The 55,661-nt window shown below is 57.4% G+C and carries 46 protein-coding genes, 1 other RNA gene and 1 pseudogene (1 of these 48 only partly in view); 18 read left to right on the top strand and 30 right to left on the bottom strand.

Annotated features, from left to right (window positions below; translation table 11 throughout):
* Positions 1-99 precede the first annotated feature (99 nt).
* On the bottom strand, positions 100-1,230 hold the full coding sequence (gene iadA, locus VF684_RS15420; protein WP_139731395.1) for a beta-aspartyl-peptidase: 1,131 nt from the start codon (positions 1,228-1,230) through the stop codon (positions 100-102).
* A 66-nt stretch (positions 1,231-1,296) separates the two neighbouring features.
* Positions 1,297-2,079: an ABC transporter substrate-binding protein gene (locus VF684_RS15415; protein ID WP_139731394.1), complete on the bottom strand. Its 783-nt coding sequence runs from the start codon at positions 2,077-2,079 to the stop codon at positions 1,297-1,299.
* A gap of 386 nt (positions 2,080-2,465) precedes the next feature.
* Between VF684_RS15415 and VF684_RS15410 the strand changes: the two genes are divergently transcribed.
* Positions 2,466-3,083, top strand: a complete 618-nt coding sequence (locus tag VF684_RS15410) for an ACP phosphodiesterase (protein ID WP_139731392.1) — start codon at positions 2,466-2,468, stop codon at positions 3,081-3,083.
* 54 nt (positions 3,084-3,137) lie between these two features.
* Here VF684_RS15410 and VF684_RS15405 read toward each other — a convergent pair whose 3' ends face one another.
* Both VF684_RS15405 and arsC read right to left on the bottom strand, forming a co-directional pair.
* The gene (locus VF684_RS15405; RefSeq protein ID WP_041209367.1) at positions 3,138-3,521 is read right to left on the bottom strand and encodes a DUF2069 domain-containing protein; all 384 of its coding nucleotides are present in this window, start codon (positions 3,519-3,521) and stop codon (positions 3,138-3,140) included.
* Positions 3,518-3,868, bottom strand: a complete 351-nt coding sequence (gene arsC / locus VF684_RS15400) for an arsenate reductase (glutaredoxin) (RefSeq protein WP_041209366.1) — start codon at positions 3,866-3,868, stop codon at positions 3,518-3,520. Before arsC ends, VF684_RS15405 begins: the two co-directional genes overlap by 4 nt.
* 60 nt (positions 3,869-3,928) lie before the next feature.
* Between arsC and VF684_RS15395 the strand changes: the two genes are divergently transcribed.
* Positions 3,929-4,411 (top strand): TlpA family protein disulfide reductase, encoded by a 483-nt coding sequence (locus VF684_RS15395; RefSeq protein ID WP_139731389.1) that lies wholly within the window; start codon positions 3,929-3,931, stop codon positions 4,409-4,411.
* A 100-nt stretch (positions 4,412-4,511) separates the two neighbouring features.
* Here the strand turns inward: VF684_RS15395 and VF684_RS15390 are convergent, their stop codons facing one another.
* On the bottom strand, positions 4,512-5,966 hold the full coding sequence (locus VF684_RS15390) for a beta-barrel assembly-enhancing protease (RefSeq protein WP_005333848.1): 1,455 nt from the start codon (positions 5,964-5,966) through the stop codon (positions 4,512-4,514).
* Between the two features lie 121 nt (positions 5,967-6,087).
* On the opposite strand from VF684_RS15390, the gene VF684_RS15385 reads away from it, so the two are divergent.
* From VF684_RS15385 to VF684_RS15375, 3 genes are read left to right on the top strand one after another with little or no spacing between them, the layout of a single operon-like run.
* A complete protein-coding gene (locus tag VF684_RS15385) occupies positions 6,088-6,321 on the top strand; it encodes a sulfurtransferase TusA family protein (protein WP_139731387.1) in 234 nt (77 codons plus the stop codon).
* Between the two features lie 25 nt (positions 6,322-6,346).
* A complete protein-coding gene (locus tag VF684_RS15380; protein WP_139731385.1) occupies positions 6,347-7,417 on the top strand; it encodes an AI-2E family transporter in 1,071 nt (356 codons plus the stop codon).
* A 35-nt stretch (positions 7,418-7,452) separates the two neighbouring features.
* Positions 7,453-8,259 carry a MipA/OmpV family protein gene (locus tag VF684_RS15375; protein ID WP_107684432.1) on the top strand — a complete coding sequence of 269 codons (807 nt, stop codon included), beginning with the start codon at positions 7,453-7,455 and terminating at the stop codon, positions 8,257-8,259.
* 114 nt (positions 8,260-8,373) lie between these two features.
* Here VF684_RS15375 and VF684_RS15370 read toward each other — a convergent pair whose 3' ends face one another.
* Positions 8,374-9,174, bottom strand: coding sequence for an alpha/beta fold hydrolase (locus tag VF684_RS15370; RefSeq protein WP_064339942.1), 801 nt, complete (start codon positions 9,172-9,174; stop codon positions 8,374-8,376).
* A gap of 128 nt (positions 9,175-9,302) precedes the next feature.
* Between VF684_RS15370 and ppk2 the strand changes: the two genes are divergently transcribed.
* Complete coding sequence (ppk2, locus tag VF684_RS15365; RefSeq protein WP_005361444.1) at positions 9,303-10,118, top strand: polyphosphate kinase 2; 816 nt, start codon at positions 9,303-9,305, stop codon at positions 10,116-10,118.
* A gap of 112 nt (positions 10,119-10,230) precedes the next feature.
* On the opposite strand, the gene VF684_RS15360 is transcribed toward ppk2, so the two are convergent.
* From VF684_RS15360 to yejK, 5 genes are all read right to left on the bottom strand, one after another.
* Positions 10,231-11,367, bottom strand: coding sequence for an ABC transporter ATP-binding protein (locus VF684_RS15360; RefSeq protein ID WP_064339941.1), 1,137 nt, complete (start codon positions 11,365-11,367; stop codon positions 10,231-10,233).
* Between the two features lie 68 nt (positions 11,368-11,435).
* The gene (malG, locus tag VF684_RS15355; protein WP_005333868.1) at positions 11,436-12,326 is read right to left on the bottom strand and encodes a maltose ABC transporter permease MalG; all 891 of its coding nucleotides are present in this window, start codon (positions 12,324-12,326) and stop codon (positions 11,436-11,438) included.
* A 12-nt stretch (positions 12,327-12,338) separates the two neighbouring features.
* Positions 12,339-13,991, bottom strand: coding sequence for a maltose ABC transporter permease MalF (gene malF / locus VF684_RS15350; RefSeq protein WP_005333870.1), 1,653 nt, complete (start codon positions 13,989-13,991; stop codon positions 12,339-12,341).
* A gap of 75 nt (positions 13,992-14,066) precedes the next feature.
* A complete protein-coding gene (malE, locus tag VF684_RS15345) occupies positions 14,067-15,248 on the bottom strand; it encodes a maltose/maltodextrin ABC transporter substrate-binding protein MalE (RefSeq protein ID WP_005333871.1) in 1,182 nt (393 codons plus the stop codon).
* Between the two features lie 408 nt (positions 15,249-15,656).
* Positions 15,657-16,706 (bottom strand): nucleoid-associated protein YejK, encoded by a 1,050-nt coding sequence (yejK, locus tag VF684_RS15340; RefSeq protein ID WP_162516181.1) that lies wholly within the window; start codon positions 16,704-16,706, stop codon positions 15,657-15,659.
* A gap of 73 nt (positions 16,707-16,779) precedes the next feature.
* Here yejK and VF684_RS15335 point away from each other — a divergent pair, with 73 nt between their 5' ends.
* Together VF684_RS15335 and VF684_RS15330 are read left to right on the top strand one after the other, a co-directional pair.
* Positions 16,780-17,007, top strand: a complete 228-nt coding sequence (locus tag VF684_RS15335) for a YejL family protein (protein WP_005333874.1) — start codon at positions 16,780-16,782, stop codon at positions 17,005-17,007.
* 47 nt (positions 17,008-17,054) lie between these two features.
* Positions 17,055-18,905 carry a DUF3413 domain-containing protein gene (locus tag VF684_RS15330; RefSeq protein WP_042053125.1) on the top strand — a complete coding sequence of 617 codons (1,851 nt, stop codon included), beginning with the start codon at positions 17,055-17,057 and terminating at the stop codon, positions 18,903-18,905.
* Positions 18,906-18,990: 85 nt separating this feature from the next.
* On the opposite strand, the gene VF684_RS15325 is transcribed toward VF684_RS15330, so the two are convergent.
* Positions 18,991-19,857 carry a MetQ/NlpA family ABC transporter substrate-binding protein gene (locus VF684_RS15325; protein ID WP_234829644.1) on the bottom strand — a complete coding sequence of 289 codons (867 nt, stop codon included), beginning with the start codon at positions 19,855-19,857 and terminating at the stop codon, positions 18,991-18,993.
* Positions 19,858-20,385: 528 nt separating this feature from the next.
* Here VF684_RS15325 and asp point away from each other — a divergent pair.
* Together asp and VF684_RS15315 are read left to right on the top strand one after the other, a co-directional pair.
* Positions 20,386-22,260: a serine protease Asp gene (gene asp, locus VF684_RS15320; RefSeq protein ID WP_118853683.1), complete on the top strand. Its 1,875-nt coding sequence runs from the start codon at positions 20,386-20,388 to the stop codon at positions 22,258-22,260.
* An 18-nt stretch (positions 22,261-22,278) separates the two neighbouring features.
* The gene (locus VF684_RS15315; RefSeq protein ID WP_107684434.1) at positions 22,279-22,737 is read left to right on the top strand and encodes a serine protease chaperone; all 459 of its coding nucleotides are present in this window, start codon (positions 22,279-22,281) and stop codon (positions 22,735-22,737) included.
* Positions 22,738-22,804: 67 nt separating this feature from the next.
* Here the strand turns inward: VF684_RS15315 and ppsA are convergent, their stop codons facing one another.
* Positions 22,805-25,177, bottom strand: coding sequence for a phosphoenolpyruvate synthase (ppsA, locus tag VF684_RS15310; RefSeq protein ID WP_118853682.1), 2,373 nt, complete (start codon positions 25,175-25,177; stop codon positions 22,805-22,807).
* Positions 25,178-25,524: 347 nt separating this feature from the next.
* On the opposite strand from ppsA, the gene ppsR reads away from it, so the two are divergent.
* Entirely contained in the window at positions 25,525-26,337 is an 813-nt protein-coding gene (gene ppsR / locus VF684_RS15305) for a posphoenolpyruvate synthetase regulatory kinase/phosphorylase PpsR (RefSeq protein WP_118853681.1), read from the top strand.
* A gap of 239 nt (positions 26,338-26,576) precedes the next feature.
* Here ppsR and VF684_RS15300 read toward each other — a convergent pair whose 3' ends face one another.
* Positions 26,577-26,915: a hypothetical protein gene (locus tag VF684_RS15300; protein WP_234829643.1), complete on the bottom strand. Its 339-nt coding sequence runs from the start codon at positions 26,913-26,915 to the stop codon at positions 26,577-26,579.
* Between the two features lie 344 nt (positions 26,916-27,259).
* On the opposite strand from VF684_RS15300, the gene VF684_RS15295 reads away from it, so the two are divergent.
* Complete coding sequence (locus VF684_RS15295) at positions 27,260-28,642, top strand: amino acid permease (protein WP_005352966.1); 1,383 nt, start codon at positions 27,260-27,262, stop codon at positions 28,640-28,642.
* Positions 28,643-28,725: 83 nt separating this feature from the next.
* On the opposite strand, the gene VF684_RS15290 is transcribed toward VF684_RS15295, so the two are convergent.
* On the bottom strand, positions 28,726-29,436 hold the full coding sequence (locus VF684_RS15290) for an HAD family hydrolase (protein WP_107684437.1): 711 nt from the start codon (positions 29,434-29,436) through the stop codon (positions 28,726-28,728).
* A 203-nt stretch (positions 29,437-29,639) separates the two neighbouring features.
* Here VF684_RS15290 and VF684_RS15285 point away from each other — a divergent pair, with 203 nt between their 5' ends.
* Positions 29,640-31,193 carry a methyl-accepting chemotaxis protein gene (locus VF684_RS15285; protein WP_100645568.1) on the top strand — a complete coding sequence of 518 codons (1,554 nt, stop codon included), beginning with the start codon at positions 29,640-29,642 and terminating at the stop codon, positions 31,191-31,193.
* Between the two features lie 334 nt (positions 31,194-31,527).
* Here the strand turns inward: VF684_RS15285 and VF684_RS15280 are convergent, their stop codons facing one another.
* A complete protein-coding gene (locus VF684_RS15280) occupies positions 31,528-34,839 on the bottom strand; it encodes an SEL1-like repeat protein (protein ID WP_440174332.1) in 3,312 nt (1,103 codons plus the stop codon).
* A gap of 809 nt (positions 34,840-35,648) precedes the next feature.
* Complete coding sequence (locus VF684_RS15275; RefSeq protein ID WP_107684439.1) at positions 35,649-36,479, bottom strand: hypothetical protein; 831 nt, start codon at positions 36,477-36,479, stop codon at positions 35,649-35,651.
* Between the two features lie 419 nt (positions 36,480-36,898).
* Between VF684_RS15275 and VF684_RS15270 the strand changes: the two genes are divergently transcribed.
* Entirely contained in the window at positions 36,899-37,402 is a 504-nt protein-coding gene (locus tag VF684_RS15270) for an antitoxin Xre/MbcA/ParS toxin-binding domain-containing protein (RefSeq protein WP_337464701.1), read from the top strand.
* A gap of 182 nt (positions 37,403-37,584) precedes the next feature.
* On the opposite strand, the gene VF684_RS15265 is transcribed toward VF684_RS15270, so the two are convergent.
* From VF684_RS15265 to gcvT, 7 genes and pseudogenes are all read right to left on the bottom strand, one after another.
* Positions 37,585-37,884 (bottom strand): hypothetical protein, encoded by a 300-nt coding sequence (locus VF684_RS15265; RefSeq protein ID WP_017784509.1) that lies wholly within the window; start codon positions 37,882-37,884, stop codon positions 37,585-37,587.
* A gap of 60 nt (positions 37,885-37,944) precedes the next feature.
* Positions 37,945-40,101, bottom strand: coding sequence for a TnsD family Tn7-like transposition protein (locus tag VF684_RS15260; RefSeq protein ID WP_240037428.1), 2,157 nt, complete (start codon positions 40,099-40,101; stop codon positions 37,945-37,947).
* An 18-nt stretch (positions 40,102-40,119) separates the two neighbouring features.
* The gene (locus VF684_RS15255) at positions 40,120-40,551 is read right to left on the bottom strand and encodes a hypothetical protein (protein WP_139731383.1); all 432 of its coding nucleotides are present in this window, start codon (positions 40,549-40,551) and stop codon (positions 40,120-40,122) included.
* A gap of 423 nt (positions 40,552-40,974) precedes the next feature.
* Positions 40,975-41,236: pseudogene (locus VF684_RS15250) on the bottom strand (transposase); the annotation flags it as partial.
* A gap of 242 nt (positions 41,237-41,478) precedes the next feature.
* Complete coding sequence (gcvP, locus tag VF684_RS15245) at positions 41,479-44,355, bottom strand: aminomethyl-transferring glycine dehydrogenase (RefSeq protein WP_107684443.1); 2,877 nt, start codon at positions 44,353-44,355, stop codon at positions 41,479-41,481.
* 298 nt (positions 44,356-44,653) lie between these two features.
* On the bottom strand, positions 44,654-45,043 hold the full coding sequence (gcvH, locus tag VF684_RS15240) for a glycine cleavage system protein GcvH (RefSeq protein WP_005333898.1): 390 nt from the start codon (positions 45,041-45,043) through the stop codon (positions 44,654-44,656).
* An 86-nt stretch (positions 45,044-45,129) separates the two neighbouring features.
* Positions 45,130-46,227 (bottom strand): glycine cleavage system aminomethyltransferase GcvT, encoded by a 1,098-nt coding sequence (gene gcvT, locus VF684_RS15235; protein ID WP_058056652.1) that lies wholly within the window; start codon positions 46,225-46,227, stop codon positions 45,130-45,132.
* On the opposite strand from gcvT, the gene VF684_RS15230 reads away from it, so the two are divergent.
* On the top strand, positions 46,204-46,431 hold the full coding sequence (locus tag VF684_RS15230; protein WP_118853677.1) for a hypothetical protein: 228 nt from the start codon (positions 46,204-46,206) through the stop codon (positions 46,429-46,431). The two genes, gcvT and VF684_RS15230, sit on opposite strands and share 24 nt — an antisense overlap.
* 212 nt (positions 46,432-46,643) lie before the next feature.
* On the opposite strand, the gene VF684_RS15225 is transcribed toward VF684_RS15230, so the two are convergent.
* The 3 genes from VF684_RS15225 to VF684_RS15215 form a co-directional block, all read right to left on the bottom strand.
* On the bottom strand, positions 46,644-47,912 hold the full coding sequence (locus VF684_RS15225) for an FAD-dependent 2-octaprenylphenol hydroxylase (protein ID WP_107684444.1): 1,269 nt from the start codon (positions 47,910-47,912) through the stop codon (positions 46,644-46,646).
* 122 nt (positions 47,913-48,034) lie between these two features.
* Complete coding sequence (gene ubiH / locus VF684_RS15220; RefSeq protein ID WP_139731382.1) at positions 48,035-49,258, bottom strand: 2-octaprenyl-6-methoxyphenyl hydroxylase; 1,224 nt, start codon at positions 49,256-49,258, stop codon at positions 48,035-48,037.
* Positions 49,259-49,436: 178 nt separating this feature from the next.
* Positions 49,437-50,006, bottom strand: coding sequence for a UPF0149 family protein (locus tag VF684_RS15215; protein WP_005346580.1), 570 nt, complete (start codon positions 50,004-50,006; stop codon positions 49,437-49,439).
* A 173-nt stretch (positions 50,007-50,179) separates the two neighbouring features.
* Between VF684_RS15215 and zapA the strand changes: the two genes are divergently transcribed.
* Together zapA and ssrS are read left to right on the top strand one after the other, a co-directional pair.
* Positions 50,180-50,512 (top strand): cell division protein ZapA, encoded by a 333-nt coding sequence (zapA, locus tag VF684_RS15210; RefSeq protein WP_005333910.1) that lies wholly within the window; start codon positions 50,180-50,182, stop codon positions 50,510-50,512.
* A 16-nt stretch (positions 50,513-50,528) separates the two neighbouring features.
* Positions 50,529-50,710, top strand: a non-coding RNA gene (ssrS, locus tag VF684_RS15205) — 6S RNA.
* Between the two features lie 165 nt (positions 50,711-50,875).
* On the opposite strand, the gene VF684_RS15200 is transcribed toward ssrS, so the two are convergent.
* Both VF684_RS15200 and fdhD read right to left on the bottom strand, forming a co-directional pair.
* Positions 50,876-53,167, bottom strand: a complete 2,292-nt coding sequence (locus VF684_RS15200) for an FdhF/YdeP family oxidoreductase (RefSeq protein ID WP_106843007.1) — start codon at positions 53,165-53,167, stop codon at positions 50,876-50,878.
* Complete coding sequence (gene fdhD / locus VF684_RS15195; RefSeq protein ID WP_162516180.1) at positions 53,154-53,951, bottom strand: formate dehydrogenase accessory sulfurtransferase FdhD; 798 nt, start codon at positions 53,949-53,951, stop codon at positions 53,154-53,156. Before fdhD ends, VF684_RS15200 begins: the two co-directional genes overlap by 14 nt.
* Positions 53,952-54,112: 161 nt before the next feature.
* On the opposite strand from fdhD, the gene VF684_RS15190 reads away from it, so the two are divergent.
* The gene (locus VF684_RS15190; RefSeq protein WP_106843009.1) at positions 54,113-55,021 is read left to right on the top strand and encodes a LysR family transcriptional regulator; all 909 of its coding nucleotides are present in this window, start codon (positions 54,113-54,115) and stop codon (positions 55,019-55,021) included.
* An 84-nt stretch (positions 55,022-55,105) separates the two neighbouring features.
* Here VF684_RS15190 and emrD read toward each other — a convergent pair whose 3' ends face one another.
* A protein-coding gene (gene emrD / locus VF684_RS15185) for a multidrug efflux MFS transporter EmrD (RefSeq protein WP_040067235.1) crosses the window boundary here: on the bottom strand, positions 55,106-55,661 show its 3' portion. 641 nt of this gene lie beyond the right edge of the window; only the last 556 of its 1,197 coding nucleotides appear in the window; its start codon lies off the right edge, out of view; it ends in the stop codon at positions 55,106-55,108.

The following is a 55,661-nucleotide window of genomic DNA, read 5'->3' as shown; positions in this document are numbered from 1 at the left end:
TGACGGGACATGCAGATAAAAAAAGCCCGACCTTGTTGTCGGGCTTTTGCTGTTTGGAGCAACCACGCACTCGCACTGACTGCGATATTGCCCGCAGCCTTATTCGCGCCACAGGCCGCCGCTCATCACCCTTTCGATAGCAAACGTCCGGTCGTGCACCAGCAGCAGATCCGCATCCTGCCCGACCCCGATACGCCCCTTGCTGCCAAGCCCCAGCGCCTGTGCCGGATTGCTCGTCACCGCGGCCAACGCCCTCTCCAGCGAGACACCGAGCCGGATCGCGCGCACACACTGCAGCCACAGGCTGACAATCTGACCACAGCGCATCTCGATTAGCCGCCCTTCGCCATCAAAGCGCGGCAGGCTGGCGTTGGCATCCGAGCTGAAGGTGATGCGATCGGCAGGCACGTTGGCAGCCAGCAGCTCGAGAAACGCATCGGCGGCAAGCCGCTCGCCATCCTCCAGCAGATCGGGAAAGCTCGAGGTGGTGAGGTCGACCCAACCTCCCGCCTTGCCCCACTCGATGGCCTCGGCAAAGAGCCAGGGGTTGCGGTTGCAGTGAGTGGGATAGAGCTGGCGCAGCGGAATATCGGTCTCATCGCGAAGAGCCCGCAGGGGCGCCAATGCCCCCTTGCCATCCCCGACATGAAAGAAGCTGACCCCGCCCTTGCCCGCAAGCAGCCCGGCCACCCGCGCCTCGCTGGCAAGCCTGGCCAGCTCATCGTGGGTCGGCGCACTGGATCTGTGGTCACTGATGGCCACCTCCCCCACCCCCAATACCTCGGGGATCAGGATGATGTCCGACTCCACCGTGCCGGTCAGGGTCTTGACCGGCAGATGGTAAGAGCCGGTATACATAAAGGCGCTCACCCCGGCGGCGCGAAACTCGCGCACCTTGCCGAGCACCTGCGCGGGAGTGCGGGTCAGGCTGTCGGTGCCAAGCGCCGCCACCAAGGTAGTGACGCCGGCCTTGAGCGCCTCGCTCGCCGCCAGCTCAGGGGTGCGAAAGGCAAAGCCCCCCTCCCCGCCGCCGCCGGTGATATGGGCCAGCGGATCCACCAACCCGGGCACCAGATAGCGGCCTCGACCATCGACCCTGTGCAGCGGCCAGTTTGTGGGCACCGTCAACCCCTTGCCCATCCAGGCAATGCGGCCATCGGCCACCAGCAGATCCTGCTGGCCAAGGTGGGTGGGGCTAAAGATCTCGGCCCCCTCGATCAGGGTCAACATGGCGATCCTCCTTGCACGATTGTCGCTTGCCCAATGAAAAGAGAGGGAGCAAGCTCCCTCCCCCCGTCAACCACCATATATATCGTACTTGAAGTACTTCTGGTTGATCTGCTGATAGGTGCCATTGGCACGCAGTGCCTTGATCGCCTCGTCCAGCTTGCCCTTGAGCTCCTTATCGCTCTTGCGCACGGCGATCCCCATACCATCACCAAACCACTGGCGATCGGTCAGGGCGGGCCCCACATAGTCGAACTTGTCGCCCCCCTCTTTGCCAAGGAGCCCCTGCTCAATGGCAGAGGCATCGGCCAGCAGGGCCAGCACCCGGCCCGCCTTCAGATCGAGATAGGCCTCATCGGCATTGCCGTAGCGGACGATGGTGACATTCGAGCCAAAATTGTCGGTCAGGTACTTGTCGTGGGTGGTGGCCCGCTGCACCCCGATGCGCTTGCCCGCCATGCCTTCCGGGGTCAGCGTCAGCTCGGTCCCCTTGGCCGCCACAAAGCGATTGGGAATATGGGTATATTTCTCGGTGAAATCGACCTTCTGGCGCCGCTCGTCGGTGATCGACATGGCGGCGATGATGGCATCGTATTTGCGCGACAGCAGGGCCGGGATCATGCCGTCCCAATCCTGCGCCACCAGCTCGCACTTGACCGCCATCTGCTGACACAGGGCGTTGGCGAGATCGATATCAAACCCCTTGATCTCGCCCGATGCATCGGTCCAGGAGAAGGGCGGGTAGGCCCCCTCCACCCCGAAGCGCACGGTTTTCCACTCCTTGGCCATGGCGGGGGTAGCCAGCAGGCTGGCAACAAACAGGGCTGAGAGGGTCAGTCTGATCTTCATCATGTGTACTCCATTACATAAAAAGCGCACAGGCGCGGGCAAGGCACCGCAGGCGAATGCATGCGATGACCAAAAGCGGCAAAATCTGGATGAGCGAGATCACGCCCAAGCGGGCGTCAGTGAACTGCTCCAGGGGTTCGATCTATTCGTCGAACCACTCGGAGAGATAGAAAGGCTTGAAGTAGAAGGCCAGAAAAAAGCCTCTGGCTTTGCGCATCATGGTGGTTTGTCGCGTCCTGTGACAAAGATGGCATCACCTTAGCACGCCCGAATTTTGCCCGGCAAGAGGCAGCCGCAGGGCAGTAGCAAAATCCCGATCATGGTCAAGGCGGGCGGGATCCGTTAGGCTCGAAGCACCTTGCCATCCCATAACAGACCCACAGCAACCGATGAATTTTCTGGCCCATCTCCATCTGGCTGCCCACACCCGAAGCTCCCTCACCGGCAATCTGCTCGGCGATTTCGTCAAAGGCACGCTGCCCACGGGGCTTGCCGCCCACTTCGATGAGGGGATCTGGCTACACCGCAAAATTGACGCTTTCACCGACAGCCACCCCGAGCACAAGGCGGCCGTCGCCTGTTTCGAGGCCCCCTGGCGCCGCTTTGGCGGCATAGTGGTGGATATGATCTACGACCACTGGCTGAGCCAGCACTGGCAAGCCTTCAGCGCAGATCCCCTGCCCCGCTTTCTCGCGCAGAGCTATGGCCAGCTGCTGGCTGATCACCACGTCTTGCCAGAGGGGTTGCCGCTTCCCCTCAAGCGGATGGCCGAGCAGAACTGGATCGCCTCCTATCAGCGCAAAGAGGGGCTGGCGCAGGCCCTCAATGGTATTGGCCGCCGGCTACGCCGCCCGATGCCGCTCGGCGATGCGCTGCTCACCCTTGATGAAGCGCAATGGCAAGGGTGCGAAGCAGGATTTCTGCGCTTCTACCCGCAACTGATGCACCACAGCGTGCAGCAGCTGGCCCTGCTCCGGGCAGATTCGGGTCTGGTATCACCGCCATAAAAAACGCCCCTTGCGGGGCGTTCTTCATTACGTAGCTTCACGTTACTTCTTGCATTACCTGGCTTCGTCTTTCTTCTTGCGAATGCTGAGGCCCAGTTCGCGGCCACGCAGACGGGCGTAGTAGATGGTGCCGACAAACGCGAGGGTGGTGAACAGCAGCTCCACCACCGCCAGCCAACGCTCCCCCTCATCCGTGGTGATCAGGGTCAGGGCGTGGAGGAAATAGGGCATCAGCACGAAGTTGCCCCAGGCGTGGGTGTAGGGGTTGCCCTGCACTATCCCCTTGAGGGGGAAGAGCAGCGGCACCGTCCAGATCACCGGCAACAGCCAGGGGTTGAGGTCGGGATGGGGCGAGAGCCACAGATGCCAAAGGATGACCCAGCCCAGCAGACCAAAGAAGCCGACCAGAGTCAGCAGACGAGCAAAGCGGGTGCTCACTTGAGGATCTCCAACACCAGCTCCGGTGGGCGACCAATGCGGGCCTGACCGTTTTTGATGACAATGGGACGCTCGATCAGCTTGGGATGCTGGTGCATGGCACGAATAAGGTCGTCGCCATTCACTTCGCCGAGGCCCAGCTCCTTGTAGAGATCCTCCTTGGTGCGCATCAGCTGGCGCGGGTCGCTAAAGCCGAGCAGGGTCAGCAGCTTGCGGATCTCCTCTTCACTCGGGGCCTGCTCCAGATAGAGCACCACATCAGGGGCGATCCCGTGCTGTTCCAGCAGAGCCAGGGTTTCGCGACTCTTGGAGCAGCGCGGATTGTGGTAGATTTGGGTCTCGCTCATGGTAACTCCCTGATTAATCGCAAGATGGGACTAGAAACGGCGCTATTGTAGGGGAAAGTGATGGTCAGGGTAAGCGGCAGTGGAAAGGAATTGAAACGAATTTGTTGGCTGATTGTGGCTGGCCTGCTGGGCGCTTGCACGCCCGCCCCCGAATTTACCGATGCCACAGGGCAGTCGGTCAGTCTGCGCCACTTTGCTGGCAAGCCGATCCTGGTCAACTACTTCGCCCCCTGGTGCGCTCCCTGCCTGCGGGAGATGCCGCGCCTCAACAGGCTGGCAGCGGAGGGCCAGATCACAGTGGTGGCCATCAACTACGACCCGACCACGCCAGCAGAGCTGGACAAGCTGGCTGCGCAGTATCACATCAAGGTGCCGCTCCTTATTGCCAATGAAGATGCCAGGCTCCCCTTCCCTCGCCCAAGCGGCCTGCCCACCAGCTATCTGCTCGATAGCGAGGGCAAGCTCAAGCAGACGCTGGTCGGCGAGCTCGACCAGCAGCAGATCGAGATGCTCAAGGCGACCGCCAGCAGCATGAGTCACTAGCCCATCGCTGTTATCACCGTCCCCCACATCAACGCCACCGCCATAAACAACAAGGGCGCACCACGGTGCGCCCTTGTTGTTTTGACCAATGGCAGTTTCGTTAGCCCTTGAGGCTGTCGAGATCCTTCTTGGCCCGCTCCAGCTCGGTGATGCGCGCCTCCAGACGAGCCAGGGTCATCCGGTCGCTGGTGGTACCGCGTGCCACGATCAGCTCGTCGATGGCCGCCTGATAATCCCCGCGCAGTGCGAGCATCTCGGCCCGCGCCATATGCAGCTCGGTCATTCTGCCCGCCTTGCGATAGGCATCGGCCAGCAGGTTCCAGGCCAGATTGTTCTCCTCATGGGCACGGGCATAGGGGTCGAGGATGGCGATGGACTTCTTGTAGTTGCCGCTCTCGAGGTAGGCGTTGCCGAGGTTGACCACCACCACTTCGTTATCCGGCATCCGGCTGCGGAACTTCTCGAGGCGCGCGATGGCCTGAGCACTGCGCCCCTTGGCCAGATCGATATCGGTCTGGGCATCGACGATAAAGAGATCTTCCGGATGACGGGCCGCCAGCTCCTGCATCAGGGTATCAGCCTCGTCGGTACGCTTGAGCTGGATCAGCGCCAGCGCCTTGCCATAGATGGCGGCATCCTTGAGCGGGTAATCCCCCTTCTGGATCCGGCTATCGAAGTAGCTCAGCAGCCCCTGCGGGGTATCGGTACCAAAACGCACCTGAATCCGCACCTTGGCCAGCCAGAAGTCGAGACTGGGCGGCAAGTCGCGGCGACCATAGCTGCCCGCCCGAGCGCGGGCCTCGCTGATCCGGGTCTCCGGCAGCGGGTGAGTGAGCAGCATTTCCGGCGGCTTGCTGGCGTAACGGTATTCGGCAGCCAGTTTCTGGAAGAAGTTGGCCATCCCCATGGGGTCGAAACCAGCATCATAAAGCGTCTTCATGCCGATGCGATCCGCTTCATATTCGTTGTCGCGGGTGTAGTTGATGGCCGACTGCATGGAGAGGCCCAGCGTAGTCTGCAGCGCGGCGATACCGGCAGTCGGGTTGATCACCGCCAGTGCGATGGAGCCCACCAGACCGGCCAGGGTCACCGCCGAGCTGCTCGCCTGCGCTTCCATATAACGGGCGATATGGCGTTGGGTCACGTGGGTGATTTCGTGGGCCAGTACCGAGGCGAGCTCGCTCTCGCTGTCGGCGTAGAGGAACAGGCCAGTGTGCACCTTGACTCGCCCGCCGAGGAAGGCGGCCGCGTTGATGCTGGGATCATTGATGAGGAAGAAGGTAAACGGGAAACGTACCCCATCGGCGTTGGTCAGCAATCGCTGACCCAGATCGTCGATGTACTGGCTCAGCACCGGATCATCGATGATCGGCAGACCCGCACGGGCAAAGCGCATAAAAGCATTGCCGTAACGCACTTCCTGCTCGATGGGCAGGGCAGCAACCCCGGCCGTGCCGATGTCGGGAAGCTGATTGTTGGCCTCGGCATGAAACGTGGCGCCCATCAGGGAAGCCAGCAGGGGAAGCGATGCCATCAGGGGGGAAAAACGTGCCACGTTATCTCTATCTCCATCAGAAAGGGCCTCGGCAGAATACCCTTGCCCATCAAGGGCTACAAGCGTTGTTTCACGCTCTTATCACGGCCATAATAGCGGCCACCTGCCTGATGGAGCCCCCATGGAAGTTCTCGACCTGACCCCCTGGCGTTGCCCCGAGCCGCTGATCCGGCTCAAGCTCTGGTTAAGAGAGGCCAAAAGCGGTCAAACTGTCACCATCCGGCTGGCCGATGCGGGCTCGCGGCAGGATATTCCGGCCTATCTGCACCGTCAGGGCCACCATGTCGAGATGCAGCAACAACCGGACAATACCCTCTCTTTGCGGTTGGTTGTCGGGGCGAAACAACCATCTTGAGCCCCAGTGATGTAAGGATGCAGTCATGTTAGAAGTATTGAAGCGCTGGTATCAGACCCGTTTTTCCGATCCCGATGCCGTTACCCTGTTCCTGTTGCTGGTGTTTGGCTTTGCGGTGCTATGGCTGTTTGGCGACCTGCTAGCTCCCCTGCTGGTGGCGCTGGTACTGGCCTATCTGCTGGAGTGGCCGGTCGCCCGGCTGCAAAAAACGGGGCTGTCGCGCACCCTGGCCACCAGCGTCATTCTGATCCTCTTTATTGCGGTAGCAGTCGCCTCCTTGCTGGGTCTTATCCCGACGCTGGTCAGTCAGGGGATCAATCTGGCCAAAGAGGCGCCGGCCATGCTGACCCACGCTCAGGATTATGTGCGCACCCTGCCGGACAAATACCCCGAGCTCATCGACGTCAGTCTGGTGGAGACCGTCATCGACAATATTCGCCAGCGCATCCTCAGCGGCGGCGAGCATCTGGTAAGCGCCTCCCTCAGTTCGCTGGTCAACGTGGTCGCCATCATGATCTACCTCATTCTGGTGCCGCTGATGGTCTTCTTTATGCTCAAAGACAAGCGGGTACTGATGGGCAGCCTGCGCCGCTTCCTGCCGCGCAACCGCACCCTAGTCAACCGGGTGTGGGTCGAGATGAACAACCAGATCATCAACTACATCCGCGGCAAGGTGATCGAGATCCTCATCGTCGGCATCGCCACCTATGTCCCCTTCGCCCTGATGGGACTGCGCTACTCGGTGCTGCTGGCGGTCGCGGTCGGCTTCTCGGTGCTGATCCCTTATATCGGCGCCGCCGTGGTGACCGTACCGGTCGCCATGGTCGCCCTGTTCCAGTGGGGGCTCACCCCCGAGTTCGCCTGGCTGATGGTGGCCTATCTGGTCATTCAGGCTCTCGATGGCAACCTGCTGGTACCTGTGCTTTTCTCGGAAGCGGTCAACCTCCATCCGGTGGCCATCATCATCGCCGTGCTGGTCTTCGGCGGCTTGTGGGGATTCTGGGGAGTCTTCTTCGCCATTCCCCTCGCCACCCTGGTCAAGGCGGTGATCAATGCCTGGCCAAAACGTGAAGAGATGCCCGGTGCCGCAAAATAACCTGCTTCCCCTGCAATCGTGACAAAGGAGTGTCCATGACCTTTTTTCGTCAAATCAGAGCGGTAGGGCTGACGGCCCTGCTCCTCGCTGCCGCCCTGCCCGCCCGCGCCGATATCGACCTTGGCTCCATGGATCTGCTCACCAGCGACAGCCCCACCAGCCCGGTGCCACAAGGCTTTGTCGCCGGTGCGGCGCTCATCGGGGGACAAGCCCGCTATGAGGCGCAGGATAATGCCACCTACGCCATCCCGGGCTTTATCTATTTCGGCAAGCAGTTCATGTTTCTCGGCGATCGGGCGCGCTACTACTTCCACAAGGATGAGAACCTCGCTCTGTACGGCTATGGCCGGGTGCGGTTTGGCAATCTGGATCCCGAGGATGCTCCGGCCTTTACTGGCATGGAACAGCGCAAATGGCAGCTGGAAGGCGGGATAGGTGGCAACATCATCACTCCCTACGCCCTGCTGACCGTGCGGGCCAACAGCGATATCACCGGCCGCAGCAAGGGTCAGGAGCTGCTGCTGTGGGCCGACTTCCCCATCCAGCGCGACAACCTGCTCATCATGCCGGGGATGGGGGTGATGCTGCGCAGCGACAAGATGGCCAACTACTACTTCGGCGGCATCTCCGAGAGCGAGGCCACCGCCCAGCGGCCAGCCTGGGATACGGGGTCAACCCTCTCCCCCATGGCGGCCCTCATCACCAGCTACCGCTTCAGCCCCAACTGGATTGGCATGTTTGCCATGAACTACGAATGGTATGATCGGGACATCAAAAACAGCCCCATCGTCCAGCACGATGGCGAGCTCTATGCGGGTTTTGCGCTGGGCTATATCTGGTAACGGTTATGAGCCTTGAACAGTGAGACACGACCAAACAAAAGGGAGCCCTCGGCTCCCTTTTTCACGGCCATCATCAGGCTGGTAGTACAGCCTGCTCAAGCTGCCTATTCAGGCTTACAGCGCCGCCAGAAACCCGGCCAGCTGCTGATTGACGAAGGCCGGATTTTCCAACGACGAGATGTGGCCAGCCATCGGGATCTCCCTGAACGGGCAACCCAGCACCTCGGCCATCAGATAGCCCTCCAGCACCGGGCGCGCCTTGTCCTCGCAGCCGGTCATCACCAAGGCAGGAGTGGTGATCTCCTCCAGCCACTCGATGCGATCCTCGCGGGTCACAAAGCTGCGGCCCACCGCCACCATGGCGGCAATCTTATCCTTTGGCCAGGCGGCAAGGCGCGCCTTGAAACCGCTCATCAGCGCCTCATCAGGCTGATTGGCAAAAAAGAGCGGCGCCACCTGTTCGACGATGGGCGCCGGCACGGTGCCGAGCTGCTCGATCATCGCCAGCATGCCGAGGTAGCGCTCGCAGGTGATCTGCGGTTCCAGGCCGACAAAACTGTCCATCAGCACCAGCCCCTTGAGGCGGTTTGGCACCATGCGCGCCAGCTCAACACCCCACATGCCGCCGATGGAGAGGCCCACCAACACGAACTCCTCAATGCCGAGGGCATCGAGCAGCGCCAGGTGATCCCGCGCCAGCGTCGCCAGGGTGCAGCCACCTTCGGGGAGCAGGTCGGAATCACCGTGGCCCCACAGCTCGGGAACGATGCAGCGATAGCTGCCCTTGAGCGCCTCGATTTGCGGCGCCCACATGGCGCTGTCCCACAGATAGCTGTGACCAAACAGCAGTACCGGCCCTTGCCCTTCATCCAGATAGGCCATCCGGCGGCCCGCTATCTCCATAAAATGCTTCATGTTATCTCCTGTTGCCAGCGATGGGCGGGCAGTGTATCACGTCCCCCTTGGCAGGTGACGCCTCCCTGGTGCAAGCTGGCAGTGACTCAAAGAAGTCACCCATGAAAGGATGCCAAAAGGAGAAGCCCATGGCGAAGGAGAAGAGCAAGAAGCGGCCACGTCTGGACAAGAAGTGCTACGAGCACCACCTTGCCCATCTGCAGGAGGAGCTGGTCAAGCTGCAGGAGTGGGTCAAGCAGGAGGGGCTGAAGGTAGTGGTGCTGTTCGAAGGACGGGACGCCGCCGGTAAAGGGGGCGTCATCAAGGCGATTACCGAACCGCTCAACCCCCGGGTCTGCCGGGTCACGGCGCTGCCCGCCCCCTCCGATCGGGAGCGCTCCCAGTGGTACTTTCAGCGTTATGTGGCCCACCTGCCCGCCGCTGGCGAGATGGTGCTGTTTGACCGCTCCTGGTACAACCGGGCCGGAGTCGAGCGGGTGATGGGATTTTGCAGCGACGCCGAGTATCGCGAGTTTCTGCGCGCCTGCCCCGAGTTTGAGCGGATGCTGATCCGCTCCGGCATCACCTTGATCAAATACTGGTTCTCGGTCAGTGACGAGGAGCAGGAGAAGCGCTTTAAAGAGCGGATCAACACCCCCATCAAGCGCTGGAAATTCAGCCCGATGGATTTGCAGTCCCGCTCGCGCTGGGTGGAATACTCCCGCGCCAAGGATGACATGTTCACCTACACCGACACCGAGGATTGTCCCTGGTTCGTGGTGGAGGCGGACGACAAGCGCCGTGCCCGCCTCAACTGCATCGCCCATCTGCTGAGCAAGGTGCCCTACGAGGCGATCCACTACGAGCCCATCAAGCTCCCCCCCATCAAGACCGAAGGGTATGAGCGCCCGCCGCTGGCCAGCCAGACCTTTGTGCCCGATATTACCGCCGAACTCGAGGCTTGAAGCGGGTTACCTTGCCTACCTGCATGTTCAAATCGCAGGCAATAAAAAGCCGGTCTGACGACCGGCAAAAAGGCATTGATTATTAAGAAAGGAAAACCGGCACAACAAAAAATCAGGTACGGATATATTTGGCGGTACGGGGGAACGCCTGCTCCTTGGCATCGAACAGGTAGCAGGCTTCGGCCGGGATACCCACGCTGTAGGTCTGACCGGTCGCCACATCCACATCCGAGGTGGCCTTGACGGTAAAGTCGTGACCATCCACATCCATATAAACGAAGGACTCGGCACCCAGGTGCTCGGCCACCTGCACGGTCCCGCTCACCTTGCTGTGCGCATGGGGGTGATCCAGCGGCATCAGGTGCTCGGGGCGAATACCCAGCTCCACCTTGTCACCCACAGCGCCACTGCGGGCATCGACCCGGGCACGCACGGTATCGCCAGAGGTCAACTTGACCAGGCACTCCTGCTCGCCAATCTCCAGCAACTCGCCCGCCAGGAAGTTCATCTTGGGAGAGCCGATAAAGCCCGCCACGAACTTGTTGTCCGGGTTGTGGTAGAGATCCAGCGGTGAACCGAACTGCTCCAGGTTGGTGGCAGCTTCGGCCTTGAGCGGGCTCAGCACCACAATCTTGTCGGCCAGGGTCATCGCTTCCACCTGATCGTGGGTCACGTAGATGATGGTGGAGTTAAGCTCTTTGTGCAGCTTGGCGATCTCGATCCGCATCTTGACCCGCAGCGCGGCATCCAGGTTGGACAAGGGTTCGTCAAACAGGAACACCTGCGGCTGCTGCACGATGGAGCGACCGATGGCGACCCGCTGACGCTGACCACCGGAGAGCGCCTTGGGCTTTCTGTCCAGCAGCGGCTCAAGACCCAGGATCTCGGCGGCGCGCATCACCCGCTTGTGGATGTTCTCTTTGTCCATCTTCTTGAGCTTCAGACCAAAGGCCATGTTCTCGTAGATGTTCATGTGGGGATAGAGGGCGTAGGACTGGAACACCATGCCAACGTTGCGCTCTACCGGCGGCACATCGTTCATGTAGCGACCGCCGATGGTCAGCTCACCGCTGGTGATGTCTTCCAGACCCGCGATCATCCGCAGCAGGGTGGATTTGCCACAGCCGGACGGGCCGACGAAGACAATGAACTCCCCTTCCTTGATGGAGAGGTTGATGTTGCGCAGGGTGTCCTTGTGAACAGCCGGATCGTAATTTTTGCGAACGTTGTTGAGTACTACTTCAGCCATGACGAGCTCCGCTCTTGAATCTTTGCAAATCGTGATAGCGGGGGGAGTCAGCTCCCCCGGCCATAAACTTAACCTTTCACACCACCTGCAGTCAGACCGCCAACCAACCAGCGCTGTGCCAACAGGAAGACCACTGTGATGGGGAAACCGGAGAGCACTGCAGCCGCCGCGAAATCACCCCACAGATAGTTCTGCGGATAGAGGTACTGCTGGGCCCCGACCGCCAGGGTCAGATTGTTCACATCCTGCAGCAGGATGGAGGCCATGGGCACCTCGGTAATGGAACCGATAAAGGCCAGAATAAACACTACCGCCAGGATGGGCACCGACAGAGGCAACAGGATCAGACGGAATGCCTGCCACGGGGTCGCCCCATCGATGGCCGCCGCCTCCTCCAGGGAGGAGTCGATGGTCTCGAAGTAGCCCTTGATGGTCCAGACGTGGAGGGCAATCCCCCCCATGTACGCCAGGATCAGGCCACCGTGGGTGTTGAGACCGAGCCAGGGGATGTAGTCACCAATCTTGTTAAAGAGCGCGTAGATGGCTACCAGTGCCAGCACTGCCGGGAACATCTGGAAAATCAGCATGCCCTGCAGGATGGTGGACTTGCCACGAAAACGCAGGCGGGCAAAGGCGTAAGCACAGGTGGTGGAGAGCGTCACGATCATCAGGGCAGTGATGCCGGCGATCTTGATGGAGTTCCACAACCAGGTCAGCACCGGGAACGGCGGCGGCGTGATGCTGCCGTCGGCGTTGGTGATGGACATGCCCAGCGCCAGCTTCCAGTGATCCAGCGTCGGATTGGAGGGGATGATCTCCCCTACCGCGAAGTTACCGTTACGGAACGAGATGGCGATAACCATGATCAACGGGAAGATGATCAGCGCCAGGAAGCCCCACATGACCAGGTGGGTTGCCCACACCCGGTATTTGACTGATTTGGGTTGTACGATTGCCATGTTGAAGCCTCCTTACAGCTGCTTGTCGGCTTTGGACAATTTCAGGTTGAGCAGCGCCAGCGCACCTACGATGAGGAAGATAGCTGTGGCGATGGCACTGGCCAGACCGTAGTCCTGACCACCAGATCCCTGGAACGCAATCCGGTAGGTATAACTCACCAGCAAGTCGGTGGTACCGGCCGGGGTGCTGGCGCCGATGATGTCGGGCGCACCGTTGGTCAACAACTGGATAAGCACGAAGTTGTTGAAGTTGAACGCGAACGAGGCAATCAACAGGGGTGTCAGCGGCTTCATCAGCAGCGGCACGGTGATCTTGAAGAAGTTCTGTACCGGACCGGCACCGTCCATGGCGGACGCTTCATAGAGATCTTCCGGAATGGCTTTGAGCAGGCCCATGCAGAGGATCATCATGTAGGGGTAGCCGAGCCAGGTGTTGACAATCAGGATCATCACCTTGGCCAGGAAGGGGTTGGTATACCAGTCCGGCTTGATGCCAAACGCCGCTTCCAGGAACATGTTGATCTCACCGAAGTTCTGGTTGAACAACCCCTTGAACACCAGGATGGAGATAAACGCCGGGATCGCATAGGGCAGGATCAACATGACCCGATAGAAACCGCGCCCCTTGAGCTCTTCCCACTGCACCAGACAGGCCAGCACCATGCCGATAGCCAAGGTGAAAGCGACGGAGCAGGTTGAGAAGATCACGGTCCAGATGAAGATCTGCAGGAAGGGTGACTGGATGCCCGGATCGGTGACGATGCGCGCGAAGTTCTTCCAACCGACGCTCACCACAAAGCCCGGAGCAATACCCTTGCCGACAAACTGACCCTGTTCGTCGATGTACTGATAGAAGCCGGTCTCGCCATTGGGCAGCATCAGCTCGCCATTCTGGGTATCACGCAGCAGGTTGCTGTCTTTGATCACCACGCCGGACTTGAGCACGGCACCATCCATCAGACGGGTGTAGTGCTGCTTCTGGGCGGCAAACTTGCGCAGGCTGCTCAGGGTCAGGTGGGTACCGCCATCCGGCAGTACCAGATCAAGGTCACTCAGGTGAGTACGATGCTCAACAATGGCGCGGATCGGTGCGGCCTTGCTGGCCGCTTCGCCAGTGAAGGGCTGCAGCTCGACCACTTGCTGGGTGTTCTGCACACGGCCCTCGCGGGACGCCAGCTCACGGGCCTTGTTGGTCATCAGGGAAACAGGTTGGCTGATAAAGGATTGATCATCCTGTGTCAGCAGCAGCTGGAACTGGCCGTTGTCGCCACCCAGCAGGGTAAAATCGAATTCACCGCCCGCCACCTTGTAGGTTTTCTTCAGGTGGTAGTCCCGCGCCTGCTCCACGGAGAGCAAGTTGGACCCCGAATAGTTGGTGAAGGCAATGCCAATGGTGTAGGCAAGAGGGAAGATGATAAACACAACCATGCCCGCAACACCCGGAAAGATGTAGCGATGGGCATAGGTCTTCTTGTTCATGAAGACATACAGACCGACGGAAACCACCACCAGATCCAGCAGCGCGAATACCCACTCGCCACTGGCGTACATCATCACGGCTGCGTAGCCGTTGAGGATGGCAACCAGGGCCGCTATGGTCCACTTAAGCCAGGTGTGCTTATCCTTCGGACCGGCATAGGACTCAACAGAAGGTACTACTTCCATGCCAATTAACCTTTATAACGCCAAGAGAGATTTGAGAGAGTGGGAGGCCATGACGGCCTCCCGGGTAGTGCGTGCTTACTGAACGATACGCTTGGCAGCGGTATCCAGAGCTTCGTCAACACCCTGACGACCGGAGGTCACGTTCTTGAGGGCAGTTTCGAAGGAAGACCAGAAACGGCTCATCTCGGGAACGGATGGCATCGGCTCGCCAGCCTGGGCGTTCAGCATGGTGGCCTTGATGTGCGGATCGGATTCCAGGGTCTTCTGGAAGGATTTCAGCGCAACGGCACCCAGCGGCTTGTCGGCGTTAACCGGCGCCAGACCGGCATCGGTCAGCAGGTAGTTTTCCAGGAACTCGATAGCCAGATCCTTGTTCGGGCTGGCGGCGTTGATGGTGGCACCCAGTACGCCAACGAAGGCTTTGGCCGGCTTGCCGTTCAGGGTCGGCAGCGGCGCTACGCCGTACTTGATGCCGCTCTTGTCCAGGTTGCTCCAGGCCCAGGGACCATTGATCATCATGGCCACTTCGCCCTTGTTGAACTTGGCGTCCATCACACCGTAGTCGATGCCTTTTTCCAGGTGACCGGACTTGATCATCTCGGAGATGTAGCCCACGCCCATCTTGGCACCTGCGTTGTTCACGCCGGTATCTTTGACGTCATAACCGGTAGCGGTTTTCTTGAAGGCGTAACCACCGTTGGCAGCCACCAGCGGATAACTGAAGTACGGGGTGTCATAAGCCCACATGATGGCGCGCTTGCCGTTTTTCTTCAGAGTCTCGTCAATCTTGGCGATCTCTTCGAAGGTTTTCGGCGGCTCGGGCAGCAGGTCCTTGTTATAGATCAGGCTGACGGCTTCCATGGCAACCGGGTAGCCATAGGTTTTGCCATCAACAGTCATGGCATCCCATGCCAGCTGTTCAAATTTGCCTTTGGTGGCAGCGTTCGGCGTTACCGGAACCAGCAAACCGGCTTTGACCCACTCACCGTAACGGTCGTGAGCCCAGAAGAAGATGTCCGGGCCGTTGCCAGTGGCGGCGGCTTGCTGGAATTTCACTTCAACCTGATCCGGGTGAGCCACAGTAACCTTGATGCCGGTTTCTGCTTCAAACTTCTTACCCACTTCAGCCAGACCGTTGTATCCCTTGTCACCGTTGATCCAGATGGTCAGCTGGCCTTCATCGATGGCAGCAGTAGCAGAGCAAGCGACGCCAAGAGTGGCCAGACCGATCAGGGATGACAGCAATTTCTTTTTCATGAGCCTTTCCTTGTATTAGTTCCGCGCTGTAAGAGCATTGTGTGCGAGATGAATATTATCCCAAGCGGCAAACGGCTCACATGACGCAACTCGCATTTTTGAAATGCAATTACGTATTTCCTTCCAGAAAGTTTTGAAAACATTTTCTTATTTCAGGGGATTACGGCCATTTATCGGCTTAATTCCAGACAACCACAGAATAATAATTACCAAAATGAAATAAAATTTCATGAATGAAAGGGTTTTCACCTCAATGAAAACCCTTTCAGGTGGTTTATTTTGTTTGATTTGTTAACAAAGTACCGCGCCAGTTTCGAGGTCTGCCCGGGCGCAATAAAAAAAGAGACCCCGCCGTGGCGGAGTCTCTTTTTGCGAGAAATGACGAGTTGATCACACTCGGGAGCATGACTACGACTGGCGCAGCAGCTGATCCTTAAGATTGGGCGGCACACCCTTGATGGTCAGGGTGTCGGTCTGGGGGTCGTAAAAGATCCGGCTGTTCAACAACTTCTGCTCAAAGCTCAGAGTCAGACCGCCGCCGGAGCCAACAAACTTGGTCAAACCACGCAAGGTAGAGCGATCTGCCGGGAAGCGCTCTTCCAGCTCATACTCCTGACCAATAAAGCTGTAAAAATCTAGGTCACCGTCACCGGGCAATTCTGCAGACAGCTCCTTGATTTCGATCTCTTCACCGGCACTCGCCTGTTCGGTGCAATATTTGAAGACCTGCTTTTTATAGTCATTGCGCTCGGTCGGTTCGAGCTGACGACTGTCGCAATAATCTTCGACCGCCTGCAGCAAGCCTTTATTTTGTACCTTGGCATCCATGCCCTCGCGGGCACCCAGCAGATCCATAAAGAAGTCGCCCAGTTTGCGACCAATGCGCCCCTTGCTGAAGGTGATATAGCGGCGCGAATCAGGTTGGGTTTTCCATTCGGTCAAATCAATGCGGGCCACCAGATTGAGTTTGCCGATATCCAGATACTGGATATGGCGCAATTCCAGCGCTTCGCTGACGGTGACGCTCTCCTTGCCCTCCAGCAGAGCAATCAGCAGATAATCGACCCCGACGTAGTTATATTTGGCAAACAGCAGCACCCCCTGCTCATCGAGGGCGTGCTCCACCAGCTGCTTGACCAGCATCTGGGTCACGGTGACCGAGAAGGGAACGAATTCGGTCTGCTCGTCGAGTAGCTGTTCGAGGGCGATACGAAATGCGGGTGAAGGCTGCTTGGGAGCCTCTTCACCGTCGGCCAGCTCGGCGACGGCCGTTTCGGGGTCGGCAAAGAAGCCAAAGCCCTTGCCACCCTTGCCGTTATAGATCCGATGCAGTTCCGCCATCAGTCCCTGTACCGCCTCATCAGGGGGCAGGGTCTGGCTGCGGGTATCGGCGTGGGGTTGACCATCGCCGCCCTGGCGCAAGGAGTGAAGAATGATCTTGTCGATATCGAGACTCATGTCACAAAGCCATAGTGTTAGCCGAAAGGGTGAAGTATTATAAGGCGCTTTGAACCGAGATGAACTGAAGATTATGCCTATCGTATCAAAGTACAATAACGAGCAATTTGACGCCCTGATGAACGACCTGATCACCGCGCTGGAAAAGCATAAAGCGCCGGTAGATCTCAGCCTTATGGTGCTTGGCAATCTGACCACCAATATCATCAACGGTATGGCACCGGCCCAGCGCCAGGCCATCACTGAAAAGTTTGTCCAGGCCCTGACCGCATCGGTCGATAATCGCCACGACGCACACTGAGTCCCCGACTCTGTTGATTTGACGTTTCTCAACGCAGATGGATCACTATGGTCGAAACCGGTAACCCCTATCGTGATAATGTCTCTCGCCTGATCACCTGGGGGCATTGGTTCTCCTTCTTCAACATTATTCTGGCCATGCTCATCGCCACCCGTTATCTGGGTGCCATCAGCTGGCCATCGACCACGCTTGGCGTGATCTATCTCGTTGTAAGCTGGATTGGCCACTTCTCGTTTCTGAGTTTTGTCACCTACCTGTTGACGATCTTCCCGCTCAGCTTCGTGCTGCCCAAGGAGAAGTCGTTGCGGTTCATCTCCGCCATCATCGCCACCCTGGCGCTGGTGCTGCTGCTGATCGACACCCAGGTATTCCGGCTGTTCAAGTTCCACCTCAACAGTCAGGTATGGCAGTTGCTGCTGGATCAGGCGCAAACCGAAGAGGGCTCAATCTGGAGCATCATCTTCGTTGCCGTGCCCACCATCTTCCTGCTGCAACTGCTGCTGTCGGCCTATGTCTGGCGCAAGATCAACAAGCGCAAGCGCCGCCAGTACGGCAATCAGGTGGGGCTGGCCCTGCTGATCTGCTTTATTCTGACCCACGTGGTCAACAGCTGGGCGGATGCGACCCTCTATCAGCCCATCACCATGCAGAGAGCCAATTTCCCCCTCTCCTACCCCATGACGGCCCGCTCCTTCCTGGCCAAACATGGCTGGCTGGATCTGGATCAGTACGAGAAGCAGGCTGCTTCCCAGGGGGATAACAGCGACAGCCGGATGCATTACCCACTGCGCCCGCTCAACGTCAACGCCCCCCTGACTCACAACAATCTGCTGATTGTGGTGGTCGACTCATTGCGTTTTGACATGCTCAACAACATCAACATGCCCAATCTGCAGCGCTATGCGGATCAGCATCTGACGTTCCGCAATCACCTGAGTGGCGGCAACGACGACCTGATGGGCATGTTCAGCCTCTTCTACGGGTTGCCCGGTCACTACTACAAGGACATCAGCAGCGACAAGCGTCCACCGGTGCTGTTTGACGAGATGTTGCGTCAGGATTACCAGTTCGGGCTGTTCGGCGCGATGGAAGATGCCCAGAAGTATCGCAAGAGCATCCTCGCCGGTCTGCGCAAACAGGTGTTTGTCTCCGAGCAGAGTGACGATGGCAAGCTGCTGACCGACTGGCAACAGTGGCTGGAGAAGCGCTCTCCCGAGCGTCCCTGGTTCTCGCTGGTCTATCTCTCGAGCCCAGGCGACTACCAGTTGCCCGCCACCATGAAGGGGCCGTTCCAACCGGAGCTCGCCAACTTCAATCCGGCGACCGCCTATCGGGCGGAGAACCTGCAAAAACTGGAGAACCGCTACAAGAACTCGGTCTTCTATACCGACCAGTTGCTTGAGCAGATGCTGACCAAATTGCAGTCGCAGGGGATGGACAGCAACACCATCGTCGTCATCACCTCCAACCACGGTCAGGAGTTCAACGACACCCGCAGCAACAGCTGGGGCGCAGGCAGCAACTACTCACCCTATCAGGTGCAGGTACCGCTGGTACTGGCCTGGCCGGGGCGCGGCAGTGACGTTCGGGAACAACCGAGCAGCCATTTCGATCTGGCGCCGACCCTGATGCAGGGGATGCTGGGCGTGCGCAATCCGGCGCGTGATTACAGCGTTGGCCGCTCGCTGTTTGATACCAGCCCGCGCAACTGGCTGCTGGCCGGGGATCAGAACGACTTCGCCATCTATGAAGGGGAGACCATCACCCACTTCAACAAGCAGGGTGACTTCGAACTGCTGGAGCGCAACAGCTATCGCCCGATCAAGCACGGCACACCGGATATGGGCGCCATGATCCAGGTGATGAACGAGCTGAACCGCTTTTATCGCAACCAGTGAAGCGCCCGTTGATGGCTTGATACCATAAAAAACGCCCCGAATTCGGGGCGTTTTTCGTTGTATAGCCGGGCCACGTTCACGACAGTTAGCGACCCCACCCTTGCGGGTACTTGTAGCCGACGAAACGCTTGGCTGCATAGGCTTTGAAAGCCGCCGAGTTGTAGGCCGCCGCCACATCTTTGGCAAACGGCTGCTCCGCATCTGCGCTTTTCACCACCACCCAGTTGATGAAATCGTAGCTGCGCTCCAGAAACAGTCCTTCACTGAACGGGATACCGCTGGAGGCAGCAAAATTACCGTTGATCACCGAGAAGTCCACATCCTCCCGCGAGCGGGGCAACTGCGCGGCTTCCAGCAGTACCAGCTTGAGATTGTGCGGATTGTTCACCACATCAAACTCGCTCGCTTTTAGCGGGTTTATCCCCTCCTTGAGAGTGAGCCAACCAAGATCCTGCAGCATCAACAGCGCCCGCGCCTGATTGGTGGGATCGTTGGGGATGGCCACCGTGCTCCCCTCTTTCACCTTGTCGAGTGCTGCCAACTTGCCAGAATAAAGTCCCATCGGACCGGTTGGCACCTGGGTAATGGGCGCCAGCGACAAGCCGCGATCTTTGGCAAAACTCTCCAGATAGGGTTTGTGCTGGAAGCAGTTCACATCCAGTGATCCGTCAGCCAGAGCAATATTGGGGGTCACATAGTCGGTGAACTCCACCAGCTTGACCTTATACCCCTTGGCCTCCAGCTGCGGCTTGATGGAGTCGGTGACCATGTCGGCAAAATCCCCCACCGTAGTACCAATCACAATCTCCTGTTTGGTCGGCAAGGACGCATTGGCGGCAACCGCGGAAAAAGAGAGGCTCCCGACCGCTATCGCGGCAATAAAGGTGCTGACGCCAGCAGTGGCGCGCAAGGAAGCAGTAAAAAGAGAAGATAAGAAGGAACGAAACGGCATAGGGACTCCCTGTCAGGTACGCATCAAGCTATGGGACTGCGGCGGGGGTTGCCCCCAGAGGCAACGCCTCTCACATCGCGGCAATCCAGCCATCTAAACGGCCATGACGATTACCATAACAGAGCTATCCACCGCAGCCAAGCAATAAACAGCTGGCCCCCCCCCGCCATATCGCCCTTGCAGTGCCTGCCACCCGCCTATCCGCACTCACGTTGGCACACACAACCATGCCGCTCACGTTCAAGAGCGCACGACCTCCCCTCGGGATTGCCCCGAATCGAGATGGCTGCGGCGAAGGAGAGTCACGAGAGAGTGAATTACAGATAAAAAGATCAGTAGCGAGCGGTGAGAACCATTCTCAATAGAACACATAACCAGTGTCATTGGAATACCTACCACAAACTGAATCGGATTTCTTTGAACCTCATTGCGTTTTTTGAAAATGGCTCTTTTTGAACCCCTGTCACCCGTGTATAGATTTCCGTCGCACTCAGGATGAGTGCGATCCAAGATGGAGTTAAAAAAATAATGAAGCAAACATCGTTAGCACTGGCGATCACAGCACTGCTGTCGACCCTGCCCAGTGCGCTCGTTCAGGCAAATGAAGGTTGTGCGCCGCTCACCGGCAAGGAGAGCGGCATGGATATCGGACGCAGCAGCACCGAGCGCTGCCTGCCAGGAGCCAATCCCCTGCAGGATCAGCAGTGGTATCTGCTCAACAGCGGCCAGGATGGATTCAGCGCCCGTGGCGGTATAGCGGGCAATGATCTCAACCTCTGGTGGGCTCATCGCACAGGCGTGCTGGGCCAGGGGGTCAATGTGGCCGTGGTGGATGATGGTCTGGCCATCGCCCACCCGGATCTGGCGGAGAACGTGCGCCCGGGGTCGAGAAACGTGGTAACCGGCAGCGATGACCCGACACCGACCGATCCGGATACGGCCCACGGCACCTCGGTCTCCGGCATCATTGCGGCGGTAGACAACGCCATCGGTACCAAGGGGATTGCCCCGCGAGCCCAGTTGCAGGGGTTCAACCTGCTGGATGAGAACAGCCAGCAGTTGCAGAAAGATTGGCTCTACGCCCTTGGCGACAGCGATGCCAGCCGCGACAACCGGGTGTTCAACCAGAGCTACGGCATGAGTGTGGTGGATCCCCGCTCTGCCAACTCTCTGGATCAATCCCAGCTTGATCGCCTGTTTGAACAGCAGACCCTCAAGGCGCAGGGCGCGGCCTATATCAAGGCCGCCGGCAACGGCTTCAACAAGATAGCGGCGGGCGGCTATGTGCTTAACCGCACCGGCAATGGTCCCAAATTGCCGTTTGAAAACAGCAACCTCGATCCCTCCAACAGCAACTTCTGGAACCTGGTGGTGAGCGCGCTCAACGCCGATGGCGTCAGATCCTCCTACTCCAGCGTCGGCAGCAACATCTTCCTGAGCGCGACCGGCGGCGAATACGGTACCGACGCTCCGGCGATGGTGACCACGGATCTGCCCGGCTGCGACATGGGTTACAACCGCACCGACGATCCCAGCACCAACCGACTGCACGGCAACCCGCAACTGGATGCCAGCTGCGACTACAACGGTGTGATGAACGGCACCTCCTCCGCCACCCCCAGCACCTCCGGCGCCATGGCGCTGCTGATGTCCGCCTACCCGGATCTGTCGGTACGTGACCTGCGGGATCTGCTGGCGCGCAGCGCAACCCGGGTCGATGCCACACAGAAACCTGTGATGGTCAGCTACACCAGCAGCACCGGCAAGGTGCGTGATGTGAAAGGGCTGGAAGGGTGGGAGCGCAATGCCGCCGGCATGTGGTTCAGCCCGACTTACGGTTTCGGTCTGATCGACGTCAACAAGGCGCTTGAGCTGGCAGCCAATCACCAGCCCCTCCCCCCGCTGGTACAGCTGCCATGGCAGAAGATCAATGTCAGCGGCAGTGCCGCCGCCATTGCGGATGTGGGCAACAGCCCGACCAGCTCAACAACCCGCATCGCGACACCATTGACGGTAGAAGCGGTTCAGGTGATGGTGAGTCTGGATCATCAGCGTCTGCCCGATCTGCTGATCGAACTGGTCTCCCCCGCCGGCACCCGCAGCATCCTGCTGAGCCCCTTCAACAGCCTAGTCGGCCAATCTCTCGACCAGCAGCAACTGGGCTTTGTGCGAACCAAGGGATTGCGCGACATGCGGATGCTATCCAACAAGTTCTACGGCGAATCGGCGCAAGGCACATGGCGACTGGAAGTGACCGACGTTGCCAACGGTACCCGTCAGGTCTCTCTGCTCAATCGCGAGACCCGTGAGCGTACCACCCTGACCGAGCGCAACAATCGCCAACCGGGCAAGCTGATCTCATGGTCCCTGCGGGTCCTGGGTCACGATGCCAACCGCAGCTAACACGCTAGGAGTATTACCATGAACAAACCTGTTACCTTGCTTCTGGCAACCCTGCTGGCCCCCCTCTCGGGACAGCTCTGCGCCGAGGAGTCCGTCACCATGGATGGCAAGCAGTACAGCACCATAGAGGTGAACGGCCAGACCTACCTCATTCCTGACAACGGCAGCAAGAAGCGGGTCGCCCGCAGCCTTGACAGCAAGGTCCCGCAACAGACCCTGCGCCGCGGTGACGTGTTGATGCAAGGGGCCGCCAGCCCCGAGCTCACCGTCAGCGGCACCCTGCTGGTGGAAGCTGACGATGCCACCGCCAAGGCGCTGGCGACTCGCCACGGCTTGAACTTCAAGCAGAGCAGCGGCGGCATAGCCCTGCTGGAGGCCAAATCGGGCACCGATCTCAACGCCATCGCCACCAAGCTCAAGAGCGAAGGGGTGAATGTGCAGATCGAGCTGTCGGGGGCCGAACAGCAGCCGAAATAGGTCGCGACACACAGATAACAAAGGGGGCCATCATGGCCCCCTTTCTGCTGCTCATTTTGACAGTGACTTACTTGGCGCCATGCTGCTCCGCCAGATAGAGCCAGGTATCGACCACGGTATCGGGGTTGAGCGACACCGAGTCGATCCCCTGCTCCACCAGCCAGGCAGCGAAGTCCGGGTGATCGGATGGGCCCTGACCGCAGATCCCCACGTACTTGCCCGCCTTGCGCGCAGCCTGAATAGCCATCGCCAGCAGCGCCTTGACCGCCTCGTTACGCTCGTCGAACAGATGGGCGATGAGCCCGGAATCCCGATCCAGCCCAAGGGTGAGCTGGGTCATGTCGTTGGAACCGATGGAGAAGCCATCCACGTGCTCGAGGAACTTGTCTGCCAAGAGGGCGTTGCTCGGGATCTCGCACATCATGATCACCTTGAGCCCCCGCTCGCCGCGGCGCAGACCGTTCTCGGCCAGGATGTCGATCACCTGCTCCGCCTCGCCCACGGTACGCACGAAGGGGATCATCACCTCGACGTTGGTCAACCCCATCACATCGCGCACCCGCTTGATCGCCTCGCACTCGAGGGCAAAGCAGGGGCGGAAGCTGTCGGCAATGTAGCGGGACGCACCACGAAAACCGATCATCGGGTTCTCCTCGTGGGGCTCGTAGCCACGACCGCCCACCAGATTGGCGTACTCGTTGGACTTGAAGTCCGACATCCGCACGATCACCCGCTCCGGCCAGAACGCGGCCCCCAGAGTGGCGATCCCCTCGGTCAGCTTGGCCACGTAGAACTCCCGCGGGCTGTCGTAACCGGCGATCATCTTGCCGATGGTGGCCTTGAGCTCTGGGGTTTGCTGGTCAAACTCCAGCAGCGCCTTGGGGTGCACCCCGATCATCCGGTTGATGATGAATTCAAGGCGTGCCAGTCCTACCCCGGCATTGGGCAACTGGGCAAAGTCGAAAGCGCGGTCCGGGTTGCCGACGTTCATCATGATCTTGATGGGCAGGCGCGGCATATTGCCCACCTCGGTCACCGCCACGTCGAAGTCCAGCTCGCCGTCATAGATAAAACCGGTATCCCCTTCCGCGCAGGAGACGGTGATCCGCTGGCCCGGCTGAATATGATCGGTAGCGTTGCCACAGCCCACCACTGCCGGAATGCCCAGCTCGCGGGCGATAATGGCGGCGTGACAGGTGCGCCCCCCCCGGTTGGTGACGATGGCGGAGGCCCGCTTCATGATGGGCTCCCAGTCCGGGTCGGTCATGTCGGTCACCAGCACATCGCCGGGCTGCACTTCGTCCATCTGGCTGATGGAAGAGATGACCCGCGCCGGGCCCGCGCCAATCTTGTGGCCGATGGCTCGTCCCTCGATCAGCACCTTGCCCGCTTGCTTGAGGGCAAAACGCTCGAGGGTGTTGGCCTCCTGACGGCTGCGCACGGTTTCCGGGCGGGCCTGCACGATGTAGAGTTGGCCATCCTGACCATCCTTGGCCCACTCGATGTCCATCGGGCGGCCATAGTGCTGCTCGATGATGAGGGCCTGTTTCGCCAGCGCCATCACCTCCTCATCGCTGATGCAGAAGCGGCTGCGCTCGGCCTCATTGGTGTCGACAATCTTCACCTGGCGGCCGTGACCGGCATCGTCCGAGTAGGTCATCTTGATAAGCTTGGAGCCGAGGGTCTTGCGCACCACCGCCGGGCGCCCCCCCTTGAGGGTCGGCTTGTGCACATAGAATTCATCCGGGTTGACCGCGCCCTGCACCACCATCTCGCCAAGACCATGGGCGCCGGTGATAAAGACCACGTCGTTGAAACCGGACTCGGTATCCAGAGTAAACATGACGCCGGAGGCGGCGAGATCCGAGCGCACCATCCGCTGCACCCCGGCCGAGAGGGCAACACCCTTGTGGTCGTAGCCCTGATGCACCCGATAGGAGATGGCGCGATCGTTGAACAGGGAGGCAAACACATGCTTGACCGCCGTCATGACGGCATCGATGCCACGTACGTTGAGGAAGGTCTCCTGCTGACCGGCAAAGGAGGCGTCCGGCATATCCTCGGCGGTGGCGGAGGAGCGCACCGCAAACGAGGCCTCGACACCGGCACTCAACTTTTCATATGCAACCCGGATAGCCTGCTCCAGCTCGGGCTGGAACGGGGCTTCGATCACCCAGTCACGGATCTGCTGACCGGCCCGGTTGAGGGCGGCGATATCGTCCACGTCCAGATTGTCGAGCAGATGGTGGATCTTGCCGTTGAGGCCGCTTGACTCCAGAAACTCGTTAAACGCAAAGGCGGTGGTAGCAAAGCCCCCCGGCACGGATACGCCGGCGCCAGAGAGGTTGCTGATCATCTCGCCAAGGGATGCGTTCTTGCCGCCAACTCGTTCTACGTCCTGCATTCCGAGTTGTTCGTACCAGAGCACGTACTGTTGCACTTGGATGTCTCCAGGTTGGTGGGCACCGATGCCATAGCACCTCGTGCGCCCGATTTAATCGATGAGGTTATGGGTAAGTCAGGTGCGTTATTGTCTGTTTCTTTTGTTGCCAACGACCATGAAAACGTTTTCTACTGGTTTTCAAAAAAATCCCCGAGCAAGAGTTGGGGATGGTCGAATGACCGGAACATTCTACAATGGCGACACAAAAAGATAACGATTCAGGTTTGCAAGCCACTTCACAACTTGGGCACAGCAGGCCGGTTGACAAAACTGGTATGGTTTCGGGAGATACTTCTCACCCCTTACCCCATGCGACCCCACCCGCGGTATCACAGGAGCCCTACGTGCACACCGTATTTTATGTTTCAGACGGCACCGCCATCACCGCCGAAGTGTTCGGCCACGCGGTACTGAGCCAGTTTCCGCTGGCCTTCGAGCAGATCACTATCCCCTTTGTGGAGACACTGGAGAAAGCCCGTCAGGTACGGATGCGGATCGACGAGCAGTTCCGCCAGACCGGGGTACGCCCCATCCTGTTTCACACCATCGTCGACCCGCAGGTACGGGAAGAGGTGCTCAAATCGGAAGCGTGCGGCCACGACTTTCTCAACACCTTCGTCAGCCCGCTGGAGCAGGAGCTGGGGGTAAAAGCCGAGCCCCGCCTCCACCGCACCCACGGTATGGAGAACCGCAAGCTCTATGACGATCGCATCGAGGCGGTCAACTTCGCACTGGCCAACGACGATGGCATCACCACCAGGGAGTACGATGAGGCGGACATCATCCTGATCGGGGTCTCCCGCTGCGGCAAGACCCCCACCAGCCTCTATCTGGCGCTGCAGTTCGGCATTCGCGCCGCCAACTACCCCTTTATCGAGCAGGACATGGGGATGCTGGAGCTGCCGGCCCCCCTCAAGGCCAACCGTCACAAGCTGTTTGGCCTCACCATAGCGCCGCAGCGGCTGCACGAGATCCGTAACCAGCGCCGAGCCAACAGCCGCTACTCCTCCATCGAACAGTGCGAACAGGAGCTGGCCTGCGTGGAGAGGCTGTTTCGCCAGGAGGCGATCCGCTTCCTCGATACCAGCTCCCACTCGGTGGAGGAGATCAGCGCCAAGGTCCTCGAGGCAACCGGTCTGCGCCGCCAGCTCTGTTAAGCCAGCTTGACAGCTATCGGCATCAACAAAAGATAAAAATTACAGTGTCGCGGCGAAAGTCAGCTGTGGCGAACTGCAATCCACATAGATGACAGTGAAAAGCGTGGATAAAAAAGGGATAAGCACCACAAATGCTTATCCCTCTTCTTGTCGACCTTGCCGTTGTGCCCTTGTCACCTGCTGCCAGTTAGCCGCTATTCGATTCCGTTCTGCTGCGCTCGGCAAACAGCCTGCGTTAACTAACGATTGAGCTCAGGGTTGTTCATCAACCGGGCATAGAAGGCCAGCAAACCGTGGCGCTGGCGAACCCGCTCCGCCAGCCAGCCGCCAACGAGCGCCCCCGTCACCCCGCCAATCAGCAACAGCGACTGCCAGTAGTGCAGCAACTCCTGATCACCGAGTAACAGCCAACCCAGCAACATAATCGCGGCCACCAGCAACAACAGCGGACTGGCAGCAATCCCTAACCAGAGCGCCACCAACACTCCCCCGCCAACCCCTTGTTGCAGCACGCTTTCGCGCTCTCTGTACTCCAACTCCCTGCACTCTTCCTTGCACTCCCGCTTGTTTGGCATCATTTGCATCCATTTGTGGCTTGGCACCACAAAAGCACACCAACAAGACAAAATGTCAACAAAACAGAATTCAATTGCACAAACATCAACCAAAAACTACCAAGAAGCCTCTTCAAATCATGAAAAAGCTGCCTTTGGTACAAAATACGGCCATTAGAGATGGAAAATAGGTGCATTCATGGCGGATTATCACTATTCTGCTTCGGTTGCCAGCCAACACTAAAAATTGAAAATGGCATGTCGTAACGAAATAAATACAGCTTTCGTCAGGTTTTGGCTACGCACTGCGGCCTGCTCAGGATGAGCCCAACACCGACCAGAGACAACAGAGACGTAAGGACAGACCCATGGATTTGAAACAAGACGGTGAGGAGCTGAAACGCGGCCTTAAAAACCGCCACATTCAGTTGATTGCTTTGGGCGGCGCCATCGGCACCGGCCTCTTTCTGGGCATTGCCCAAACCATCAAGATGGCAGGCCCCTCAGTCCTGCTGGGTTATGCCATCGGCGGCTTTATCGCCTTCCTGATCATGCGCCAGCTCGGTGAAATGGTGGTGGAAGAGCCGGTAGCCGGCTCCTTCAGCCACTTTGCCTACAAATACTGGGGTGAGTTTGCCGGTTTCGCGTCCGGCTGGAACTACTGGGTGCTCTACGTGCTGGTGAGCATGGCCGAGCTGACCGCGGTGGGCATCTATGTCCAGTACTGGTGGCCCGAGATCCCGACCTGGATGTCGGCCGCCTTCTTCTTCGTGCTGATCAACGCCATCAATCTCTCCAACGTCAAAGCGTTTGGCGAAATGGAGTTCTGGTTCGCCATCATCAAGGTGGTCGCCATCATCGGCATGATTGGCTTTGGCGGCTATCTGCTCCTCTCCGGTGCCGGCGGACCCGAGGCGAGCGTCACCAACCTGTGGGCTCAGGGCGGTTTCTTCCCCAACGGCATCAGCGGTCTGGTGATGGCCATGGCGGTGATCATGTTCTCCTTCGGCGGTCTGGAGCTGGTGGGCATTACCGCCGCCGAAGCGGACAACCCCGAGAAGAGCATTCCCAAGGCCACCAATCAGGTGATCTACCGCATCCTAATCTTCTACATCGGTGCTCTGGCTATCCTGATGTCCCTCTACCCTTGGGGTAAAGTGGTGGAAGGCGGCAGCCCGTTCGTGATGATTTTCCACGCTCTGGACAGCAATCTGGTCGCCACCGTACTCAACATCGTGGTGCTGACGGCGGCACTGTCGGTCTACAACAGCTGCGTCTACTGCAACAGCCGGATGCTGTTCGGTCTGGCCAAACAGGGCAACGGCCCGAAAGCCCTGCTCAAGACCAACAAGAGCGGCGTGCCACTGGTTGCCCTCTCGGTCTCGGCCATCGCCACCCTGCTCTGCGTGCTGATCAACTACCTGATGCCGGGCAAGGCGTTCGGCCTGCTGATGGCGCTGGTGGTCTCCGCACTGGTGATCAACTGGGCGATGATCAGCCTCGCGCACCTCAAGTTCCGCAAGGCCAAGGTCGCAGAAGGCGTCCAGCCCAAGTTCAAGGCGTTCTGGTATCCCTTCGGCAACTACCTCTGCCTCGCGTTCATGGCTGGTATCCTGGTGATCATGTACATGACCCCCGATTTCCGCATCTCAGTCGAACTGATCCCCGCCTGGCTGGTGGTACTGGGCATTGGCTTTGTCATCAAGCGCAAAGGACAAGCCCAAAGCAAGGTCGCAGCCAATCTGGGTTAATGCCCGCAGCTGAGAAAAACAATGCAAAACGCCGATCGCATGATCGGCGTTTGTCTATTCCGTATGGCAATCTGCAACCGGCGTTACAGATATTGCCCGACGATGGGGAGCAGATCCTCGACGTCACGGGCGATATGGTCGGGTTGGTGTTCCCAGCGCTCCGGGGTCGCGCGGCTATAGGCGACAGCCACCGAGATCACACGGCTCTGCTCGCCAAGCGCCGCTTGCAAATGACGGGCAAACTGCACATCTGCTTCATGGTCACCGATATAGATCAGCGACTGGCACCTGGCTGGGCCGAAGATAGACTCCAGACATTTGAGGCCACCGTAAGGATGGGGTTTTTGCTGCTGTCCGGGCACGTCATCATAGCCGATCACAGCCTTGAACAAGCTGTTCACGCCATGCTGCTCCAGTACCCGGCGAATGTTCTTTTGGGAGTTCTGCGAACAAATTCCGTGGGGAATGGCAGAGAAATGGTCAATCACCGCCTCCAGCCCCGCAAAAAAACGCACCTCGGTCCGGTTCATCTCCTGATGCTTGGCCCACAGACTGCCAGCCAGCACCATCTCGTCCCGCGACAAACCGTAGTAATCCATATAGAGCGCCTGCCAGTTTTTGGCGGCGTGATTGACATGGTGATACTCCGCTTCGCTGCGCAGATAGCGCGGCAGATACTCTCCGGTCAGATGGGGGGCGACCTCAGCCAGGATCTGCTTGGTGATATCGATATTCTTCGGCACCGAATTGACCAGAGTACCGTCATAATCCCATAAAATCGCATCCAACTTCATTGCGTTACCTGTCTCGCTGCACAGCCATAAGTCACGCCATGTTACTTGGCTTGCCTCTCCTCGCCAAACCGCGCTGTAAAAATGTGAGACCCATCCCGTCCCCACGCAGTAGCACAAGAGTTAATGTGCAACAACACAATAAATGAACATCCTCTGCCATACTCAGACGAAGTATTCCGTTACGCCGAAACCGGAGTCTGATCATGGTAACCAGCTCGCTTCACACCACAGATACCGAGGTTGAATTTGCCGACGATATCCAGTTGGTATCGACGACCGATCTCAAAGGGGACATTACCTACGCCAATCCGGCGTTTTGTCAGGTGGCAGGCTATCGCCTGGAAGAGATGTTGGGGCAACATCACAATCTGGTGCGCCACCCCGACATGCCCAAGGCAGCGTTTGCCGATCTCTGGGCCCACCTGCAGGCGGGCAAACCATGGCGGGGCATGGTAAAAAACCGCTGCAAAGATGGTCGCTATTATTGGGTTGATGCCTATGTCACCCCGATTTATGAAGATGGCAAGATGGTGGGTTACCAATCCGTCCGCTGCCGCCCCGCCGCAGAGCACAAAGCGCGTGCCAGCCAGATGTACAAAACCCTTAAAGCCCGTGAAACCGGCTCTGCCATTCACATGGGCCTGCGTCAACTCACGCCGGCCATGATGACCATCCCCCTGCTGCTCGTCAGCGTGATCAGCGCGCTCTGGCTGATCTCACCGCTGCAGGCGCTCTGGGTAATCATACCCCTCTTGGCAACAATCTGGTTCAATCGCCACCCTCTCTTCCTAACGCCGCGATTCTTGCAGCAGCTCGAGCAGGATTACGACAGCATCAGCCGCCTTATCTTCTCGGGGGATGCCCCCCACAGCATCGCCGATTTCCATATCAAACTCGGGCAAGCGAAGATCCGTACCGTACTCGGCCGGGTGGATGACACCACGGCTTCGCTCAATGCCATGGCCAATGACCTGCGCGGCTCCGCCTCGCTGGCCAGCCAGGATATCTCTTCGCAAGACACGCAGATCCAGCAGATTGCCACCGCCGTCACCCAGATGGCCTCGGCCGCCGAGGAGATCAACCGCAATATTCAAGACAGCAACAGCCAGATCGAAGAGGCCCGCAGCCACTGCATCACCACCAGCACCCAGCTTTCGGAAGCAGGAGAAGAGATGTCGGCGCTGGCCACCCAGGCAGAGCAGGCCTTCCAGTCAGCCGTTGAGCTGGCGAGCGAATCCGAGCGGATCGGCACCATCATGAGCGAAATTCGCGGCATTGCAGATCAAACCAACCTGCTGGCGCTTAATGCCTCCATCGAAGCCGCACGGGCAGGCGATCAGGGGCGCGGCTTTGCAGTGGTGGCGGACGAGGTTCGCAGCCTGTCGACCAGAACCCACAAGGCGACAGAGCAGATCCAGAACAGCATTGGCCATATCCAGCAAACCCTGGGGGGATGGAAAGAGATGATGCATCTCAATGTGACCAGAACCAACGCCTGCCTCGCCACTACCCGGGCAAGTACCGGCAACCTGAATCAGGTTGTGGTCGAGATAGACAAGGTCTCTGATTTTTCCAACCAGATCACCGCCGCGGCCACCGAGCAACAAGCGGTCATCGAGGAGATCAGTCGCAATATCAACCAGATATCCTCGCTCTCTCACGATAACAGTCTCAAAATCGATCAAGTGAGTGAAACCAGTGCCAACTTGCAGAGCAAAGCGAGCCAGCTCAAGGACTTAAGCCGGACGTTCGGATAGCAGCATGCAGATAAAGTCCATGTAAACGAAGGGCCACCCGTCTGGGTGGCCCTGTTGTTTATACGGCTTAACTGTTGCACCTAAACTGATCACAACCATTTAAGTTGGAAACTCTCTGGTCAAAAAATTCAATATCTTAGCGATTCCCAATATGACAATTAAGTTGGAAACTCAATAGCAATCCTCCACCAGCTCAACGAACAAGCAGGACATTGAAGTTGGAAACCGAGCACTGCATGGCGTGATACAGTTTGTGAAATTTTATTACAAATAAGGGCGGTCGTTTAACGTAACCGCCCCTTATGTACAGTGCTCTTACTGATCGCCCTGTCGGTTACGACTGGGATGAGTGCTGCTGAATATAGCGGTCGGCCAGCGCCTGCGCCTCTGCCAGTTCGGCTAGTGTTAATTGTTTGGCAGCACGATCGCGGGACTTAACAGCCTTGTCGCCATAACCGCTGGCCGCAGCGACCGAGAACCAGGCATATGCCTGCTTGACGTCCTGTGGCACCCCTTGGGCATGGTAATACATCACCCCTAGGTTGAATTGCGCTTCGGCATACCCTTGCTCAGCCGCCTTACAGTACCAAACCAAGGCTTGGGCATCGTCCTGCACCACTCCTTGGCCATTGGCGTACGACACACCAAGGTTGTACTGCGCATCGGCATATCCTTGCTCGGCCGCCTTGCGGTACCAAGCCACGGCCTGGGTATAGTCCTGCGCCACCCCTCGACCATTGTCGTACGACACTCCAAGGTTATACTGCGCACTGGCATTACCTTGCTCGGCGGCCTTGCGGTACCAGGCCACGGCCTGGGCATCGTCCTGTGGCATCCCTTGGCCCTCGTCGTACATCACGCCAAGATTGAACTGCGCATCAGCATCTCCTTGCTCGGCGGCCTTGCGATACCAGGCTGCGGCCTGGGCATAGTTCTGTGGTACCCCTTGGCCCTCATCGTACATCATGCCGAGGTTGTACTGCGCAATGGCATGCCCTTGCTCGGCCGCCTTGCGGTACCAGACTACGGCCAGAGCATCATCCTGCTCCACCCCTTGACCCTCATTGTACATCCAGCCGAGCTTTGCCTGCGCCATGGCAGCCCCTTGTTCAGCCATCTCAATGATTATTTCCCGTGCACCATCATGCCCATTTTTGGCTATTTCCCCGAGAGCGTTTAGGGCATGGGTATTACCTTGCTTTACCATCTTATAGATGGCGTCCAATGCATTGGCATTGCCTTGCTCGAACGCCTTGTGGTACCAGACGACCGCCTTCTTGTCATTCTGTATCACCCCTCGACCATCATCGTACATTCTGGCAAGGTGGTACTGCGCCTCCGCATGGCCTTGCTCGGCAGCCTTGCGGTACCAGGCTGCCGCCTGCTTGTCATTCTGAACTATCCCTCGGCCATAGGAGTACATCGTACCGAGTAGGAACCGCGCCTCCGCATGACCTTTCTCGGCTGCCTTTCGGTACCAGGCCGCTGCCTGTTTGTCATCCTGTGTAACCCCTCGGCCCGTGGCGTATATTCCGCCGAGTAGAAACTGTGCCTCCACATGAGCTCGCTCGGCCGCTTTGTGATACCAGAGCGCCGCCTCCTTGTCATTCTGGGCGATCCCTCGGCCATAGGTGTACATAATACCGAGTAGGAACCGTGCCTCCACATGGCCTTGCTCGGCCGCCTTGCTGTACCAGGTCACAGCCTGCTGGCCATCCTGTGCTACCCCTCGGCCCTCAGAGTACATCCTGGCTAGGTCGCACTGTGCCTCAGCATGGTCTTGCTTGGCTGCCTTGCTGTACCAGGCCACAGCTTGCTCATGATCCTGCGCCACCCCTTCGCCATTGGCGTACATCCCGGCGAGGTTGTACTGCGCCTCTGCATGATCTTGCTCAGCCGCCTTACGGTACCAAGCCACGGCCTGGGTATCGTCCTGCGCCACCCCTTGGCCATTAGCGTACATCACGCCGAGGTTGTTCTGCGCACCAGCATGCCCATGCTCTACCGCCTTGTGGTACCAGACTATCGCTTGTTTATAATCCCTATTAACCCCGTTGCCCTCATCGTACATCCTAGCTAGGCAGTACTGCGCTTCCACATGACCTTGCTCGGCCGCTTTACGGTACCAGGCCCACGCCAGCGTGTGATTCTGAGCTATCCCTCGGCCATTGGTGTACATCATGCCGAGCTTAAATTGAGCTTTTACATGGCCTCGTTCGGCCGCCTCGTGGTACCACGCCGCAGCTTGTCTGTCATCCTGTGCAACCCCTCGGCCAGTGTCGTACATCCAGCCAAGTAGGAACGGCGCCTCCACATGACCTTGCTCGGCAGCCTTGCTGTACCAGGTCACTGCCTGCTGAAAATCCAGTGCAACCCCTTGGCCAGTGGCATACATTCCGCCGAGTTGAAATTGAACCTCCATATGCCCTTGTTCAGCCATCTCGATAATTATTTTTTGTGCACCATCATTCCCAGCTTTGGCCATTTCGCTAAGAATGTTCAAAGCATGGGTATTACCTTGTTTTACCATCTTATCGATTGCGTTAAACGCCATGGCATTGCCTTGCTCGGCCGCTTTGCGATACCAAAAAATGGCCTGTTCATCATTCTCTTCCACCCCATTACCTCTAAAATACATTTCTGCGAGTCGTAATTGCGCATACGCATGCCCTTGGCTTGCCGCTTTTAGCAGCCAATTGAAAACCCATTGTGCGCGGCTATTTTGTATAGAACTATTATCCCAATACATCATGCCGCGAACATACTGTGCCTCTGCATGGCCTTGCTCAGCCATCACAGTGATGATTTCATGTGCCCCCTTATGTCCATTTTTTGCTATATTGCAGAGAGCACTAAAGGCATGGTGATCACCTTGCTTTGCCGTCTTAACGATTATTTCCAATGCATCAGCATTGCCTTGCATGGCAGCCTTGCAGAACCATGCCAAGGCTTCATGAGCATCTTGTTTCACTACATGACCAAGACTATACATTTGGCCGAGACGGTATTGTGCTTTGGCATTTTCTCGCTTGGCTGCTTCGATATACCAAGTCATGGCTTGATCATTATCTTGTGCTGCACCTTGGCCAAGTTCGTACATCTCGCCTAATGCGCACATCGCATTGGTATTTCCTTGACTAGCCGATTTATGATACCAAGCCTCTGCGTGCTCATCATTTTGTGCTACCCCATGGCCATATTTGTACATCTCACCAAGTCGGAACTGCGCTCCAGCGATCCCTTGATCGGCAGCTTTTCGGTACCATGTTACGGCTTGTTCATAATTTTGCTCCGTCCCTTGGCCACGGCTATACATCCGGCCTAAGGCGTATTGTGCATCAGCATGGCCTTGATCGGCAGCCTTACTGTACCAATCCACGGCTCGTTCATACTCTTGTTTAAGATCGTGAGCTAGCATCACCGTACTTCCGAGATAAAACCCCATACCGCTATGCCATTGCTCGTGCAATTTCCCGAGGCGATACTGCGCATCAGCATACCCATTGATGGCTGCCTTGCGGTACCATGCTAAAGCTTGCTCATAATCTCTTTCTTCCCCATTTTCGTATATCTCCCCCAATGCGAACTGAGCACTGGCAACACCTAACTCAGCTTCTAGCTCTAATTTTCCCAGATCCATATTCATCTATTTTATCCTTGTAAATATTTAACACTGGGCCACCCACACAATCGACCACATATTCACATCTTATATTTTAAAATCACACTACGCCATAAAATGGTTGCTCGCTAGCAAGAATGTAAAAGTAATAAAAATATTTTACGTGATTTACATCACAATACAAAATGTAGTAGTTCAATAATTTTGGTAATGTTTGTAGATCGAGTTAACTATGCTACGCCAATAGATATACCACTCAACATCAGTAGCAAACTCCAATCCATTAGTTGACTCCATGAGTTTCCTGAGCGGTGGTCCAGGCAGTTTTGATTTCTCGCCAACGAACAACGCACTGAGGGGTAATTGATTAGCAGTAATGTCGATATGATATCGAGTACATAGCTCTGTACTAAGTTCCCGACGGAGTTGGTTAAGTTTGATCTCGTCATTTATTTTTACTTCAATGTAAGGAGGGTGTTCGTTCTCCACACCTAGGAATATATTTCTCACCACGGTGTTTAAATTAACTAGCGTACCGCTCTTCGCGGCATGATTTAAAGTGGCGTAAAGTACACATGGTTTCAACATTTCATATCCTTTAGGAGTAATTTTTTCGTAAAAAATATCCGGGGATATCCCCAATCATTAAAAACTCTTTACCCAGCAAACTAAATACTAGAGATAAAAACACAGGATTTTATTAATTGAATAATGCAATTAAATAACATCGCCAATGCTAACAAAAGCAACAATTGTGCTGATAATGCAGGATGATTAATTAGAGACTTGCGATCATTCCAATCTTTAATATAAGACATCTCGTCACGAGCTAGTTATAGTAGTAACTCCACAGGCAAAGACAGGATCTCCGTTACGGCTCGTCGGACACACTCATCCTTATCACTTGCCAGTTTGAGCAGAACCTGAGTTGGCAACATGGGGTTGTAGATAAGGGCCTTGCGAACATATTTATCCTCATCAGACGCCAGCTCTGCCATCAGCTCTACAGGCAGTCTAAGATTGCTAGCTGCTGCCATACGAATTAGCGGTCTGTCATCAGACACCAAGCTGGCTAACTCATCGGATGGCAGGGAATGGTTGCTCGCTACCGCAGCCAAGATTCTAACTTCATCATGCCTTGCCAAGCTCAATATCCGAGCCAACAAACTAGGCGGGATCATGGGATTACAGGCAACTCCAGCGCGAACCTCTTCCTCTGTATCACGAGCCAGCGTATCCAGCACGGTTGGCGGAGTATTAGGATTGCTGGCAACGCCACGACGAACATGCTTATCCACATCACAACCTAACATAGCTAGTGCCTTGGTCGGAGTTGAGCAATTCCTTGCCACAGTAGCGCGGGTTACTACATTTTTGTGTCTTGCGAGTGCTATGAGCATATCGGCTGGGAGGGCTGGGTTACTAGATGCAACCCCGCTTATCTCGTCATCATCGTCACTCGCTAGCTCAATGAGCACTTCGATTGGAGTCGCAGGATTGAGAGCTAGATAGTAGCGAACTTCCAACTCTTCATCAGTCGCCAACACAACCAACACCTCAGAAGCTGTTGTCGGGTCTCGGGCCATATTAGAGCGTTCGTAAACAGAGAGATTATTCAGAAAAAGCATATCTACCTCCTCATTTTTAGAAATTAACGTGTACATTTATAATCAACAAAATGAAGTCGACTTTGTCTAGTACGATTTTCGTCAACTGGTGTGTCTGTCAGAAAGCCCAAGTGTAGCGGTCACTTGGGGCTGGGGAAGTTGTGACATGATGGCGGATTGGGGAAACAACACCGATTGAAAGTTGATGCCTGTTTACAGGTGTGTAGGGCCTCGAATAGGTTGATTCGATTCGCAGCAATAGTGGCCTTAAAGGAAACATATTGAGTGAATATTGGTTTCCATATGGGGGTCAGCCTGCTGATTTGTGCTCGAGCCTAATGATAAATGATGGTTATAATTGGTCGGCAAGATCATAACAGACTGATTTTAATGGTGTTTTTTTGTTGTGTCAATTTTGTAGCCAACGGCTTGCGAAATGCCCCAAACTAGATGATGACCCAATGAACTCCTGAGTGATGATTCGCATTGGGCTGCCATCAACAACCCCCAGACGGAGACGGAGGCGCAGACTCATCATGACTCATGTAGAGCAATCTCCCACAACCAGCAATCTATCTGTTCTAGAGTCGCTCGGTCTACCACGTAACTGGCTAGCAGCCCATCAGCACATAGTGTCTGGTGTATCTCCTGAGATCGTCGTCAAACTGAGCTCGCTATTGGGGTCTAATACCCGAACAATTTGCCAGATGATTGGCATTAGCCGAGACACACTGAATCGCCAAATCAAACGGGGCAATCGCTTATCGACAGCTCAGGGAGATCGCGTTTACTGGGCAGCCTTAGCAGTGGACGCAGCCATATCCCTACACCGGGGAGATACTGCTAAAACGATGAGATGGCTCACCCGCTCTGCGTGGGGATTAGGTGGTGAAAAACCGGCCGATGTGATTACTACGCCTATGGGAGCGCAGGCAGTTATCGATCTTGTCGGCCGGATTAGGCATGGCATCCCCTGTTGATTAACAGTTCATACGTGACCATAAAGCACCAACAATAGGCTCATTTGATGAGCCGATCACCCCGACCAATCGGCTCATTTGATGAGCCGATCACCTCGACCAATCGGCTCACTTGATGAGCCGATGACCTCGACCAATCGACTCACTTGATGAGCTGATCAACACAACCACTCAAATCGTGGTTAGATAAGCTCTCGATTGCCTTCAATTTTCCCAAATTGATCAGGGTCTGCGGGTTGATAATCATCCGAAAACATATTCATCAACCGATACTCCTGTCTCAGGTTGGCCAGCGCCCCAAAAAAGCAGCCTTCACATAGGTGTACCTGATATCGTTCACCATCGTGCTGCGAACCATAACCCCAGCAAGCTTCCAGCGTGCCGAATTCCTGCGTACCGAGCGATTTAGTAGTACTAGCACCACAGACATCGCACAAAATATCGACGACCTGTGTGGTAGGAACGATTGCTTCGACCTTCATGGCAATACTCCTCGTTGTGATGCCTGATATCAGAACCTGTATAGTTATCGACGGCGAGCATCAGGGCATAGGATGTTGAGCGGCATACGCCGCAACCAGCCGCACAGCCAATGCGTAACTGAGCGGTAGACGTGTTTTGTATTTCATCAGGCAGTCTGGCCTATCGACTGCCCGTTCCAGTGCAGATAGAGAGCTTGCCTGCTCGGCCAGCAGCCCCAGTTGCTCAGCCAGTTTCCTATCCCGTTCTTCCCAATCCACACTGGGATGGTGAACTGCTCGCTTGGCGGCAGGTAACTGTTGATACAACCAGGCACGATCATGTTTATAGAGCCAGGTGAAAGCCGTTCTGCACACCTGCTCGACAAAGCCTCGACTAGCATCAGCATGTTTTGCCAAATATGCAGCCACCGTTACACGGTGCTCACGGAGACGGTTAACCCTTCTCAAATGCCGTCGCCAGTCAGACAGCCCTTGGTGGCTCTGAATAATGGCTTCGACCGCCCCGACAGAAACGCCATGACTGTGCGCGATCTGCTGCCGTGATCCCCCCATGAACGCCTGACGCCATATTCCCCGCTCAACTTCAGCTGTAATGCGCTTGGCACGGTGATCAACCGGTTGATTGTGTCTCAGGGCGAGTTGCTTGATATAGCCGATGCTGTATCCGGTCTGGCAGGCAATCTGTCGCATGGAAACCCGCTTCACCAACAATGTCAGTATTGCTGTTTCTGATAGCTGTCCGTCGCTAGGCATAGTGGATTGTATCTGCACCGCAGCTGGGCTACTGATAGAAAAAAATTCCGCTGGGCTACGGCTTACAAACGCCATCATTTGCCTTGCTCTCCGTGGAGAAATTGCTTTAGCTAACTGGGCAGCTTGTAAAAGGTCATTGGCCTTTAACTCATCCCGATTATTCCAGCAATCTTCCACAAAAATGCTAAGAGACTCCCAGTCACCACCAAATATAGATAGATTGATCTCAAGAGTTTTAAGATCAGTCTGTTGCGACTTATACTGCTTCAATCGAACAATCTGTTCATGAGCACCGATTAAGTCTCCTTTTCTAAAAAGAGACCAAGCCCAATGGGCTTGCAGCCTCTCGCTTCTTTTTACAAGATCTATCTTATCTAATAAAAACTGATGAAGTTCAGCAAACCGCCCCAATAAACAGGCCGCATTACAGACTCTGATAGCATCAGTTTCCTGGCCTGTACGGTAAAAAAGATCTCGGCAGTATGAGTAGTATTTACTACCTCGATTTGTCCTTTCTAACAAATTAACCAAATGAGCAAGATCAGTTGTATCTTCACTTTGTTGATATTGACTTATAGCTAATGCAACTGGGTCAGCCCCCTTAACTGATTCGATGATATTTTGCAACTTTCTGACATCAGCATCTGACGCTCCAGAATTCCCGACCTTCTGTAAAAGCTGTTGTGCATCATCGACCAACCCTGACTTCGCTAATGCCTCTATCTCTAGCATACTAATTGCAATGGAATTAACGGCGGCTTCCATTTGAGTTCTGTGGCGGTTAATATAATCCACTGCTGCCGATATTGGCTGTTGTACCTGTGCCAATACAAATCTGGCTAAACCAAGAGTTGCATCATTCTCTGGACTTAGTGCTGTTTGTCTATTTACTTCCTTTTCTATCGCATCAAAATCGATTTCAATTCCAAAAGCAAATGCCAATGACAAATTCTCAAGTGTTTTCTGAGTGTAACTAACAAAGTAGCTCTCAAGTTCTGAAATTGCTTGTTCGTGTGTTTCACTGTTTCTAAGCTGTAACCACAGCACATATTTATCTGATATATTAGCGACATCTTCAGCACCGAGGTGCCTTGCCTGACCTGAACAATATTTGAATAGTTCGACAGCTCTATTTCTAAGCGCTGTCGATTCAGAATCATCTGCAAGTGGAAACTTATCTGCTGCTAAAGGAATAAAAGCCAACACGCTCTCGCGGAGTTCAACCGCCTTAATTGCATTTACCAAGAATGCAAACGCAGAAATCTGCGCCAGTGCTGGTGAAATATAAAATGATGCGTCGCCTATCGCCTGCGCCGAATCTAAAGCCTTTTCCCATTGATGCTCTATCAACAATGTAGAAACCAAAAAGACTTTGCCATCATTGTCTAAATCTTGAGAGCTTAATCCTGCACTTTCTAACCAGAGCAAAGCAGCGTCGTTTCCTTCTACTATTTTTTTAATCATAAAAAAGGCAGAATAATTTTAAGCCCCCCCTGCAAGCAAACCAGACGCCGCATCTACTCTGCTCAATTCAATAGCATCGATAAAGGCCTGTGCTATCGCAGCCTCCTCCGTTTGACACAATTTTTTAGAACATGATAGCCATTTTTTCGCTAGCTGAGCCCTTTCTCCTACACATAAGTATCTTGCAATTAGCGCTAGCGCCCTAGCTTTTACTTGAGGGATGCCGCCGGACAGCTCTCCATCAATAATGCTTTCTGCTAAAGCAATCGATTTCTCTTCCTTAGGAAAAGAACCGAAAAATCTCAGCAAGGTAATTTCGTGGGCAAGTTTTTCTATTCTTTCGTCTTGAAGATGCTGAGCGGTAAATCCGGCCCCCCTCATCTGATCAACTATCAAATCCGCTGTTTGTTTGGGATGATTTTTAACGGTATCCAGTAGCTTTTTTTTCACTTTCCTGGCGCATTGATTTAATTTGAAGCCACACTTCAATAAAATAAATAAAAATACTTAGACCAATTAACACCCACCCGGTTATAAACATTGGAGTTGATATTGGTCCACTATATGGTTACTCAAAAGCCAATTTAAAATATCTAGCCATAAAGGAGTGTTGAGAATGCCTACTCCTGCCAACAACAACGGTACACTTAGTGCTTTCGCTAATGAAGGTCTATATAGTGCAACTAAAAATTTTATGTTTTTTCGCACAACATCCCAATCAATATTCATGTTGTTCTAAACCCTCTCTGAAGGTGGAGTTTCCTTATCAAATGGCTTGGATATCTGCGCCGTTTCGGTATTGGTTGGTAGCGTCACCTCTTTTGGTGGGCTCTTCTCTTATCAACTCGGTCATCTGTATGCCCATCTACCGCACAGAGAAGTAATCTCGTAGAGCTCATATTCCATGGCGCCATCGCAGATGGTTATTCCACTGCTGCATGTAGTGAATTCGCAGCATGGTGTCGAGTGGATAGGAACGGCTGCCGTTGTCAGCTTTCGGGTAGACCGGTTCAATGACACTGAGCATTCTGGCCCATGGGAGCAAAGCGTCCATGCGGGCTAGGAATGTCTCTTTGCGGGTTTTGCGGCGTTTACCATTGAACTTGCTATCCGCGAAAGTAAACTGTTGGACCATGCTGAACCTCATCCCTGATACCAAGTGAGACTGATAGTCTCACACCAGAGACTTGTTCGCACCTTCCCCAACACGGCTGAAAGATCAAAATGCGATCATTTTTATAATTTAATGACTCTCAGTCCACGGAATAATAAAAAGGCCCTGCTCTTGCAGGGCCTTTGAGTTTCCAACTTGAATGGTCGGTTTCCAACTTCAATGTCACGGTTTCCAACTTAAATGTCCGTGATCATAAACGCCACTTACTTGGCGTAATCCTCAGTCGGGATACAGGAGCAGAACAGGTTGCGATCGCCGTAGACGTCGTCGATGCGGTTCACAGAGGGCCACAACTTGGCGGCGCGCACGGCGTCCGACGGGAAGACCGCCTCGGCGCGGCTGTAGCCACGGGACCACTCTGTATCCATCACATCGTCCTGAGTGTGCGGCGCATGGACCAGCGGGTTATCGGCGAGGCTCCACTGCCCCTCCTGCACCTTGGCAATCTCGGCGCGGATGGAGGTCATCGCTTCGACGAAGCGATCCAGCTCGCGCTTGGATTCCGACTCGGTCGGTTCGACCATCAGGGTACCCGCCACCGGGAAGCTCATGGTCGGCGCGTGGAAGCCGTAGTCCATCAGCCGCTTGGCCACGTCCATCTCGCTGATGCCGGAAGCCTCCTTGAGCGGGCGAATATCCAGGATGCACTCGTGGGCCACCCGACCGTTGCGGCCGGAATAGAGCACCGGGAAGGATTCACCCAGCTTCTTGGCCAGATAGTTGGCGTTGAGGATGGCCACCTGAGTGGATTTCTTCAGTCCTTCGTCACCCAGCATGGCGATATACATCCAGCTGATGGGCAGGATGCTGGCCGAGCCGAACGGTGCCGCCGACACGGCGCCGTTGTCACGGCTCTCCTTGTCGGTCTTGACCACGGCGTGACCAGCCACGAACGGTGCCAGATGCTTCTTCACACCGATGGGGCCCATGCCCGGGCCGCCACCGCCGTGCGGAATGGCAAAGGTCTTGTGCAGGTTGAGGTGAGAGACGTCTGCCCCGATAAAGCCCGGTGCCGTCAATCCAACTTGCGCGTTCATATTGGCGCCGTCCAGATAGACCTGACCACCGTGCTGGTGAACGATGTCGCACACCTCCTTGATGGTCTCCTCATACACCCCGTGGGTGGAGGGATAAGTCACCATCAGACAGGAGAGTTGATCCCCCGCCTCGGCGGCCTTGGCGCGCAAGTCGTCGAGATCCACGTTGCCGGACTTGTCACAGGCGGTGACGATCACCTTGAGCCCCGCCATCTGGGCAGAGGCCGGGTTGGTGCCGTGGGCAGAAGCTGGGATCAGGCAGATGTCGCGATGCCCTTCACCACGGGATTCATGGTACTTCTTGATGGCGAGCAGACCCGCGTACTCCCCCTGAGCACCTGAGTTGGGCTGCATGCAGACCGCATCGTAACCAGTCACCTTCACCAGCCAGTTTTCGAGGTCGGCCAGCAGCAACTGGTAGCCCTTGGCCTGTGCCAGCGGGGCGAACGGGTGCAACTTGCCAAACTCGGGCCAGGTCACCGGGATCATCTCGGCGGTGGCGTTGAGCTTCATGGTGCAGGAGCCGAGCGAAATCATGGCGTAGTTGAGCGCCAGATCCTTGGCTTCGAGACGGTGGATGTAGCGCAGCATCTCGGTTTCGGAGTGGTACTTGTTGAACACCTCGTGGGTCAGCACGGCGTCGGTGCGCAGCAGATCCTGCGGGATAGCGTGATGAGCCTGAGCCGCCTTGTCGAGAGCCTCGATATCAAGCCCGTGACCTTGACCGAGGAAGAGCTCAAACAGCTCGGCCACATCAGCGCGGGTGGTGGTTTCAGAGAGGGAGACCCCTACCGCACCGTCGAGGTCTGCACGCAGGTTGATGCCATTAGCTTCAGCCTTGGCAATGAGTGCTGCTTTATCTGTCGTCTGCACGGTCAGGGTATCGAACCAGCTGGCATGCTTAAGGGCTACCCCCTTGGCCTGGAGGCCGAGCGCCAGAATGGTGGTGAGACGGTGCACACGGGAGGCGATGGTTTTCAGCCCCACCGGGCCGTGATAGACGGCGTAGAAGCTTGCCATGTTGGCCAGCAGCACCTGAGCGGTACAGATGTTGGAGTTGGCCTTCTCGCGGCGGATATGCTGCTCGCGGGTCTGCATCGCCATGCGCAGCGCGGCCTTGCCACGGGCATCCTTGGAAACGCCGATAATGCGGCCCGGCATGGAGCGCTTGTAGGCATCGCGGGTGGCGAAGAAGGCGGCATGGGGGCCACCGTAGCCCATAGGCACGCCAAAACGCTGGGCAGAGCCCAACACAACATCGGCGCCCAGCTCGCCCGGGGATTTGAGCAGCAGCAGAGAGAGCAGATCGGCGCTGACGCAGGCCAGCCCTTTCTGGGCCTGTACGGCGGCAATCAGGGCGCGCAGATCTTTCACTTCCCCTGTGGTGGTGGGGTACTGGAACAGGGCACCAAACACCTCTTCGCTCACTGCATCGCTCGCGGCGCCAACCGCCACGTCGAAACCGAAGTGAACCGCGCGCTCCTTGACCACGTCGATCACCTGCGGGTGCACGTCATCGGCCACGAAGAAGAGGTTGGATTTGGACTTGGCCATCCGCTTGGCCAGCGCCATCGCCTCGGCGGCGGCGGTCGCTTCATCCAGCAGGGAGGCGCTTGCCAGATCCATGCCGGTCAGATCCAGCGTCAGCTGCTGGAAGTTGAGCAGGGCTTCGAGACGGCCCTGTGCCAGCTCGGGCTGATAGGGGGTGTAGGCGGTATACCAGCCCGGATTTTCCAGCACATTGCGTAAAATGACGTGGGGCACATGGGTATCGTGATAACCCATGCCGATATAGCTCTTGGCAATCTTGTTCTGAGCGGCATAGCCCTTGAGCTTGGCCAGCGCCTCCACTTCGGTCATGCCGGCACCGATCCCAAGCGGGCCCGGCAGGCGAATGGCGGCGGGCACGGTCTGTTCAATCAAATCGTCCAGGCTTTCGGCCCCGACGGTCGCCAGCAGCTGGCGCAGCTCTTCCTCGCCCGGGCCGATATGGCGGCGGACAAAATCGGTTTTTTGCTCGAGTTCAAACAGTGACTGGGTCATTTCCCTATTTCCTGATAAATAAGTCCTGGCATGACATCCTGATAACCAAGACCTGATGTTCCTGATCGTCGGCTGATACCGACTCCACTCATGTTCTGGGTCCCGCAGACAGGGCGCGGCACCGGATGCTGCGGCAGCATCGAGAGGGGATCGCCTTGTTGCGAACCGGCCTGTTTGCCCCTAGGCTCCCAGGCTGGCAAACGGCAGGCGCGGACGACTTCACCCTTCCACCGGCCGGTGCTTGCCCGGCTGGCGGTCATACAAAGGGGCCCTGCTGTGTTGGCAGGGCCCGGGGGCATTACTCTTCGTCCACCACGTTCTGGTAGCCTTCGGCATCCAGCAGGTTGGCCAGCTCGCTCTCGTCATCGAGCTTGATGCGGAACAGCCAGCCAGCGCTGTAGGGGTCGGAGTTGACCAGCTCGGGGCTCCCTTCCAGCTCTTCGTTAACGGCAATGATCTCGCCGCTCACCGGGCTGTAGATGTCGGAGGCCGCCTTGACCGACTCGGCCACGGCGCAGTCGTCACCGGCACTGACCTGCTTGCCCACTTCCGGCAGCTCGACAAACACCATGTCACCCAGCAGCTCCTGGGCGTGCTCGGTGATACCGACCACGGCCTCGCCGTTGGCTTCAACACGGATCCACTCGTGGGAAGTGGCATATTTCAGTTCGCTCGGGATATGGCTCATTTGTGCTTCCTTTGATCTTTGAGTCGCGTTTAAAAACGAATATGAAAAGGGATGGGGGGGAGGCACAGCCCTCCCCCAAGACGATGTTAAACCAGCTTCTGGCCGTTACGGACGAAAGCGGGCTTGGTGACCTTCACGGTGACCAGCTTCTTGCGGATCTCCACCTCGGCCAGCTCACCGATATCGCGGGGCACCCGCGCCAGGGCAATACTGTAGCCCAGGGTGGGGGAGAAAGAGCCGGAGGTGATCACACCTTCCCGCTTCTCACCGTTTGCCGCGGTGAAGGTAACCGGCATGCCGGCACGCAGCACCCCTTTCTCTTCCATCACCAGACCCACCAGCTTGGGCTGATTGCCCGCCGCTTTCTGCGCTTCCAGCACGTCGCGGCCGATGAAGTTGCGATCGCTCGGCTCCCAGGCGATGGTCCAGGCCATGTTGGCGGCGAGTGGAGAGATTGACTCGTCCATATCCTGACCGTAGAGGTTCATCCCCGCCTCCAGGCGCAGGGTATCGCGGGCACCGAGGCCGCACGGGGCCACACCGTTATCCAGCAGCGCTTGCCACAGCTCGCAGGCTTTCTCTTGCGGCACCACGATTTCATAACCATCCTCGCCGGTGTAGCCGGTGGTGGCGATAAAGAGATCGCCAGCCTGCACGCCGAAGAAGGGTTTCATCCCCACCACGGCGGTACGCTGAGCGGCGCTCAGCACAGCAGCAGCCTTGACCTTGGCGTTGGGGCCCTGCACCGCAATCATCGCAAGCTCGGGACGCTCGGTCACTGTGATATCGAAATCGATGGCGTGATGGCGGATCCAGGCCAAGTCCTTCTCGCGGGTGGCGGAGTTGACCACCAGTCGGTAGAAGGTATCGGTTAGGTAATAGGTGATGAGGTCATCGATCACGCCGCCTTCCGGATTGAGCATGCCGCTGTAGAGGGCCTTGCCGGGGGCAGTGAGTTTGGCCACGTCGTTGGCCAGCAGGTGTTGCAGAAAGGCTTTGACCCGTTCGCCGGTCAAATCGACGATGGTCATGTGGGAGACATCGAACATACCGGCATCGCTGCGCACCGCGTGGTGCTCTTCCAGCTGGGAGCCGTAGTTGATGGGCATTTCCCAACCGTGGAAGTCCACCATCTTGGCGCCAGCTTCCAGGTGTTTGGGATGCAGTACAGTAGTCTGGATCATCGCATTCTTTCCTTAGCAAAAAGCCTTTTCGCTTTGGCGACCACCCTTGCGACCCGCGCCACCGCTCTGACTGCACTGTGCGCAGCAAAAAGCGACCGGATCCAAAAGTGTGTGCTCGCTCCTGCCCTTGCCAGGCAAGAGGGATTCCTTGAACGGAGCGGATTATATGACAAGCAGGCGAGCGTGCCGCTCAAAAAAAACTAATCCCCTCCCGTAAAACTGACTCCAGACACTAAGATAAATGCAGTGATAAAAACAGCTATAAGCCGACTCAGGCGAGATTAAATTTTGATTTTTACCGTTTCGTCACAATTTGCAGAAAAACGTTTCGCTCCAGAGCAAAATTAAAGGCTGACACCCAAAACGGGTCATCAGCCTTGTCGGATTACTTTTGTTGTCAAAAACGGCGAGTAATATTAGTTTTTTTCACCCTTGGCCTGCATGGCACTGCCTTTGGTCGCAGCAACAGCCCAGTCAGGACGGGCCAATGCGGGCAACTCTCCCTCCAGCCCCATGGCGGCGCGGATCACCCCCTCCTTGAAGGGCGTCAGCAGATTGGCCGCGCGCAATCCCACGCCCCGCACCAGCTTCTTGAGCGGGTTGGCCCCGCTGAACAGCCGCTTAAGCCCCTCCATTGCCGCCAGCATGCGAGCCGCTTCGCTCTTGCGCCAGCGCTCGTAGCTGCGCAGGTTGGCGAGCAGGCCGATATCCTCACCCGCGGCATGATTTTGCAAGATCTGCTCCGCCAGCGCGGCAGCATCCAGCAGGCCAAGGTTGACCCCCTGCCCCGCCAGGGGGTGGATGGTGTGGGCGGCATCTCCCACCAGCACCAGCCGCTCGCGAGCAAAGTCGCGGGCATAGCGGGCAGTGAGGGGAATGGCGCTGCGCGCCCCCTCCACCTTGCACAGACCGAGCCGGGCATCGAAGGCGGCGGTAAGCTGGCGATTGAACTGCTCGTCATCGCAGGCGCAGAGCGCCTCGGCGCGGGCCGCAGGCAGCGACCAGACGATGGAACAGAGGTTCTCCTGCCACAGCGGCAAAAAGGCGAGCGGGCCATCCGGGGTGAAGATCTGGCGAGCAACAGCTTCATGGGGTTCGGCGCAGCGCACCGTCGCCACCAGCGCGTGGTGGCCATAATCCCAGCTGGTGAGCGGGATATCAGCCTGACGGCGCACCCAGGAGTGGGCGCCATCGGCAGCCACCACCAATTTGGCCGAGATGGCCTGACCATCCTCAAGGAGCAGCAGGGCGCCCGCCGGGCCGCTCTGCAGGCTCTTGGCTCTGGCGGGGGTCAGCAGCTGGATATTGCTGGCACCTTCAATCGCCTCAAGCAGCGCCAGCTGGATCACCCGATTCTCGACGATATGGCCGAGGTTGGCCTGACGCAGGCTGGCGGCATCGAAGTCGATATAGCCAAAACTGTCCTGCTCCCACACCGCCATCTTGTCGTAGGCCTGCAGGCGGCGCGCTTCAATGCCGTCCCAGGCGCCGACATGGCGCAGGATCTGCTGGCTGGCCAGACTCAGGGCGCTGACCCGATTATCGGCCACCTCCCCCAGCTGCGGGTCGGGCAGTTGTCCCTCCACCACCAGCACCTTGAGGGCGCTATGTTTCAAGGCCGCAGCGAGCCCCAGTCCCACCATGCCGCCACCGACAATCACCACATCCACATTTTGCATCTGCATCATCTCATCCTTTCAGGGCTGACCGGCTGGCCAGCGAGGGGACGCCCGCAGGCATTACCTCTTTATTCAATAGGTTTTGATCAACGAATGGTGGTCAACAGGTTCCACTCAACAAGTGCTGGCTAGTTGCCGCACACATCAGCGACAAAGCCCAGGGTGCGCGAGGCAAGCGGTGCCTTGAGGCACGGGAATCGCCCCATCATGGTGAGCGCCAGATTGCGCCCCGCCACCAGCGGATCGTGACCATTGGAGAAGAGCTGGGCCAGCGAAGAGGTGAGCCAGACTGTCTGCTCCTGATCCTGCTTGCGCTGCTGCCAGTAGCCACTCAGTACCTTGAAGCTGCCGATATCCTCCCCCTCTGCCAACGCCTTGGCTACGGCGCCGGTAAGCAGGTCGAGATCCCGCATCCCGAGGTTGAAGCCCTGTCCGGCAATCGGGTGCAGGGCGTGGGCGGCATTACCGACCAGCACGGTGCGCTGGGCCAGCGGGTAGTCGCAGGCGGTCAGAATGAGCGGATAGACGTTACGCACGCCGCATCGCTCGAAGCGACCAAGCCGCCAGCCAAAGGCCTGCTGCAGACGGGCAAGAAACGCCGCCTCATCGAGGGCCATCAGCTCATCCACCTCATGCTGCCCGACGCTCCATACCAGCGAGGAGAGTCCCTCCTGCATCGGCAACAGGGCCAGCGGCCCCCCTTCGGTAAAGCGCTCGAAGGCGCGTCCCTCAGGGTCTTGCGCCGTTTTGACCGTGGCGATGATGGCGTGCTGCTCAAAGTCGTGGCGGATCACCGGCAACTTGAAGTGCTGACGCACAAAGGAGTTGCCGCCGTCTGCCGCCACCAGCAGGCGGGTCTCAATCTGTTCACCGCTCTCGAGGGTGAGGGTCACCTTCTCCTCATCGGGCGCAATCTCGCTCACCCGAGCCGGACAGCAGACCCGGATATTGGGAGAGGCCGCCATCGCCCGTTGCAGCTCATGACCGGCAGCTGCCAGCTCGATCACCTGGCCCAGCGCGGGCAGACCGTATTCGGCAGCCGACAGGCGAGCCTGACCGAAGTGGCCCCGATCCGAGACATGAATCTGGGTAATGGGGGCGCAATGGGGGGCAAACAGCGGCCAGAGTCCGCGTCGCAACAGCGCATCGCAGGTACCGGCCGAGAGCGCAATGGCGCGGGCGTCGAACCCTGAATGGGTGTGCTGTTCGGGGACGCTTGCCTCCAGCAGCAGGATCTCGAGGGGGGAGCCATCGGATCGAAGCAGGGCTGCCAGCGAGAGGGCCAGCACGGCACCACTCATTCCACCGCCGACCAGGGTGACATCGACCTGTCGCACATCAGATTGAGACATAAGCAGAGAGGAAGAAGTGAAAAAGGTGGCCTCATGCTATCACAAAGCCGCTGGCCGAATGCGAGGCCACCGGCAAAAAACCGGTTGCGCCTCACAGGGTTAGCCACCACAAGGAAATAAAAAAAGAGCGCCATCAGGCGCTCTTGCAGATTCAGTAAGGGTCTCGTTGACCCGCACCTCAATGAAGGGTCGGCGGCGCGCTCGGGGTATCGGGGCGCTTGCCAAACTCTTCGAAGGCCATCATGACCCCCAGTTTGACGTGTTCGTAGAGCACCAGGAAAGAGGCTTCATTCTCGTCATCTTCCTGATCGAACTCGGCGGAGACCTGAGTGATGCTGGCGATATCCTGGATCATCTCCTGCAGCTCTTCCGATGCGCGGGAGAGCTCCTGCTGCACCACGCCGAAACCGGCCAGAAATGCCTGTGACCAATCCACCAGCGAGTCGATGCGCTCGTCGAGGGGGGCATCATCACTTGGCAGCAGCAACTCGACGCCCTTCTGGGCCATCAGGCTCTCGACCACATTGTGATAAAGATCGGTCATCACCTGGCGCACCGGGGCCGGCAGGCCGAAACCGTCGTTCACCAGATCGTTGAAATGGGGCACCCAACTCTTGTCGTCCAGTGCCACACCGCCGCACACCAGACCGCAGATCACACCATGGGCCTCTACTGCGCTGGCCATCAGCTCATGTTGTTCCATGATGTCGGCCACTGCCGCATATTTAAGGGGGTTCGTTTTGCTCATCGAGGATCCGCTCAAAGTTCAGTCAAATTTGCAGAATTAATGGTCAGGATCCTAGCATTCTCCCTCTTGCAGAGCCAGCAAGGCCTTGAAACTTATGCATCTGCGCTATATAGTCCCGCCCAGTTGTCCACGTGGATAAAGGCGGAAATCAGCTCCGCCGTATTGAGGAAGGCATGAGCACAGAGGCCGTAGAAATCGTCATTTTGGGACGTCCCTACAAGGTATCCTGTCCCTTGGGACAGCAGGATGCCCTGCGCCAGGCCGCCGAGCAGCTGACCGACAAGTTGATCGACCTGCGTCAACGCTCCAAAGTCTCCAGCAACGAGCAATTGGCTATCATGGCGGCGCTTAATTTCTGTCATGAGCTCTGCCTTGAAAAAGAGAAGAACCACCAATACTCTGAGACCATGGACAAGCGGATCAAGATGCTGCAGCGCACCATCGAAGCGGCCCTGATCGAGCACGGACAATATGGTGATTCCAGCGAAGAGGGGCAACAGCCCTAATCGCAAACCGTTTTAAAATTCCCTGGGATGTTTGTCAGCCGGTTCAAGTCCCCGAGCCGATATTCATACCAAACAGGGGATCTGCCTTCTGGCTATTGCGCATGCTCGGCACGACCGAGAAGCCTGCGGTCAGATCCGATCCCCGCCTTGAACCGACGGTTCAAGGGCCCAAACCGGCAACGGCATCTCGGGGTACCAACAGCAAAAGCCCGTCACCAGCGTGACGGGCTTTTTCTTTTCCTGATGATCAACGAACCCTACCCCTTTCAGAGCTGAAAAAATGCCCCGGATGAAAAGATCACCCGGGGCATCACCGCATTCACTGTGCAGGCTGTGTTAACGCAGCCAGTCACATTAGCGCTTTTATTTGACCAGCAACAGATTCTCCTGCTGGCGGGAGGCTGTCACCAGAACCGGGATGGACTTGGAGGTGGGGGTAAACGAGCCGGCGCCGATACTGTCGATGGGCACCAGCGGGTTGGTCTCAGGGTAATAAGCCGCGATGTTGCCACGCGGGATCTCGTAGATCACCACCACAAAACCTGTCACGCTGCGCTCGCGCCCATCGTTGCAGATGGCCGCCATGTCAACCCGATCCCCTTCGGCAAAGCCAAGCTGGCGAGCATCCGCCTCGTTCATGAACACCACGTTGCGCTGGCCCTTGATGCCGCGATAGCGGTCATCCATGCCGTAGATAGTAGTGTTGTACTGATCGTGAGAGCGCAGGCTCTGCAGCAGCAGTACCGGCTGATCCGCCATCTGTTCGGCATGGCGAGTACACTCCGGCAGCACCGATTGCGGCAGGGTGCTGGCACGAAACTCGGCGCTGCCACTGGGGGTATTCCACGTCAGTTGCGCGGCTGAGTTATCGAGATGAAAACCGCAAGGCTGCTGGATGCGGGTATTGAAATCGGCAAAACCGGCGATGGTCTGCTCGATAAGATCACGGATACGGGCATAGTCATCGCGCAGAGCCAGCCAGTCGACCCGCTCGCTGCCCACGGTGGCATGAGCCATCCGCGCGACTATGTCGGTCTCGGAGAGGCAGAGCGGCGATACCGGCTCGGCTGCGCCGGTCGAGGCGTGCACCATGCTGAAGGTGTCCTCTACCGTGATCTTCTGGTTGCCGCTGCGCTGGATATCGAGCTCGGTACGGCCAAGGCAGGGCAGGATCAGCGCAGCCTTGCCCACCTGCAGATGGCTGCGGTTGAGCTTGGTGCTGATCTGCACGTTGAGCTCGGCCTTTTTCATCGCCCCGTAGGTGAAGTCGGTATCGGGCGCCGCTGCCGCCAGGTTGCCGCCCAAGCAGATGAGCACCTTGCTCTTGCCTTCGTCCAACGCCTTGAGCGCTTCGTACACGTTGTGGCCACGGACCCGCGGCAGGCTCACCTGCAGGTGACGCTCGAGCCGCTCGATAAAGGCAGCGGTCGGCTTTTCGTTGATCCCCATGGTGCGGTTACCCTGCACGTTGCTGTGACCCCGTACCGGACAGAGCCCCGCCCCCGGCTTGCCAATCTGGCCACGCATCAGGTGCAGGTTGACGATTTCGCGAATGGTATCAACCGAGTGAAGGTGCTGGGTCACCCCCATGGCCCAGCAGCTGATGATGCGCTGGCTGGCGGCAAAGACCCGGGCAGCCTGCACGATGTCGGCGCGGGGCAGGCCGGATTGCTGCTCGATCATGGCCCAGTCGGTGGCACGCACCTGCGCCTCGTACTCGGCAAAGTGGCGGGTGTGGCGGGCGATAAAGTCGCGCTCCACCGCCTCCGGCGCCTCTTCCAGGATGTACTTGGCCATGCCGCGGATGGCGGCCATGTCGCCACCCAGTTTCGGCGTCAGATATTGGTGGCTGATGGTGGTGGCCGCCGGGGTCAGCAGTTCAAGCGGGCTCTGCGGGCTGGCGAAGCGCTCGAGGGCCACCTCTTTCAAGTTGTTGAAGCTGACGATCTTGCAGCCGCCGCGCGCTGCCTGGCGCAGGGCATTCATCATGCGCGGGTGGTTGGTACCCGGATTCTGGCCATAGACGAACACCGCATCGGCCCGGTCGAAGTCATCGAGCACCACAGTCCCCTTGCCGATACCGACCGACTGGATCAGCGCTACCCCGCTCGCCTCATGGCACATGTTGGAGCAGTCTGGGAAGTTGTTGGTGCCAAACAGGCGACCAAACAGCTGATAGAGGTAGGAAGCTTCGTTGCTGGCACGCCCCGAGGTGTAGAACTCCACCTCGTCCGGGCTATTCAGCCCCTTGAGGGTGCCGGCAATCAGGGCGAAGGCGTCGTCCCAGCTTACCGGCTCGTAGTGATCGGTCGCCGGGTTGTAGCGCATCGGCTCGGTCAGCCGCCCCTGATACTCGAGCCAGTAGTCGCTCTGGGTAGCCAGCTGGCGCACCGAGTGGGCGGCGAAAAACTCTGCCCCCACCGTCTTGCCGGTAGACTCCCATGCCACCGCCTTGGCGCCGTTCTCACAGAACTGGAAGGTGCCGTGGTCGTTGTCACCCCAGGCACAGCCCGGGCAATCGAAGCCGTCGGTCTGGTTGACCCGCAGCAGGTTCTTGATGTTCTGACGGGTCTTCTGGCTGCGCAGCACCTGTTTCATGGTGGATTGCAGGGACGAAAAACCGCCGGCTTTGGCGGGCTTTTCAATATGACTCATGGCACTCTCCGATGGGATCCGCCGGGCGATAGCTGGAATAGCTGACCGGGGCATCAAACTTGGGAATATGAACGACGTTGAGGTTGTATTTGAGGGCCAACCTGACCGCCAGCTGGCTGGGCGATGCCAGACAGATAAGATGACGGGCGCCGAAGTGGACGGCTTTTTGCACCAGCTCACTGCCACAGCGGCTGGTCACCACCAGGGTGTCGCACGCACTTTGCTGACGCAGCAGCAGGCCGATCAGCTTGTCGAGGGCATTATGGCGCCCGATATCTTCCCGGCAGTGGAGGATCTGCCCCTGCTCATCCAGCGCCAGTGCCGCATGCAGGGCGCCGGAGTGTTGCCCCTTGAGCTGCCAGCGGGCGATCTGCGCACGCAGTCCGGCTAGCAAAGCGCTATCAAGGGGTGGGGTGAGCGGCAGCGTTGGCAAGGGAGGAAACGCCTGCTCGACGGCCTCCACACCGCAGATGCCGCAGCCGGTGGCGCCGGTCAGGCTACGCCGACGCAGCTGGAGCTGCGCCAGGCAGCGGTTGGCGATGGTAACATCCAGCACAAAGCCATGTTCGGCGGGGTATACCCGGATATCGTGCACATCGTGGTTGTGCCGGATGATCGACTCGCAGAACAGAAATCCGACCGCAAAATCATCGAGATCGTCCGGGGTCGCCATCATGACCGCATGGTTGATGCCATTGATGTTGATGGCGACGGCTACCTCTTCCACCAGATGATCCAGTGACGGCAAGTTGGCGGGGGTTGCGACGGGAGAATGGGCAGACATGCAGGCTGGCCTAAAAATGCAAACTGCATTCAAGTTTAGAGAGGCGACTGACGCAAAACCAATGAAATAAATCTATATCCTGATAGAGTTGTTCTATCAAAGATGTTTTTTCAATTGATTAATTCTTCAATAGCCGGTTCCACTGCCTCCACTACAACCAGATGAACATCAAGCAACTTCACTACTTTCACGAGCTGGCCAAACACCGGCATTTTGCCAAAGCGGCCAAAGCCTGCCACATCACCCAACCCACTCTCTCGGCCAGCATTACCGCGCTGGAAAAGAGTGTTGGCACCGATCTGGTAGTACGCACCAGCCAGTTTGTCGCCCTGACAGAGGCGGGCGAGCTGGTGCGCCAATATGCCGAACGGATGTTGCTGGAACAGGAGGCGCTCAAGCAGGAGCTGGCCCTGTTCCAGGGCGAACTCTCCGGCACCCTGCGTATCGGCATCGTGCCCCAGTCCAATCTCGACATCATGCCGTTTATCGCCCGCTGCAAGCAGCGCTATCCCGACATCGTCATTCGCCTGTCGGTGCTCAGCAACGAAGCCCTGCTATCACAGCTGGAGCTGCATCAGTGCGATATCGGGCTGGGATTTGATGAACCGGTTGGCGGATCTGGCCGGCGCGCCTTTCATGTCTACCCGCAAGGCGCCAACCAGATGGCGGTGCTGATGAACCGTGACGAAGCGGATCAATACCCGCACAGCGGCGATATTGCGCTTGCTGAACTGCAGCAACAACCGTTGGTGCTGCCCAGCCGCACCATGCAATTTCGTCAGTATCTGGATCGCGCCGCCGAGCAGGCGGGGACCTCGCTTAACGTGGTACTGGAGACCGACTCGTTGTTCCATCTGGTCAGCGCCGTACGCCACCGGCTGGGCTGGGCCATCGTCAGCGCCGGCCTCGCCCGCTCAGCCAGCAAACTCTCGGACCTCGTTTGCCTGCCACTCGCTCCGCTGGAGAATATCGGCCATACCGCCTTTCTGACCCGCCAGCAAAGCATCACCCCCGCCATGCGCGCCTTTCTTGAACTGGTGGCAGAAGGTGAACCGGCAAACGCGCCTTGACACAGGCCGAGCAGTAGACCGCATTAGGTTCTGGCAAAGAAAAAGCCCGCCAGAAGGCGGGCTTTCAGAGAGCAAGCGCGGGCATCAAATCGCCATCTGCTCGTGCGGCGAGCCGTGGTGGCGCAGCCAGACAAAACTCAGCGCCACGATCAGCACCATCAGGGTCATGATGGTCCCCAGAGTCACCTGACCGGTCATCGGGAAACCGGCCGCCAGCAGGGTCACCACACCGGCACCCAGATTCTGCATACCGCCGAGAATGGCCCCCGCGGTGCCGGCCTGCCCTGGGAAGGGCTCGATGGCACAGGAAGTGGCGGTCGGGTAGAGAATGCCGCTACCGATGAAGTAGACGGCCGCACCACCGACCAGCGAGGCGGCACTCACCACCCCGAACAGCCCCGGTACCAGAATGATGAGGGAGCCGAGCGCCAGAAAGGCGATGCCAAGACGCATCAGTTTGCCCTGAGTCAAACGGAAGCTCAGCTTGGCAGAGAGCCAGGCCCCGAACAGATAGCCGGGCAGCGGCAGCACGAACAACACGCTCACGGTACGGGCGCTCAGTTTCAGCACATCGCCCAGCAGCACACCGGCCGCCGCTTCAAATACCGCGAGTCCCGCAAAGGTCGCCATCAGGCAGAGC

It is taken from the genome of Aeromonas sp. Lyrl_2 (genome assembly GCF_051948815.1).
Classification (GTDB): Bacteria; Pseudomonadota; Gammaproteobacteria; order Enterobacterales; family Aeromonadaceae; genus Aeromonas; species Aeromonas veronii.
The sequence above is the reverse complement of the archived record's forward strand: the minus strand, read 5'-3'. Positions and strand labels throughout refer to the sequence as shown.

Excerpts from the sequence above, each read along its gene's own strand:
- iadA (WP_139731395.1), bottom strand. The coding sequence starts at position 1,230 with ATGTTGACCCTGATCGAGGGGGCCGAGATCTTTAGCCCCACCCACCTT.
- VF684_RS15415 (WP_139731394.1), bottom strand. The coding sequence starts at position 2,079 with ATGATGAAGATCAGACTGACCCTCTCAGCCCTGTTTGTTGCCAGCCTG.
- VF684_RS15410 (WP_139731392.1), top strand. The coding sequence starts at position 2,466 with ATGAATTTTCTGGCCCATCTCCATCTGGCTGCCCACACCCGAAGCTCC.
- arsC (WP_041209366.1), bottom strand. The coding sequence starts at position 3,868 with ATGAGCGAGACCCAAATCTACCACAATCCGCGCTGCTCCAAGAGTCGC.
- VF684_RS15395 (WP_139731389.1), top strand. The coding sequence starts at position 3,929 with ATGGTCAGGGTAAGCGGCAGTGGAAAGGAATTGAAACGAATTTGTTGG.
- VF684_RS15385 (WP_139731387.1), top strand. The coding sequence starts at position 6,088 with ATGGAAGTTCTCGACCTGACCCCCTGGCGTTGCCCCGAGCCGCTGATC.
- VF684_RS15380 (WP_139731385.1), top strand. The coding sequence starts at position 6,347 with ATGTTAGAAGTATTGAAGCGCTGGTATCAGACCCGTTTTTCCGATCCC.
- VF684_RS15375 (WP_107684432.1), top strand. The coding sequence starts at position 7,453 with ATGACCTTTTTTCGTCAAATCAGAGCGGTAGGGCTGACGGCCCTGCTC.
- VF684_RS15370 (WP_064339942.1), bottom strand. The coding sequence starts at position 9,174 with ATGAAGCATTTTATGGAGATAGCGGGCCGCCGGATGGCCTATCTGGAT.
- ppk2 (WP_005361444.1), top strand. The coding sequence starts at position 9,303 with ATGGCGAAGGAGAAGAGCAAGAAGCGGCCACGTCTGGACAAGAAGTGC.
- VF684_RS15360 (WP_064339941.1), bottom strand. The coding sequence starts at position 11,367 with ATGGCTGAAGTAGTACTCAACAACGTTCGCAAAAATTACGATCCGGCT.
- malG (WP_005333868.1), bottom strand. The coding sequence starts at position 12,326 with ATGGCAATCGTACAACCCAAATCAGTCAAATACCGGGTGTGGGCAACC.
- malF (WP_005333870.1), bottom strand. The coding sequence starts at position 13,991 with ATGGAAGTAGTACCTTCTGTTGAGTCCTATGCCGGTCCGAAGGATAAG.
- malE (WP_005333871.1), bottom strand. The coding sequence starts at position 15,248 with ATGAAAAAGAAATTGCTGTCATCCCTGATCGGTCTGGCCACTCTTGGC.
- yejK (WP_162516181.1), bottom strand. The coding sequence starts at position 16,706 with ATGAGTCTCGATATCGACAAGATCATTCTTCACTCCTTGCGCCAGGGC.
- VF684_RS15335 (WP_005333874.1), top strand. The coding sequence starts at position 16,780 with ATGCCTATCGTATCAAAGTACAATAACGAGCAATTTGACGCCCTGATG.
- VF684_RS15330 (WP_042053125.1), top strand. The coding sequence starts at position 17,055 with ATGGTCGAAACCGGTAACCCCTATCGTGATAATGTCTCTCGCCTGATC.
- VF684_RS15325 (WP_234829644.1), bottom strand. The coding sequence starts at position 19,857 with ATGCCGTTTCGTTCCTTCTTATCTTCTCTTTTTACTGCTTCCTTGCGC.
- asp (WP_118853683.1), top strand. The coding sequence starts at position 20,386 with ATGAAGCAAACATCGTTAGCACTGGCGATCACAGCACTGCTGTCGACC.
- VF684_RS15315 (WP_107684434.1), top strand. The coding sequence starts at position 22,279 with ATGAACAAACCTGTTACCTTGCTTCTGGCAACCCTGCTGGCCCCCCTC.
- VF684_RS15300 (WP_234829643.1), bottom strand. The coding sequence starts at position 26,915 with ATGATGCCAAACAAGCGGGAGTGCAAGGAAGAGTGCAGGGAGTTGGAG.
- VF684_RS15295 (WP_005352966.1), top strand. The coding sequence starts at position 27,260 with ATGGATTTGAAACAAGACGGTGAGGAGCTGAAACGCGGCCTTAAAAAC.
- VF684_RS15290 (WP_107684437.1), bottom strand. The coding sequence starts at position 29,436 with ATGAAGTTGGATGCGATTTTATGGGATTATGACGGTACTCTGGTCAAT.
- VF684_RS15285 (WP_100645568.1), top strand. The coding sequence starts at position 29,640 with ATGGTAACCAGCTCGCTTCACACCACAGATACCGAGGTTGAATTTGCC.
- VF684_RS15280 (WP_440174332.1), bottom strand. The coding sequence starts at position 34,839 with ATGAATATGGATCTGGGAAAATTAGAGCTAGAAGCTGAGTTAGGTGTT.
- VF684_RS15275 (WP_107684439.1), bottom strand. The coding sequence starts at position 36,479 with ATGTACACGTTAATTTCTAAAAATGAGGAGGTAGATATGCTTTTTCTG.
- VF684_RS15270 (WP_337464701.1), top strand. The coding sequence starts at position 36,899 with ATGATTCGCATTGGGCTGCCATCAACAACCCCCAGACGGAGACGGAGG.
- VF684_RS15265 (WP_017784509.1), bottom strand. The coding sequence starts at position 37,884 with ATGAAGGTCGAAGCAATCGTTCCTACCACACAGGTCGTCGATATTTTG.
- VF684_RS15260 (WP_240037428.1), bottom strand. The coding sequence starts at position 40,101 with ATGATTAAAAAAATAGTAGAAGGAAACGACGCTGCTTTGCTCTGGTTA.
- gcvP (WP_107684443.1), bottom strand. The coding sequence starts at position 44,355 with ATGACCCAGTCACTGTTTGAACTCGAGCAAAAAACCGATTTTGTCCGC.
- gcvH (WP_005333898.1), bottom strand. The coding sequence starts at position 45,043 with ATGAGCCATATCCCGAGCGAACTGAAATATGCCACTTCCCACGAGTGG.
- VF684_RS15230 (WP_118853677.1), top strand. The coding sequence starts at position 46,204 with ATGCAGTACAGTAGTCTGGATCATCGCATTCTTTCCTTAGCAAAAAGC.
- gcvT (WP_058056652.1), bottom strand. The coding sequence starts at position 46,227 with ATGATCCAGACTACTGTACTGCATCCCAAACACCTGGAAGCTGGCGCC.
- VF684_RS15225 (WP_107684444.1), bottom strand. The coding sequence starts at position 47,912 with ATGCAGATGCAAAATGTGGATGTGGTGATTGTCGGTGGCGGCATGGTG.
- ubiH (WP_139731382.1), bottom strand. The coding sequence starts at position 49,258 with ATGTCTCAATCTGATGTGCGACAGGTCGATGTCACCCTGGTCGGCGGT.
- VF684_RS15215 (WP_005346580.1), bottom strand. The coding sequence starts at position 50,006 with ATGAGCAAAACGAACCCCCTTAAATATGCGGCAGTGGCCGACATCATG.
- zapA (WP_005333910.1), top strand. The coding sequence starts at position 50,180 with ATGAGCACAGAGGCCGTAGAAATCGTCATTTTGGGACGTCCCTACAAG.
- VF684_RS15200 (WP_106843007.1), bottom strand. The coding sequence starts at position 53,167 with ATGAGTCATATTGAAAAGCCCGCCAAAGCCGGCGGTTTTTCGTCCCTG.
- fdhD (WP_162516180.1), bottom strand. The coding sequence starts at position 53,951 with ATGTCTGCCCATTCTCCCGTCGCAACCCCCGCCAACTTGCCGTCACTG.
- VF684_RS15190 (WP_106843009.1), top strand. The coding sequence starts at position 54,113 with ATGAACATCAAGCAACTTCACTACTTTCACGAGCTGGCCAAACACCGG.